The organism is Mesorhizobium sp. B2-2-3 (genome assembly GCF_006442405.1).
Lineage (GTDB): Bacteria > Pseudomonadota > Alphaproteobacteria > Rhizobiales > Rhizobiaceae > Mesorhizobium.
Genome location: NZ_VFWC01000002.1, coordinates 336,362 through 392,366 on the forward strand (window position 1 = coordinate 336,362; position 56,005 = coordinate 392,366).

Consider the following 56,005-nt stretch of genomic DNA (forward strand, 5'->3'; position numbering starts at 1 on the left):
ACTGAAAGACTCCGGCGTCATTTCCGCCTACGGGCTCGGCGTCAACGAAGTCCGGATATGTCTCGACGTGATGCGTCGCGCGCCGCTCGATTGTATCCTGCTCGCCAGCCGCTATTCCTTGCTCGATCGCAGCGCCGAAGCCGAACTTTTGCCGCTCTGCCGCGCCCGACAGACTTCGCTGGTCATCGGCGGTGTGTTCAACTCCGGCATATTGGCGACCGGACCGGTGCAGGGCGCCCATTTCGACTACAAGCCCGCCAGCGGTGACGTGCTCGACCGCGTCGGCGCGATGGAGCGGATCGCCGCCGAAGGTGGTTACCCGCTCGCTGCCGCCGCGTTCCAGTTCCCCCTCCAGGAATCCTCGGTCGCCACCGTGCTGACCGGCACCGCCAAGCTGGCGAACCTGACCCGCAATCTCGAACTGCTTGATGTCGACGTGCCTCAGGCGGACTACGCCAGGTACCGCCCCTACACCGTAGTGCAGGAATTGGCATGAAGTGCCCCGTCCGCCCGGGCGAAGGCGTGCGATCGCGGGGCTTCACGATCCCACGAACCGAAGAAGGAACGGGCATTCCATGTTGACTAATTTATGGAATTAATATTCCATACGTTAGCCACGCGAAACGGAAGCGTTGGCAGCGGGGAAGAGCAAGGCGCCAGTGCGATCATGACCGCCAGGCCCAGAGGATGGCACAAACACCGCTTGCATCGACCGGATCGATGCACTATCAAAATAGTGTAACTGTTTTTTATTGATAAAGTTCTGTTTGGCCGCGCCTATCCGAACCGAGCTTCCGTATCGTTCACCGGGCGACTTAGGGAGGAATTCCATGAAATTCGTGACCAGCATTCTTAATCGCCGCGCAGTCATGGCGCTGGCGGCCGCGTCGATGCTTGCCGGCGTCATGCACTCGGCGCCGGTTTCGGCGGCGGACGTGACCATTCCGATCATCGTCAAGGACACCACGTCCTTCTACTGGCAGATCGTTCTGGCCGGGGCCCGCAAGGCCGGCAAGGATCTTGGCGTCAACGTGCCGGAGCTCGGCGCCCAGGCAGAAACTGACGTCAACGGCCAGATCTCGATCCTCGAAAACGCCGTCGCCAGCAATCCGGCGGCGATCGTCATCTCGCCGACCGAGTTCAAGGCGCTCGGCAAGCCGATCGACGAAGCCGCCGCCAAGGTCAAGGTTATCGGCATCGATTCCGGCGCCGACTCCAAGGCCTTCACCTCCTTCCTGACCACCGACAACGTCCAGGGCGGCCGCGTCGCCGCTGACGGGCTCGCAGCGGCCATCGGCGAAGCCAATGGCGGCAAGATCGAGGGCGACGTTGCCCTGATCACCAACACGCCTGGCGCCGGCTCGCTCGAACAGCGCAAGCAGGGCTTCATCGAACAGCTCAAGGCGAAGTATCCAGGCCTGAAGCTGGTCGCCGACAAATATGCCGACGGCCAGGCCACCACCGGCCTCAATATCGCCACCGACCTGATCACGGCCAATCCGAACCTCAAGGGAATTTTCGCTTCCAACCTGATCATGGCGCAGGGCGTCGGGCAGGCTGTCGCCGAAAACAGCCTCGGCGGCAAGCTGGCGCTGGTCGGCTTCGACAGCGACGAGAAGCTGATCAAGTTCCTCAACGACGGCGTCATTTCCGCCCTCGTCGTCCAGGATCCCTACCGGATGGGCTATGACGGCATCAAGACCGCACTTGCCGCCTCCAAGGGCGAAAAGGTCGAGACCAATGTCGACACCGGCGCCAACCTGGTCACCAAGGCCAACATGAAGGATCCCAAGATCGACGCGCTGCTCAACCCGAAGCTCAACTGAGCATCGGCACGCGCAACTGTTTCCGGGGCCTCTGCGCCCCGGAAACAACAGGGAGGATTGCCATGACGCCGACCGCGCAGGAACTGCATCCGGCCCCCGTGCTGGAGCCCGGTAGGACCATCCTCGAGCTGCAGGGTCTGGAAAAGCGCTATCCCGGCACGCATGCGCTGAAGCCTGTGACCCTGGCCTTCAAGGCGGGAGAGATCCACGCCATCGTCGGCGAGAACGGTGCCGGCAAGTCGACCCTGATCAAACTTCTGACCGGCGTCATCCCGCGCACCTCCGGAGAGGTTGTGTGGGAAGGCAAGCCGGCTGCCCTGGCGACGCCGCACGAAGCCATGGCGCTCGGCATCAACGCCGTGCACCAGGAAGTCGTGCTCTGCCGCCACCTGACCGTCGCCGCCAACATGTTCCTCGGCGAGGAGAACTCGCGCTTCGGCATCCTCCAGCAACGAGCCATGGTCAGGGAAGCGCAGAAGATCATCGACGGTCTCGGCTTCGACCTGCCGGCGCATGTCGTGCTCGGCGATCTCACCATCGGCCAGCAGCAGCTGATCGCCGCCGCCCGCGCGACCGTGCGCGGCACCAAATTCCTGATTTTCGACGAGCCCACCGCGTACCTCACCCGCAAGGAGGCCGACCAGCTGTTCACGCTGATCCGCCGCCTGAAGGGTGAAGGCGTCACCATCATCTACATCAGCCATCGCATGGAGGAGGTGTTCGAGCTCGCCGACCGCGTCTCGGTGCTGCGTGACGGCACGCTGGTCGGCACCCGCAACATCGCCGAGACCAATGAGCCGGAGCTGGTCAAGCTGATGATCAACCGCTCGATCGAGCAGATCTATCACAAGGAGCATTTCACGCCGGGCGCCGTCATCGCCGAGGCGCGGAACCTGTCCGGCAAGGGTTTCGAGAATGTCTCTCTGTCGGTGCGCGCGGGCGAGATCGTCGGGCTCTACGGCCTGATCGGAGCCGGCCGCAGCGAATTCGTCACCACCCTCTACGGCCGCCACCGCAAATCGGCCGGCCAAGTGTTGTGGGAAGGCAAGGAGGTGCAGGTCAACTCCGAGCACGACGCCATCAAGCTCGGCATGGCGCTGGCACCGGAAAGCCGCCGCGACCAGGGCCTGTGCCTCAACCTGTCGGTCGCATTGAACCTCAATTTGCCGATCTACAAGCGCATATCGAAAAATCTGCTGATCTCGTCTGCGCAGGAGAAGGCCGAGGCGGACCGGCAGATCGCCGACCTCAGGATCAAGACGCCGACGCGCGGCGCGCTGGCCTCCAGCCTGTCCGGCGGCAACCAGCAGAAGATCGTCATCGGCAAGTGGCTGGCGCACGGCGCCAAACTGTTCATCTTCGACGAGCCGACGGTGGGCGTCGATGTCGGCACCAAGGCCGAGATCTACCGGCTGTTCAGTGTGCTGTTGTCCAAGGGCGCGGGCATCATCCTGATCTCGTCCTATCTGCCCGAGGTGTACGAACTGGCTGACACGCTGCATGTGTTCCGGCGCGGCAAGCTGGTGGCCACGCATGGTTTCCGCACCGCCGATCACGAGGACATTCTGAGCCAGGCCCTGGCCGAGAAACAAGAAAAGACGGGAGGACAGACATGAGCACCGAGGCGATCCCTGCCGAAAAGCCGAAGCGCAACTACAATGCCCTGTTCGGGCTGACGCTGCTTGGCCTGCTGCTTCTGATGTGGGTCATCCTGGCGGTCGCGACGCCGTCCTTCGCCTCGGCGCTCAACATCACCAACCTGCTGCGCCAGGGTTCCCTGATCGCCATCCTGGCCGTCGGCCAGACCTTCGTCATCATCACCGGCGGCATCGACCTTTCCGTCGGCGCCATCGTCGGCTTCGCCACCGTCATCGTCGCGCTGCTGATCAATGCCGGCTGGCCGGTCTGGATCGCGGTTCTGGCGACACTGCTGGTGGGGGTCGCCATCGGCCTGTTCCACGGTTTCGGCATCGTCAGGATGGGCCTGCCGCCCTTCATCATCACGCTGGCGACCATGACCTCGCTGCGCGGCATCGGTCTCCTGATGACCAATGGCAATTCGATATCGATCAACAGCGACGCGTTCCAGGCGTTTTCGCGCGGCTCGCTGCTGGGGATCCCCTATCTGTTCTGGATGGTAATCGTGGTTGCCCTGCCCTCCTACGTCTTCCTGCACCACACGCGATGGGGGCGCTATCTCTTCTCCGTCGGCTCGAACGCGGAAGCCGCACGCCTCTCCGGCGTCAACGTGCCGCGCACGATCTACATGGCCTATGTGCTGTCCGGCCTGTGCGCGGCTTTCGTCGGCGTGCTGCTCGCGTCCCGCATCGGCATCGGCAATCCGACGCAGGGCGACACCTACGAGCTGCAAGCCATCGCCTCGTCGGTGATCGGCGGCACGTCGCTGTTCGGCGCCATCGGTTCGGTGCACGGGCCGCTGATCGGCTCGTTCATCCTCTCCACCATCAACAACGGCGCCAACCTGCTCAACGTCAACACGTTCTGGCAGCGCGTCATCACCGGCATGTTGATCATCGTCATCGTCTACTTCGACGGCCTGCGCCGCCGAGGTGGCAAGTAAAATCGATCGCCGGCCGGGTCGAAAAATCGGCCGGCGATTCCATGAACCGACTGGATTGAAGCATGAAAGCCGTTGTCTGCCGTTCGCCCGGCGACCTTGTCGTGGAAGACCGTCCCGCGGCTGGCTCGCCGCCTCCCGGCTGGGCGCTGGTGGCGGTCAGCCATGTCGGCATCTGCGGCACCGACTACCACATCTTCGAGGGCAAGCATCCCTTCCTCGCCTACCCCCGCATCATGGGCCATGAAGTGTCGGGGACCATCGTCGAGGCGGGCGAAGGCGTTGGTCTTGCCACGGGCGAGCCGGTCATCATCAATCCCTATCTGGCGTGCGGCAAATGCATCGCCTGCCGGCACGGTAAACCCAATTGCTGTGTCCGGATCGAAGTGCTCGGCGTGCATCGCGACGGCGCCATGTGCGAACAGATCCTTATCCCGGAACAAAACCTCTATCCAGCCAACGGCCTGTCGTTGGCCGATGCCGCGGCCGTCGAATTCCTGGCCATCGGCGCCCATGCGGTGCGGCGCTCGCGTGCCGATCCCGGCGCACGGACGCTCGTCATCGGCGCCGGACCGATCGGGCTCGGCACCGCCATCTTCGCCCGCATCGCCGGGCTCGACGTGACGCTGCTCGACATGAGCAGCGAAAGGCTCCGCTTCGCCGCCAATGAACTCGGCTTCAAGACCCTCGACGGGTCGCGCGGCGCGGCATCCGATCTGGTCAGCGAAGCGACATCAGGCGAAGGCTTCGACGTGGTCTTCGACGCCACCGGCAACACCGGCTCGGTGCAGTCGGCCTTCGCTCATGTCGCGCATGGCGGGACATTGGTGCTGGTCAGCGTCGTCAAGGACGACATCGCCTTTTCCGACCCCGAATTCCACAAGCGCGAGATGACGCTTGTCGGCAGCCGCAATGCCTTGCGGGCCGATTTCGACCACGTCGCCGCTTCGATCCGCGATGGCGCGGTGCCGCTGGCCAAGCTCGTCACCCACCGCACCACGCTTGCCGACACGCCACGTGACCTCGCCCGCTGGGCGCATGAGAAATCCGGGCTGATCAAGGCCGTGATCGAGGTAGGGGCATAACATGGCAGGCCGTGAACCCGGCCCGAATTGACCACACCCCCGCGCAGGTCGACCCCCAAACGCCAAGCCGCTGACAAGTGCGCGCGACCGGGCTGGTCTGATTCCAGCGTTAGGCCGACACGCCTACAGCGCCGACAGTTTCAGCTCCACCCGCTCCGCCGGGAAGCGCGCCTCGGCGAATTGGATCGGCCGGCCGTCCGGCGTCATGTTGACGGCCACCGTGACCAGCACGATGCCGCCCGGCTGCAGATCGAGGTCGGCAAGGTCGGAAGCATCGGCGTGACGCGCCGACAGCACCGTCGATTGCCTGAGATAATCGTCTATGCCGAAACGCTTGAGCGATGCGGTGATCGACCCGGTCTCGGCCATGGCCACATCGATGCCGGCGAAGCGCCTGGCGTCGAACCAGCCGGAAGCGCGCGACACCGGCTTCCCATCGGCCTCGCCGCGCGTCTCCAGGCGAATCACATCCGATCCCCTGGCAACGCCCAGGGCTTCGGCGACGCGCCGGCTGGCGGGCTCGACCGATGAGGCCAGCAGCACGATATGCCGCTCCGACGCCTGGCCCTGCAAGCCGGTTGAAAATCGCGTGCGCGCGCCGATCGGATAGGACAGTCGCTTGCGCGACAGCACGAAAGTGCCGCGCCCCTGCTCGGCCCGCAGTACCCCGTCTTGCACGAGCGCCGCGATGGCGCTGCGCACCGTGTGGCGGTTGACGCCATAGCGCTCGGCCAGCGCCACCTCCGGCGGCAGCGCGGCATTCTCGGCGAAATCGCCGGCAGCGATCGATTGCAGGATTCGGTCGGCGATCTGGCGCCACAACGAGACGCCGCTGCGCCGCTCGATACCGTCAGCCACGTGTTTTCCGTTCACGGTTTCGCCCCTGGCCGGCCCCTGTCACGCACCCGTCATGGACTCGCGTTAGGTAATGGGTATAATTCGTATGGTTGTCTATATCAATAGACAAATTAGAAGCAAGGATGTTGCTCATGCGAGGACAGGAAGCGCGCGACCAGGCCGAACGCAAGGCGGCCATGGCAACCCTGGCGCAGTCCAGCGGCGACGACATCGTTCGCCTCTGGAATGAATCCGGCCTGCCTGCCGAGGCCGAACTGCTGCGCGGTCCCGAGACCGGCCTGGTCACCATGCGCGGCCGCATCGGCGGCGGCGGCGCGCCGTTCAATGTCGGCGAGGCTACCGTGACCCGTGCCACCGTGCGCCTGCCGTCCGGACAGGTCGGCCATTGCTATGCGCTCGGCCGCGACAAGCAGAAGGCGAAGCTGGCGGCCATCGCCGACGCGCTGTGGCAGGACCCCGCCCACCGAGAGGCGGTCGAAACGGGCCTTCTCGGGCCGCTGCGGGCTGCCTTGACCACGGCACGAGAAAAGCGCCGCGCCGAAACGGCGGCAACAAAGGTGGATTTCTTCACCATGGTTCGCGGAGAAGATTGATGGATATCGCAGCGCAATCGATCGAGGGCGGGTTCGCCGATCCGGTGTTCAACGCCCAGACGGTGTTTCGCGCCGTCATGGACGCAATGGCGCGGCCGGGCAGCGTGCAATCCTTGCCGGCCCTGGCCCGCCCGCCGGCGCCGCTTTCGGCGATATCGGGCGCGGTTGCGCTGGCATTGTGCGACAACGACACGCCGCTCTGGCTGGACCCGGCCCTGCACGCCTCGGCAGCGGTCATGTCCTGGCTCGGCTTTCACAGCGGCGCGCCGCTGGCCAACACCCCGGCCGACGCGCATTTCGCCTTTGTGGCCTCGCCGGCCGAGATGATGGCACTCGACGGTTTCTCGCAAGGCACGCAGGACTATCCCGACCGCTCGACAACATTGATCCTGCAGGTCGGCGATCTCACGTCAGGCACGCCGCTGCTGCTCGAAGGTCCGGGAATCGAGAAGACGGCGACGATCGCGCCAGCCCGCATGCCACGCCATTTCATCGAGCAGTGGAAGCAGAACATCAAGCGCTTTCCGCGCGGCGTTGACATCATCCTGGCGGCACCTGACAGCCTCGCTTGCCTGCCGCGGACGACACGCATCAAGACGACGGAGGCCTAGCATGTATGTCGCGGTAAAAGGCGGCGAAGCGGCGATCGCCAACGCCCACAGCCTGCTCGCCGATCGTCGGCGCGGTGACCGCTCGGTGCCGGCGCTGCGCCTCGACCAGATCGTCGAACAGCTGGCGCTCGGCGTCGACCGGGTGATGAGCGAAGGCTCGCTCTACGACCGCGAACTCGCCGCACTCGCCATCGTGCAGGCGCGCGGTGATATGATCGAGGCGATCTTCCTGGTGCGTGCCTACCGCACCACGTTGCCGCGCTTTGGCTATACAAATGCCATCGACACCGCCACCATACTGGTCGAACGCCGCGTTTCGGCGACCTACAAGGACCTGCCCGGCGGCCAGTTGCTTGGGCCCACCTTCGACTACACGCACCGGCTGCTCGATCCCGAGCTTGCCGCCGGCGCCGATGTCGCCGCGCCCTTGCGGCGCGAGACGGAAGCGCAGGCAATGCCGCGCGTCTCGGCGATCCTCGCTCGCGATGGGCTGATCGAGCCGGACGGAGACATGCCTCAGGACCATGTCCCCGGCGACATCACCCGCGAGCCGCTGGAGTTCCCGATGGCTCGCGACATCCGCCTGCAGGCGCTGTCGCGCGGCGACGAGGGGTTCCTGCTGGCGCTCGGCTATTCCACGCAGCGCGGCTATGCCCGCAACCATCCCTTCGTCGGCGAGATCCGCATCGGCGAGGTCGAGCTGGAGCTCGACGTGCCCGAACTGCCTTTCGCCGTGCCGCTCGGCACGGTGCGCGTCACCGAATGCCAGATGGTCAATCAGTTCAAGGGCTCGGCAAAGGCACCACCGCAATTCACCCGCGGCTATGGCCTGGTCTTCGGCCAGAGCGAGCGCAAGGCGATGGCCATGGCACTCTGCGACCGCGCTCTTCGTGCAAGCGAACTCGGCGAGGACATTGTCGCCGCCGCCCAGGACGAGGAATTCGTCATCTCGCACTCCGACAACGTCCAGGCGACCGGCTTCGTCGAACATCTGAAGCTGCCGCATTATGTCGACTTCCAGGCCGAACTCGACCTCGTGCGCCGCATGCGCGCCGAGTACGACGCCCGCGAAAATCCCAGCAAGATTGAAGAGAAGAAAGAGGCCGCGGAATGAGCGCGCAACCGACCGACATCGCCGCCTATAACTTCGCTTATCTCGACGAACAGACCAAGCGGATGATCCGCCGTGCGATCCTCAAGGGCATCGCCATTCCCGGCTATCAGGTGCCGTTCGCCTCGCGCGAGATGCCGATGCCCTATGGCTGGGGCACCGGCGGCGTCCAGGTTACCGCTTCGATCATCGGCCCCGACGATGTGCTGAAGGTCATCGACCAGGGCGCCGACGACACCACCAATGCGGTCTCGATCCGCGCCTTTTTCAAGAAGGTCGCCAATGTGGCGGTTACGACCGATACCGCCAGCGCCAGCATCATCCAGACCCGCCACCGCATTCCCGAATATCCACTCGCCGCAGGCCAGGTGCTGGTCTACCAGGTACCGATCCCCGAGCCCCTGCGCTTTCTCGAGCCACGCGAGACCGAAACGCGCAAAATGCATGCGCTGGAGGAATACGGCCTCATGCATGTGAAGCTCTACGAGGACATCGCCAAGCACGGCCGCATCGCCACCACCTACGCCTATCCGGTGAAGGTTGAGGGCCGCTATGTGATGGACCCGTCGCCGACGCCGAAATTCGACAATCCCAAGATGCACCGCTCGCCGGCTTTGCAGCTGTTCGGCGCCGGCCGCGAGAAGCGCATCTATGCGCTGCCGCCCTTCACTGATGTGGTCAGCCTCGACTTCGAGGATCATCCGTTCGAGGTGCAGACCTTCGACCAGCCCTGCGCGCTATGCGGAGCCGAGAACGTCTATCTCGACGAGGTCATCCTCGATGATCACGGCGGCCACATGTTCGTCTGCTCCGACACCGACCACTGCGAGAAGCGGCGCAGCACCCCTACCTCCCCCTTGTGGGGAGGTCGCGCCGAAGGCGCGGGTGGGGGTAGCGACCCATCGGCAGCCCCCACCCCGGCGCTGCGCGCCGACCCTCCCCACAAGGGGGAGGGTAAGGAGATACAATGACCGACGAACCCTTGCTACGCGTTTCGGCGCTCTCGAAATTCTACGGCTCGCGCGTCGGCTGCGACAACGTCACCTTCGATCTGTGGCCGGGCGAAGTCCTGGCTGTCGTGGGCGAATCCGGCTCCGGCAAGACGACATTGCTCAACTGCCTGTCGACGCGGCTGCTGCCCTCATCCGGCACCGCCAGCTACCGCATGCGCGACGGCCAGTTCCGCGAACTCTACCGCATGAGCGAGGCCGAGCGCCGCTTCCTGATGCGCACCGACTGGGGCTTTGTCCACCAGAATCCGGCCGACGGCTTGCGCATGACGGTGTCGGCCGGCGCCAATGTCGGCGAACGCTTGATGGCGGTGGGCGACCGCCACTACGGCAAGATCCGCGCCACCGCCGTCGACTGGCTGTCGCGCGTCGAGATCGAGGAAGACCGCATCGACGACGACCCGCGCGCCTTTTCCGGCGGCATGCGCCAGCGCCTGCAGATTGCCCGCAACCTCGTCACCGGCCCGCGGCTGGTGTTCATGGATGAACCGACAGGCGGCCTCGACGTCTCGGTGCAGGCGCGCCTGCTCGATCTCTTGCGCGGCCTCGTCACCGATCTCGGCCTCGCCGCCATCGTCGTCACCCACGACCTCGCGGTGGCGCGGCTTTTGTCGCAGCGCATGATGGTGATGAAGGACGGCCGCGTCGTCGAAAGCGGCCTCACCGACCGCGTGCTCGACGACCCGCGCGCGCCGTACACGCAATTACTTGTTTCCTCGATTCTGCAGGTTTGACGATGGCGCCAAGTCACCCCCCTCTGTCCTGCCCGCAAACGAATAACGATTGGAGTACCTTCTGATGCCGACGCCTCTCGTTGTTTCCGACGTCGCCAAGAGCTTCACCATGCATCTGCGCGACGGCATCAAACTGCCTGTCGTCGCCGGTGTCTCCTTCTCGATCCGCGCCGGTGAATGCACCGTGCTCGGCGGCCCGTCCGGGGCCGGCAAGAGCTCGATCCTGAAGATGCTCTACGGCAATTACGCCGTCGACGAAGGCCAGATCATCGTCACGCACGAAGACGGGCTCATCGATCTCGCCAGCGCCAGCCCACGCACCGTGCTTGCCGTGCGCCGCCAGACCATCGGCTATGTCAGCCAGTTCCTGCGCACCGTGCCGCGCGTACCGGCGCTCGACGTCGTCGCCGAGCCGCTGGTGGAGCGCGGCGAGGATCGCGAAACAGCAAGAAGCAAGGCGCGCGCCTTGCTGGCGCGGCTCAACCTGCCGGAAAAACTCTGGGCATTGCCGCCGGCGACCTTCTCCGGCGGCGAGCAGCAGCGCGTCAACATCGCGCGCGGCTTCATCACCGGGCACCCGATCCTGCTGCTCGACGAGCCGACCGCTTCGCTCGACGCCAGGAACTGCGATGTGGTGATCGAACTCATCGCCGCCAAGAAGGCGGCAGGCGTCGCCCTGCTCGGCATCTTCCACGACCATGATGTGCGCGAAGCGGTGGCCGACCGCATCATCGACGTCACCGCCTTCGCCCCGGGAAAGCTCGCCGCATGACTAAAAAACTGTCGGAAACGCCGCTGGTCCATCCGACGGCGGATGTGGAGAATTCGACGCTTGGCCGGTGGACCGAAATCGCCGACCGCTGTCGGGTTTCGGAAAGCGAACTCGGCGACTATTCCTACATGATGCAGGACTGCGCCGTCTGGTGTGCGACGATCGGCAAATTCTCCAACATCGCGGCAAGCGTGCGCATCAACGCCACCAACCACCCGACCTGGCGACCGACGCTGCACCACTTCACCTACCGCGCATCGGACTATTGGGACGATGCCGAACACGAGAGCGAATTTTTCGCTGAGCGCCGCGCCAGGCGCGTCACAATCGGCCACGACACATGGCTTGGCCATGGCTCGACAGTCCTGCCCGGCATCACCGTCGGCGATGGCGCCGCCGTCGGCGCCGGAGCGGTGGTATCGAAGGATGTCGCTCCCTACACCATCGTCGCCGGCGTGCCGGCAAAGCCGGTCCGCGAGCGCTTCGACCGCCGCACCGCCGAGCGCTACCAGGCGCTGGCCTGGTGGGATTGGGACCATGCGAGGCTGCGCGCCGCACTCGACGATTTCCGTCAGCTCGAGGCCGAAGCTTTCCTGGAAAAATACGGTGGATGACGGTGGTGAATGGAATAGGGCTGCTCACTATTCGCATCCCTTACACAGAGTTCGGGCAGGGGGCTGTCTTCTCGAGCCGCCTGCCTTCCGCAGCTTCAGGGACATGGAAGCACTTCGAGGAACTGATTGGTCCTGGCCTGATCGCGCACGACACGGCTGTGGGTGGTAACAAAACTGACATCAATCCGACACCGCAGGTTCATGGCGCTGCGCTAGCGAGGGTCAACAGGACCTTCAACCGCGACTGGACGGGAACGCACCATGTCAGCCACGCTCGAAATCCGCGGCGTCACCCGACGATTTGGCAAGAACACCGCCGTTAACGATGTCAGCATCTCGATCCCGCAGGGTCAGATGGTCGGCGTCATCGGCCGTTCCGGCGCCGGCAAGTCGACCCTTCTGCGTATGATCAACCGCCTCATCGATCCCAGCCATGGATCGATTTTCTTCGACGGAGCCGAGGTCTCGCAATTGCGCGGTTCGCCGCTCAGGCGCTGGCAGCGCGACTGCGCCATGATCTTCCAGCAATTCAACCTTGTGCCGCGCCTCGACGTGCTGACCAATGTGCTGCTCGGCCGGCTGAACCATCGTCCGACCCTGTCGAACCTTTTCGGCATGTTCTCGCGAACCGAATGTGCGCAGGCGGTCGCGGCCCTCGAGCGGCTCGACATCGCCCGTACCGCGCTGCAGCCCGCCGGCACCTTGTCGGGCGGCCAGCAGCAGCGTGTCGCCATTGCCCGCGCCATGATGCAGCAGCCCCGGGTGATCCTGGCCGACGAACCGATCGCTTCGCTCGACCCGCTCAATGCCAAGGTGGTGATGGATTCGCTGCAGGACATCAATTTGCGCGAGGGCATCACCGTGGTCACCAACCTGCACACGCTGGACACCGCCCGCACCTATTGCAACCGCATCATCGGCATGGCCGCGGGCAAGGTCGTGTTCGACGGGCCGCCGGAGGAGCTTAACCGCGAGGCCGTCCGTCTCGTCTATGGCGCCGACAGCAATGGCGGCGAGATATCCGAGGCCATCACCTCGACCAGCGTTGCCTTCAAGCAAAAGATCGCCGCATCCGCCGGACCGCTCGAACCCGCATTCCCGGGTTACTGAGAGCGACCTGGATCGCCAGCCCGCGTCAGGGCACCCGTCAAAATCACCAACGCCGCCGGCGCGGGGCCGGAACCTACAGGAGAGAAATCAGATGTTCAGGAAAATGGTTTTCAGCGCCGTTTCGGTGCTTGCAATGGCCACCGGCGCGGCGCATGCCGCCGATATGAAGGAATTCCGCGTCGGCATCCTCGGCGGCGAGAACGAAACCGACCGGCTGCGCAACTACCAGTGCCTGGCCGATCACCTGAAGGCTGAATTCGGCTTCGAGAAGGTCTCGCTGTTCCCGGCCGCCGACTATGACGGCGTCATCCAGGGCCTGCTCGGCGGCACGCTCGACTTTGCCGAACTCGGCGCTTCCGGCTATGCCAGCGTCGTCCTCAAGGATCCCAAGGCGGTAACCCCGATCCTCACCACCCAGCAGACCGACGGCGCGACCGGCTACTATTCGATCGGCCTGGCGCTGAAGTCCTCCGGCATCACCGACATCAAGTCGGCCAAGGGCAAGAAGCTCGGTTACGCCGATCCGGATTCGACCTCCGGCTACCTGATCCCGCTGACGCAGATTCCGAAGGACACGGGCGCGTCGAACGAGACCTTCTTCGCCTCGACCCAGTTCAATGGCGGCCATGAGAACAATGTGCTCGCCGTGCGAGACGGCAAGGTCGACGTGGCCGTGGACGATTCCTCCGGCATCGGCGACTTCAAGGACGGCTACACCTCCGGCACCTTCCACAAGGAAGTCGCCAAGGGCGCCGTCGACCCCAACGACTTCGTCGAGGTCTGGCGCTCGGGCCTGATCCCGAACGGTCCGCTGGTCGTGCGCACGGCGCTCGGCGACGAGATGACGGCCAAGCTGGCGGCCTTCTTCACCGACCTGCCCAAGAAGGACAAGGCTTGCTTCGAAGGCGTCGAAGGCGGTGATTTTACCGGCTACGTTCCGGTGAAGGCGGATTTCTATAACGTCATCGTCGAAGCCCGTAAGGCAGCCATCGGCGGCTAAAGGCAGAAGTCAGGAAGGGCGGCGTCGAGAAAACGCCGCCCTTCTTGCATCTCCGACCATGACCCTTTCCCTGACAGCTCCTTCCGGCGCCACGCACCAGATGGCCGACGCCTGGCGTCGCCAGACCTCCTTGCGCCGGCTCTACACCGCCATCGGCGTCGGCCTGCTGTTGGTCGCACTCGGCGGCACCATGTGGTTCGCCGACGATGCCAATGCCGGACACTTCTTCGACCGGCTTCCGCACATACTGGATTTCCTGAGCTGGCTCGTTCCCAAGGACTGGAACGATGTCTGGCGGGCGCTGTTCGACATCGCCTCCCCGCATGACACCGGCACGCAGGAATTCAACTTTCCGCTCGGCCGCGCCTATGTCTGGGGCGGCTTCTACATCCCCGAATATTTCGAGCTGATGCTGACCACGCTTAACGTGGCGCTGGTCTCGACATTTATCGGTTTCGTCTTCGCCGTGCCGTTCTCCTTCATCGCGGCGCGCAACCTGACGCCGCATCCGCTGCTGCGGCTTGTCGTCAAGCGCTTCATGGAACTGCTGCGGGCTTTTCCCGAGATCGTCATCGCCGGCCTGTTCGCGGCCATCGTCTCGATAGGTCCGATCGCCGCCATCATCGCCATCGGTCTGCATTCGATCGGCGCGTTGGGCAAGCTGTTCTATGAGATCAACGAGAACATCGACATGCGCGCCGAGGAAGGCCTGCGGGCCGTCGGCGCCAACTGGTTCGAACGGGTACGCTTTGCCGGCCTGCCGCAGGTGCTGCCCAATTTCATGTCCTATACGCTGCTCAGGATCGAGATCAACGTGCGCATCTCCACCATCATGGGCGCGGTCGGCGGCGGCGGCATCGGCGAGGAGCTGAAGCTGTCGATCTCGCGCGGCTTCGGCGCCAAGACGATAGCCTTGGTGCTGCTCCTGTTCACGACCATCTTCATCGTCGACCAGTTCTCCGCCTGGCTGCGCCGCAAGCTGGTCGGCGAACAGGCCTTTGTGATGAGCGCCTGATCATGACCGCCGCCGAAATCCAGTCGATCGAGGAACGCTTCCCGCAAGTGTTCCGCCGGCCGTTCCACAAGCGTTTCGGGCCGCTGCTGCTGCTTGGCGGCATCTTGCTCTACCTGCTCTACGCGCTGTGGTTCTTCAATCTGCCGCAAGTGCTGCGGGAATCGCATTGGGAGCGGCTGCCGCTGTTCCTGACCCAGTGGATCAGTTACGACGTGCAGCCGATCTTCCGCCTCGACGAGCCGCAGATAACGGCCAAATACCCCCGCTTTTCTGTACTCGGCCCCAATCCCCACCCGGATTGGGTCAAGACCAACGCCGACGGTTCGGTGACGGTCCTGATCGACGGCACGGCGAAGTCGGTCACCTTCGACAAGGCACGAGCAACGATCGTCGCCGCTGGGACGAGCGTGGCGGTGGCGCTGGACAGCGGCAAGCCGCTGGTCTCGGGACCTGTTCCCGACTGGGTCACCGTGCATGAGGATGAGGTCGTCGCCGACATGGGCTTCGCCGGCGAGGTCCGCGTCGCCCCCGATCGCGTCAGGATCCGCAAGCGCTTTCTCGGCTGGGCGAACTTCGTCTTCGACACACGCTCGCCCTTCTTCGGAAAATCCGCCGGCGAGGTGGTGTCACTGATCACGTCGGGCCCCGAGCTGAAAGCGGGCACCTCCAATCTGGCGCTCGCCGGCAACAACATCTGGAACAATGCGCAGTGGCAGCATGGCGATGTCTGGACAAAGCTGTTGCAGACCATCGTCATGGCCTTTCTCGGCACCGCGCTCGGCGGCATCGTCGCCTTCCCGCTCGCCTTCTTCGCCGCCCGCAACATCACCCCCAACCGGCTGGTAAACCAGCTGCTCAAGCGCTTCTTCGACTTCATGCGCTCCATCGATATGCTGATCTGGGCACTGTTCTTCACGCGCGCCTTCGGACCGGGTCCGCTGGCCGGCAGCGCCGCGATCTTCTTCACCGAGATCGGCACGCTCGGCAAAACCTATTCCGAGGCGCTGGAGAACATCGATGACAAGCCGCGCGAAGGTGTTGTGTCGACAGGCGCCAACCGTCTTCTGGTGCAGCGCTACGGCGTACTGCCGGAAGTGGTGCCGGTGTTCATCAGCCAGACGCTCTATCAGTGGGAATCCAACACCAGGGGCGCAACCATTATCGGCGCCGTCGGCGCCGGCGGCATCGGTCTGAAACTGTGGGAAGCGATGCGCACCAATTCGAACTGGGCCAACGTCTTCTACATGGTGCTGCTGACGCTGGTCGTGGTCTTCATCTTCGACAACATTTCCAATTTCCTGCGCCGCAGGCTGAGCCGGACGATTCACGACTACAACAGGTTGCAGGCCGAGCAGGGCTAACCTTGTGACGCATAAGCACGGGCATCGTATAGTGCCGCGCCAAGGATCGACCCCCACTCCGTCGAGCTGCGCTCGACACCTCTCCCCCGATCGACGGGGGAGAGGAATGGCGCCAGGCCGTCCTGGCTGACGCCTGTCGCCCTAGGCCGAGGCTTCTTTCTATCCGCCAAAGGTCGCCGACGCAGGTCTTGTTCGCGTCACTATCGCCCGACCAAGGCACCTAGGCGGCCTTCTTCCACCCGTTCTTGATATGCTTATATCCATCCCGATAAACCGCTTCCGGGCTCTCGGAAAAATCGCGCCACACCTTGGTCGCCGCCGCGAGATCCTTCAGCGAACGTCCAAACGCCTCGATCGTCAGCCAGTCGTCGTAGCCGCTCTTGCGGATGGCCGAGAATGTTTCCTTCCAGGGGATGTTGCCGCGCCCCGGCACGCCGCGATCGTTCTCCGATATATGGATATGCACGACATTCCTGCGATGCTTCGTATAGGCGCCGATCGGGTCTGCCTCCTCGATATTGGCGTGGAAGGTGTCGTACATCGCCTTGATGTGCGGCCGGTCGATGGCATCGATATGCTCCGACAGGTCGGCCATCGTGTTGAGGAGATAGCATTCGAAGCGGTTGAGCGCCTCGAGCCCGATGGTGACGTTCCTCTTGCCTGCATGATCGCCGATGGCGCGCTGCGAGGTGACGGAGCGTTTCTTCTCGGCCGCGGTCGGGCCGGACCCGGAAAAGGCGCCGAGCGTCGAATGCAAGGGGCCGCTCAGCGTTCTGGCGCCGAGGGCATCTGCGCAATCGATCGCCCATTTCATGTAGTCGACACCGGCCTTGCGCGTTGCCGCATCGGCCGAGATCAGGTTCATCGCCGGATCGCCCATCGCTGAAACGGCGGTCCGTTCAAGCCCTATGCGATCGAGCAGCTCGCCGAGTTTTCTGTAGTCGTCCGGCATACCGGCAAAGATCGGTATCTCGACGCCGTCGAAGCCGGTGGCCTTGATGTCGCGAAGCAATGGCTCGTGCTTCTTCGATACGGCCGTCGTCCACAAGAACATGCACATGCCGATTTTCATCGACGCCCCTCCCCAAAATGATCCCCCGCGAGGTCAATTTAAAGTTTCGTCCACGCTCCATTCTTCTTCGACGATTTCACGCAGGCCTCGATGAAGGCCATGCCCTCCACGCCGTCCTGAATGGTCGGGAACACGACGTCCTTGGCAGGTTTGCCGCCCTTGCGCCGCGCGGCGCGGATGGCGCGTGCGGCCTCCTGGTAGATGTTGGCGAAGCCTTCGAGATAGCCTTCGGGATGACCGGAGGGAACGCGGCTGACACGGCCCGCCACCGGCAGCGCGCCGGCGCCGTTGCGGGTGATCAGCTGCTTGGGCTGGCCGAACGGCGTATACCAGAGATAGTTCGGGTCGGCCTGCACCCATTCCAGCCCACCCTTCGAGCCATAGATGCGCAGCTTCAGCCCGTTCTCATGGCCGGGCGCCACCTGGCTTGCCCAGATCATGCCTTTTGCCGCATGCGTCTTGCCGACCGGCTTGAAGCGCAGCATCACGTTGACATTGTCGTCGAGCTGCCGTCCCGGCACGAAGGCGTCGAGATCGGCCGACAGAGTGTCGAGTTCCAGCCCGGAGACAAAGCGCGCAAGATTGTAGGCATGCGTGCCGATGTCGCCGAGCGCGCCGCCGGCGCCGGCCTGCTTGGGGTCGGAACGCCACGCCGCCTGTTTTTGACCGGTGGCGGCAAGGTCCTCCGTCAGCCAGTCCTGCGGATATTCCGACTGCACGATGCGGATGTCGCCGAGCACGCCCTTGGCCACCATCTCGCGCGCTTGGCGGATCATCGGATAGGCGGTGTAATTGTGGGTCAGCACGAACACCTTGCCGGTCTTCTCGACGATCGCCGCGAGCTTCTTTGCCTCGGCCAGCGTCGTCGCCAGCGGCTTGTCGCAGATGACATGGATGCCGGCTTCAAGAAACGCCCTGGCCGCCGGCACATGCACATTGTTCGGAGTGACGATGGCCACCGCCTCGATGCCATCCGGGCGCTTGGCCTCGGCCTTGGCCATCTCGGCATAGGACGCGTAGCTGCGCGAAGGGTCGAGCCCGAGCTCGGCGGCAGAGGCCTTGGCGCGCGCCGGATCGGACGACAGCGCGCCGGCGACCAGCACGAACTCATTGTCCATGCGCGCCGCGATCCGATGCACCGCGCCGATGAAAGCGCCTTGCCCGCCACCGACCATGCCATAGCGGATCGGGCCGCCTCCCGTTTCCGACTTCGATGCACCGACCATGTCGTCTCCCTCGTGTCTGAGATACCCCTCCCTCGAGGGAGAGGGAAAACCCGCGCTAGATTCCCATCATGGCGCGCAGCACCTTCTTATCCGTGGCACCGCCGGCGAAATCGTCGAACGCCTTCTCCGTCACCCGGATGATGTGGTGCTGGATGAAGGGCGCGCCTTCGGCCGCGCCGTCCTCCGGATGCTTCAGGCAGCACTCCCACTCCAGCACCGCCCAGGAATCATAGTTGTACTGCGTCAGCTTGGAGAAAATGCCGCCGAAATCCACTTGTCCGTCGCCGAGCGAGCGGAAGCGGCCGGCGCGGTTCGTCCAGCTCTGGTAGCCGGAATAGACGCCTTGCCGCCCGGTCGGATTGAACTCGGCGTCCTTGACGTGGAAGGCCTTGATGCGCTCGTGGTAGATGTCGATGAATTCGAGATAGTCGAGCTGCTGCAACAGGAAGTGCGACGGATCGTAATTGATGTTGCAGCGCTTGTGGCCGCCGACCGCGTCGAGGAACATCTCGAACGTCGCCCCGTCGAACACATCCTCGCCGGGATGGATTTCGTAGCCGACGTCGACGCCATTGTCCTCATAGACATCGAGGATCGGCTTCCAGCGCTTGCCTAGTTCTGCGAACGCCTCTTCGATCAATCCGGCCGGCCGCTGTGGCCAGGGATAGAGGTAGGGGAAAGCCAGAGCGCCGCTGAAGCTCACCGAGACGTCGAGCCCGAGATTGCGCGACGCCTTGGCCCCGAACTGCATCTGTTCGACCGCCCATTGTTGCCGCGCTTTGGGGTTGTTGTGCACCGAAGCCGGCGCAAAGCCGTCGAATTGCGCGTCATAGGCCGGATGCACCGCCACCAATTGCCCCTGCAGATGCGTCGACAGTTCGGTGATCTCGACGCCGGCGTCGGCACAGATGCCCTTCACCTCGTCGCAATAGGCCTTGGAAGACGCAGCCTTCTGGAGGTCGAACAAGCGCGCGTCCCAGGTCGGGATCTGCACGCCCTTATAGCCGAGGCCGGCCGCCCATTTTGTGATCGATGCAAGCGAATTGAACGGCGCTGCATCGCCCGCGAACTGCGCCAGGAACAGTCCAGGGCCCTTCATCGTCGTAGGCATCGGCATCCTCCCTCATTGTTGTCGCGCCCGAGCATAGCGCCGATTGAAGACAGGGCCAGCCACTTTGGTCTGTTCTCAACGGTCACTTGCATGCATTGTCATTCTGGTATTACCAAACGTGGCGATTTGGTCAAGCCTTGCCACTCACATTCAGAGCCCTCCACCGTGCCACGGGAGGGCAGCATAGTCCAATATAATCAATGGAGTAATCCAGACATCAAGTTGCCATCGCACAGTTCTTGCCGCGCGTGGGAAATTGCTGTAGACCTCGTCTTGGGCCCAATTGGTCGAACCAGTTTGCGAAGAAATGCTGGAACGCCTTGGGGAGGAACCGTCCGTCACATCCGGTGACGGCATGTTGCAGGCGAACCATTAGGGACGATCCGGGAAGGACAGACCATGCATCTTTCGACGCACAACTGGATGCGCGCGGAACCGTTGGAGACGACGCTCAAGCGCATCAAGAAATTCGGCTATGAGTCGATCGAGATTTCCGGCGAGCCCGACCAATACAAGACCAAGGAGACGCGCGCGCTCCTGAAGGAGCACGGCATACGCTGCTGGGGCGCCGTGACCTTGATGCTGGGCGAACGCAACCTTGCCGCCCGGGACCAGGGCCAGCGCGAGCGCTCCGTGCAATACGTCAAGGACGTGTTGACCATGGTCAGCGAACTCGACGGCGAGATCATCACGCTGGTTCCCGCGACCGTCGGCAAGGTCGTGCCGGACGGCACCGAGGAAGAGGAATGGAAGTGGGTGGTCGATGCCACCAGGGAGTGCTTCACCCACGCCAAGAAGGTCGGCGTCAAGATCGCGGTCGAGCCACTCAACCGTTTCGAGACCTACCTGTTCAATCGCGGCGCCCAGGCCTTGGCGCTGGCCGACGCGGTCAGCCCGGAATGTGGCGTCTGCCTGGACGCCTACCACATCCATATGGAGGAATTTAACGTTTACGACGCGATCCGTAAGGTCGGAAAGCGCCTGTTCGACTTCCATGTCGCCGACAACAACCGCTTCGCCGCAGGCCTCGGCCAGATCGACTGGCCGAAGATCGTGGCGACCTTGCGGGAGGTCGGCTATGACGGGGCGCTGACTAACGAGTTCGTCGCGCCTGTCGACCGCACACCGGCCGCGCCCTACCCCGACATGGTCGAACGCCACCCGGTCGACATCTCGCCCGAGCAGCTCAAATTCATCCAGGATCACGGCTCCAGCGTGCTGACGGAAAAGTTCTACACCGACCAGATGCGGATCACTGCCGAAACGTTGCTGCCGCTGATCAAGTAGCCGATCCGATTGGGAATGAGCCCTCCAGCCATCCGGCGGCAGGGCCGGGGAAGACCATGCGCATCAAAAGCGTCCAGGCCTGGTGGATTCGCATACCGATCGAGGCGGCCAAGCAGCACCGCAGCGATTTCGGTCAGGTGACGACCTTCGACGCCGCCATCCTGCGCATCGAAACCGATGACGGGCTGGTCGGCTGGGGCGAAGGCAAGAACGCCGCCGGCAGCGCCGGCAGCTATGGTGCGCTCGTCCATATGCTGAACCGCGAGGTCGGGCCGCAGCTCGTCGGCCGCGATCCGGCCGATATCGGCATCATCTGGGAAATGCTCTACAACGGCGTGCGCCACGACAGCGCGGCGCGCGCCGGCCATGCCATGCCGCAGCTGGCGCGGCGCGGCATGAGCGTGGCCGCCATCAGCGCCGTCGACATCGCGCTCTGGGACATACTGGGCAAATCGCTCGGGCAGCCGGTCTGGCGGCTGATCGGTGGGCGCAAGCTCGATCGCATGCCGGCCTACGCCTCGGGTGGCTGGGCGTCCGCCGACGCGATCGGCGACCAGCTCAAATCCTATGTCGCCAGGGGCGGCTTCAAGGCGCTGAAGATGCGCATCGGCGCCATGGATGGCGCCGCGCATGTGTCGGCCGCTCGCGTTCGCGCCGCCCGTGAGGCGCTCGGCCCCGACGTCGAGTTGATGGTCGACGCCCATGGCACCTATACGGTGGCGGAGGCCAAGCGTTTCATCCATCTCGCCGGCGATCTCGACCTTGCCTGGTTCGAGGAGCCGGTGATCGCCGACGACAAGTCCGGCCTTGCCGAAGTCCGTGCCTCCGGCGCCATACCGATCGCCACCGGCGAAAGCGATGCGACCCGCTATGCCTTCCGCGACCTCGCCGTGCTCAAGGCCGCCGACATCTTCCAGCCCGATCCCGCCTTCTGCGGCGGCATCAGCGAGGCCATGAAGATCGGAACCATCGCCAGCGCCTTCAACCTGCGCTTTGCGCCGCATCTATGGGCCGGCGCGCCCTGCTTCTTCGCCGGGCTGCATGTCTGCGCCGCCTCGCCGTCGAGCTTCACCGTCGAATATTCGCTCGGTGCCAATCCGATGATCCACGACCTTGTCGAAGAGACTGTCGAAGCCAGGGACGGTATGATAGCGATCCCCGAAAAACCCGGATTGGGATTCACCATTTCGGAGCGATTCCTGGAGGCGCACGCGCAACGCAATTGACGATGAAAGAAAACAACCTTCTCGCGGAGCTTGCCGCCTATCTGTTCTCCCATTCCGACAAGGAGACGGGCCGAACCCCGTCGGAACGCGAACTGGCGGAGCATTTCGGCGTCAGCCGCGGCCAGATCCGCGAGGCGCTGGCCATTCTCGAGGCCATGCGCATCGTCGAGCGCAGGGCCAAGTCCGGCATCTATATCGACACCAAGCAGGCCAGCGTCGAGGCGCTGGCGCTGTTCGCGCGCGCCGGCCTGCCGCTCGATCCCTTGCAGATCTACGAGACGGTCGAATTGCGCAAGATCCATGAGATCAAGGCGGCCGAACTTGCATGCTCGCGTGCCACCGAGGAGAATTTCGAACGGCTGCGCGAGATCCTGAAGGCCTCGGAAGAACGCATCGCGGCAGGCGAAGGCCTCGCCAAGGAGGACCGCGAATTCCATCTCGAGATCGTGCGCGCCACCAAGAATGGCGTCTTCCACAACATCTGCAGCGTTTACTATTTGATGGGCGAGCAGCGCCTGCCGATCTACTTCAACGATCCGGAGCGCAGCGTGCGCTCGCATGCCGAACACATCCAGATATACGAGGCGCTGCTGCGGCGCGACGGCAATCTCGCCCAGGCGCTGATGAGCGCCCACCTGCAGGGCGCGGAAAGCTACTGGAAGGGGCTGATCGAAGGCCTCGGGGCGGCGCCGCAAAACCCGACGCTCGAACAGGCCTGACGGGGATGACGCGCATCCTGTCGACGCACAGACTGCATCCGCGCGCCGCGGCCATGCTGGCGGGGGCGGGTGAGCTTGTCGTCGCCTCGGCCATCGATCCGGGCACGCTGGCCGCCGAGGCGAGGAATGCCGACATCGTCATTGTGCGCGCGCCCCTGCCGCCCCTGCTGTTCGAGGGTGCCACCAGGTTGCGGGCAGCGATCCGCCATGGCGCCGGGCTCGACATGATCCCGATGGAAGCAGCGACCGCGGCAGGTGTGCTGGTCGCCAACGTGCCGGCGGTCAACGCACGCTCGGTGGCCGAGCATGTGATGTTTGCAGCCCTCGCCCTGCTTCGGCAGTTTCGTGTCGTCGACCGCGACCTGCGCGCCAAGGGCTGGCTTGCCGGTCGCGAGCACGCCAATTCCAACATCGAGCTCGCCGGCAAGACGATCGGCATCGTCGGTCTCGGCGCCGTCGGACAGGCCGTTGGCCATATCGCCGCGCATGGGTTCGACCTGAAAGTGGTCGCAACGACCCGCAGCATGCAGCCGGCGCCGGACAAGGTCGGCTTCCTGTCGATCGACGCGCTGGTCGAGCAGAGCGACATCATCGTCCTGTGCTGTCCGCTGACGCCGGAAACGCGCGGCCTGATCAGCCGCGAACGCATATCGCGCATGAAACCCAACGCGCTGTTGATCAACGTGTCGCGCGGGCCCGTCGTCGATGACGACGCGCTGATCGAGGCCTTGCGGGAGCGCCGCATCGGCGGTGCCGCGCTCGACGTGTTCTCGACGCAGCCGCTGCCACCGGATCATCTCTATTTCAGCTTCGACAATGTCGTCATCACCCCGCACATGGCCGGCATCACCGAGGAATCGATGATGCGCATGGGCGTTGGCGCGGCCGGCGAGGCCCTGCTGGTGCTGGCAGGCAAATTGCCGGTCAATCTGCGCAACCCGGAAGTGGTCGGGCACTATCGGCGACGGTTTCCCGCCGACAGCTAGACCATCGCCGTTTCGCCCCAATTCTTCGCGACGCTGGAGCCATGTCCGTTCTCCGCCTCGCATTCCTGTGCCTTGCCACCACTTCAGCGGGCCTGCTGCCCTCGCTCGCCGCGGCTGAAAGCAGCTATGTCTATTGCGACAACGGGCTGCGCTGCTTCAAGGCTCCCTGCCCATCGAACAGCGTGCTCGACCTCGCCACCGGCAAGATCATCAAAGGCGTGTCGATCGACACCGGCGGATTGCCGACGAAGGACAAGGCGATGGTCGAGGCGTCGGATGCGCTCTCTGCCGGCAAGATTGTCGTCAGGGGATCGATCGAGCGACGCACCCAGACCATCACCGGCAAGCAATACAGCCTGCCGTGGCTGATCGCGACGGCCGTCGAGCGCGCCGCCAAGGACAGCGAACGCAAGCACTGCTCTTCACACTGACATTCGGTTCAGTCCCGATCAGCCGCCCAGCAATCTCTCCACTTCAGCGGCGATGCTCAGCAGACGGCGGTCATGGCCGTGGCGCGCCACCAGCATCAAGCCGGCCGGCAGCGCCATGCCTGGTATCGGCAGCGAGATCGCGCAGAGATCGAACTGGTTGGCCACCTGCGTGTTGCGCAGCAGCAGGCCCTCCGTGCGATCGCGCAGACCGGCATCTTGCGCCAGGGACACGATGGTCGGCGCCGTCACCGGCGTGGTTGGCAGGGCCAGCACATCGACCGACGTCAGCCGCTCATCCGTGGCGGCGGCCAACGCAGCACGGCGACGCAGTGCCCTGATGTAAACCGGGGTCGGCAGCATTGCCGCCCGCGACAAGGGTCCGCTCACATGCGGGTCAACCGGCACCGGAGCGCCTGCCGCCAACCAGTCTGCATGCACTTCAGCCCCTTCCATCGCGGCGATCGAACCACGTTTTGTGACCGCGCGAAGGTCGGCGATCAGGTCGTCGATCGACAGGTCCGCGACCCGTGCGGCGGCCTGCTCGATCTTGCCGAGGCAGCGCTCGAACGCTGCTGCCACCACGCCTTCAGTCTCTCCGAAAAGCACGCCGCGCGGGAGACCGATGCGCAACCCCGCAAGGGCGAGTGGCGCCGGCAGCGCCAAGTCCTCGCCCGCCATCACCGCATCGGCTGCGGCGCATTGCGCCACGGTGCGGGCGAGCGGGCCGACCGAATCCAGCGTGGCCGACAGTGGAAAGGCGCCTGTGAGCGGCACCCGCCGCGCCGTCGGCTTGAAGCCGACGACGCCGTTAAGTGCCGCCGGAATACGGATCGATCCGCCAGTGTCGGAACCGATGGAGATTTCGCTCGTCCCCTCGCCGACGGAAACGCCGGCGCCGGAGGAAGAGCCGCCGGGAATGCGGTCGGCATCGGTCGCGTTGCCAGGCGTGCCATAGTGCTGGTTGTCGCCGATGGCGGTAAAGGCGAACTCGGTCATGTTGGTCTTGCCGATGATCACCGCGCCGGCTTGCCGCAGCCGGCGCACAATCATGGCGTCGCCAATTGCCGGCGCAGCATCCTTGAGCAGCAGTGATCCGGCCGTGGTCGCCTCGCCGCAGACATCGAACAGGTCCTTGATCGAAATGATCGTTCCGTCGAGCGGTCCGAGCCTCACGCCGGCCCTCCGCCGCGCGTCGGCGGCATCGGCTGCGGCTCGCGCGGCTTCGGTATAGAGTTTCGTGAACACACGTTCTTCACCGGCACGGGCGGCGAGACGCGCAAGGATAGTTTCCAGGTGATCGCGGACGGATTGCATCTTCGGTGTCGGACTCCGGACCTCTGGGACGTCTTAAGCTTAGCAGCCAGCGCGTGGCGTGCCGAGACTTAACCCGGCGCGGGCGGTTTTGCACCCCTGGCGGACGCAAGGAAGAGAACGATGCTCTACAAAGGCAGCTGTCATTGCGGCAAGGTCGCCTTCGAGTTCGAGGCGGAACTGACCGAAGCCGTGCGGTGCAATTGCTCGATCTGCTCGCGCAAGGGCGCCTTGCTGTGCGCCGTTCCGCATCAGGCGCTGCGGGTGCTGGCCTGGAGCGACGAGATCGGCACCTACACATTCGGCAACTGCGCCATCGCGCACCGCTTCTGTCGCACCTGCGGCATCCATCCTTTCGCCGAGGATGTGCGCGAGGGGAGTGAACGCAGCGCCTACATCAACGTCAACTGTGTCACCGATGTCGATCCGTCCGCCTTGTCGATCTTCGACTTCGATGGGCGTTCAGCCTGAGTTTCGCCGGCAGCCTGCCGCGTCTGCCTGTCAGCGACGCCGCCATCGCAAAGGCAACGGCCCGAGAACCATGATGGTTCTCGGGCCGTTGCGCAAGTCAGGGATGCTTGTCGGGAGAGCCTACTCGGCGCGTTTTGGGCCGAGCAGAAACACCACGACTGCCGCCAGCAAAGTCGCCACGCCGCAATAGGCGAAGGCACTGGCGACGCCGGCATGATCGACCAGCAGGCCGCCAAAGACGGCGCCGAGCGCAATCGCCACCTGGAAGGTGGAGACCATCAGGCCGCCGGCGCTCTCGGCTTGATCGGGCGCGGCCCGCACCAGCCATGTCTGCAGCCCGACCGGCACCGCGCCGAAGGCAAAGCCCCAGGCCGCCACGGCGGCGGCGGCGATCGCCGGCGAGGCGCCGAAGACCAGCATCGAGGCGGCGGCCACTGCGATCAGCAGGGGTGCCAGCGCGACGGCGGCCTTGAGATTGCGTTCGGCCAGGATGCCGCCGGCGATATTGCCGAAGAAGCCGCCTATGCCATAGGCCAGGAGCACCAGCGAGATTGTCTCGATGCCGAGCATCGGGATCTTCTCGAGGAAGGGGCGCACATAGGTGAAGCCGGCAAAGTGCCCCGAAGCGACCAGCAGCACGACCAGCAGCGCCACCCTGATCGACGGGCGCTCCAGCACCTCGAGCAAAGTGCGGAAACTTGCCACGCCCATCGGCGGCAGTTTCGGAATGGTGGCCACCTGCACCAACAACGCCAGCGCGGCGACGACCGTGGCGATCATGAAAGCCGTGCGCCAGCCCCAGATATCACCGACATAGGCGCCGACAGGGGCGGCGGTGACGGTGGCCAGCGAAACGCCGGTCAGGATGATCGACATGGCGCGCGGCATCAACCGCATCGGCACCAGCCGCAACGCCATGGCCGCCGACATCGCCCAGAAGCCGCCCAGCGCAACGCCGAGCACGACGCGGGCAAGCAGAAGCATGGGCAGCGATGAGGCAAAGGCGGCCAAAAGGTTCGAGGCGATCAGAAACGCGGTCAGCATCCACATCACCAGCCTGCGGTCCATGCGCCGTGTCATGATCGCCATCGTGGGAGCGGCAATGGCGCCGACGATCGCGGTCGCGGTGACCGCCTGTCCCGCAACGCCTTCGCTGACGCCGAGATCGCTCGCCATCGGCGTCAACAGGCTGGCGGGCAGGAATTCCGCCGTGACGAGACCGAAAACACCAAGCGCCAGCGAGACGACGGCGCCCCATGCCGGCTCTGTTCGTTCCTCCTGATCGACAGTGTTCAATAGGGCGGCGTCGACGACGCCCGTCGCGGGTTCGGCCATGGTCAGTCTCCGATGAAGTTGCAGCGCAACATTTGGCTGCACTGCAACATAGGGAGTGACGGCCTGGAGTTTCCATGCTAGAAACACCATTATGTTTGACCGTTCGTCCAAAATTCCGACCACTGGCGATCCGCTGACAGACATATTGCGCGGGCTGCGTCTCGACGGCGTCGACTACGCCCGTTGCGAAATGCGGGAGCCTTGGGGCATCCAGTTTCCGGCCCAGGCAGCGGCGCGATTCCACTTCATCGGCCGCAAGGGCTGCTGGCTGATGCAGCCCTCGGGCGAGTGGGTCGAGCTCAAGGCGGGGGACGCGGCGCTGCTGCCGCGTGGCGCAGCGCATGTGCTGGCAAGCGAACCGGGCACCAAGGCTTGGCCGATCCAGGGCTACGCGGCCGAAGAAGTCTGCAAGAACGTCTATTGCATGTCCAATGAAGCCATGTGCCCCGATGGTCGCTGTCCGGGCACGCTGCTGTTTTTCGGCAGCATGTACTTCAACATCGATGGCCTGCATCCCCTGCTCGGCATGATGCCTGATGTCATGCGCGCGCATGAACTCGAAGCTTATGAGCCGGGTATTCCGCATCTCCTGGACTCGATGGCGCGTGAAGTGACGATGGAGCGCGTCGGCTCCGGCGGCATTCTGGCGCGGCTCGCCGACGTCCTTGCCGCCACCGTGATCCGCTCATGGGTCGAGCGCGGCTGCGGCGATTCAAGCGGTTGGATCGCGGCGGTCAGGGATCCCGACATCGGGCGCGTTCTGGCCGCCATCCATCTCGAACCGGACCGCGACTGGACCGTCGAGGCGCTCGCCAGGATGATGGGCGCCTCGCGATCGGGCTTTGCCGAGCGTTTTGCCACCATTGTCGGCGAGACGCCGGCCAGGTACGTCACCCAGGTGCGCATGCACCAGGCCCGACAATGGCTGGTGCGCGATCGCCAGAAGATTTCCGTCGTCGCCACACGGCTGGGCTATGAGTCGGACGCCGCCTTCAGCCGGGCCTTCAAGCGCGTCATCGGCTCGGCTCCCAGCCACCTGCGTGCCGAGGAACATGCTGAGATCCGCCAGGCCGGCTGAAGCGCCAGGCCGTGACTCCAGGCTGGATCAATTCCGTCCGGAATTGCCCGAAGAGGTACAGCAGTTCAGCGTTTCCGTGGGACGCTGAACTGCTGTAGGAATCGGCATGGACTTGACCCCGCCCAACGACACTGTGCCGGCCCCGGGGGGGTGCGTTGACCGAGATGTTGCGCGCGCTGCGCCTCGAGGGCGTCGACTATGGCCGCTGCGAACTGGGCACGCCTTGGGCCGTGCTCTTTCCGGTGCAGAAGGCGGCGCGGTTTCACTTCATCGGCCGTGCCGGATGCTGGCTGCTTTCGCCACCAGGCGAATGGATGGAACTGAAAGCCGGCGATGCATTGCTGTTGCCGCGCGGCGCCGAGCATATCCTTGCCAGCGCACCCGGTGTACAAGCCGAACCGCTCGAAAGCTACAGCGTCGAGCCCCTGCAGGACAATGTCTACGCCGCCTCGAACGGCGGCCATGGTGCAAAAACGCTGCTGTTCTGCGGCAGCATGCACTTCAACCACGATGGCTCGCATCCACTGCTGGCCATGATGCCGGATATGCTGCGCGCGAAGGAGCTGATGGCCGGCGAGCCAGGCATCCCGCATTTGCTGGAAGCCATGGCCGACGAGGCGACGAGGAACCGGGCCGGCTCCGGCATGATGCTGGCGCGGCTGGCCGATGTATTGGCCGCAGCCATCATCCGCTCCTGGGTGGAGAACAGCGCCGGTGACATCATGGGTTGGATCGCGGCGATCAAGGATCGGGACATCGGCCGCGTGCTGGTCGCCATTCATCGGCAGCCTGACAGGAACTGGACCGTCGAAGCGCTGGCCCGCGAGATGGGCGCCTCACGGTCGGCTTTTGCCGAACGTTTCACGGCCGTCGTCGGAGAGACGCCGGCAAAATATGTCGCCGGGGTGCGCATGCATCAGGCAAGACGGTGGCTCGAGGAAGAAGGGATGCGGGTGTCGGTGATCGCCGCCAGATTGGGCTACGATTCGGAAGCGTCGTTCAGCCGGGCCTTCAAGCGCATCGTCGGCAGCGCGCCCAGCCATTTGCGCGCCGCGGGCGGCGCCTCGGCAAAAGGCTAAATCAACGCTGTTTGCAGTGGCGATTTCCGGCCTGGATGAATTGCCAAGTGTTCCGGACAGAATGCCATTCCCGGCTTGGCCATTTGCAATAGCTTGTCATCCAACAGACGAGCGCCGGCGGCAAGTCGGCCCGAAGAGGAGAAGCGATGCCAAATCACTTAAAAATCCTGACGCTGGCCGCAATGCTCACTGTCCCCGGCCGTGCCTTCGCCCTTGAGGACAGCTATCTGCCGGCCAACAAGATTCCCTATGTTTCTGAGGCGCCGGACCAACCGCAGCGTCTCGGACCGCTATGGGGAGAAAGGGCCAAGCGCCCCGCGGGTACTTTGCTGAAAGTCCCGGGCAACTGGCACGCCCCTGTTCATGCGCACACCGCCGATTATCGCGCCGTGGTGATCCAGGGCCTATGGGCGCACTGGCAGATGGACGGCGGCGAGGCGAGCAAGGTCGAGCTGCCTCCCGGATCCTACTGGACCCAGAAGGCCAATGAGATGCATGCCGACGCCTGCCTCTCGGACACGGAATGCGTGATCCTGCTGATCAACACCGAGCCCTATGAGACCTATCTGCCGAAGTAGAGGTGCGGGACGGCTGTCCGGCCGGCATTGCTGCGGGGGCTCAGAACTCGGGTTAACAAGACCTGACCACAGCCAGTCCCGCTGTGCCAGTTTCCCATGATAGGAATTTTTTCTTGACTGGGTGAAGGCAACTATGGTAGATATTTGGTTATGGTGCTGAGTTGCGCCAGGGACCCGCCGCACAGGCGGGTTTTTCCGTTCAATGCTTCATCAACAGCGCACCGACGAAGGCTCCGGAGGGACCCGTTAACCCGGATTTCTTGCCCTGCCGCAAGTCGGGCTTTTTGTTTAGGGCGCTGTCCGGAACATCGCATTCGCGATATTCGCCTCATCCGGCGTGCCGCAAACTCACGCCGCTGCCCTTGTCGAACAGCACCACCTTGTCCGGATTCCAGGCAAAGCGCACCGGCTGCTCGATCGCGACATCGGTCCGCGCCGGCACCGTGGCGCGCAGCGTGGTCTCGCCCACGCGCAGCGTCAGGATCTTTTCCACGCCATGGTTTTCGACGTCGTGGACGCGCGCCTCGACCGGCGCACCGCTCTCGAGATAGACGTCCTCGGGGCGGATGCCGAAGACGAGCGGGCGACCGTCGGTCGCCGCACTCGCCTTGGCTCCCCCTGAAAGCGGCAATTCGAAATTCAGCGGCGCCATGACCGCACGATCGTTGACCACCCTGCCGTCGATGAGGTTCATCGGCGGCGAGCCCACGAAGCTCGCCACATAGGTGTCGCGCGGATTGTTGTAGATCTCATGCGGCGTGCCGGTCTGGACGATGCGGCCATGGTTGAGCACGCCCACCTTGTCGCCCATGGACATCGCCTCGATCTGGTCGTGGGTGACGAACAGGAAGGTGGCGCCGAGCTGCATCTGCAGGTTCTTCAGTTCCGTGCGCAGCGCCTCGCGCAGCTTGGCGTCGAGCGCCGACAGCGGCTCGTCCATCAGGAACACGCGCGGCTTGCGCACGATGGCCCGGCCGATCGAGACGCGCTGCATCTCGCCGCCCGACAGCCGGTCGGTCTTGCGGTCGAGCAGATGCTCGATCCTGAGCGTCCGCGCCGCGCGGTCGACGCGGTCCTTGATTTCGGCGTCGGGCAGCCGCCGGATCTTCGGCTTCAGCGGGAATTCGAGGTTTTCGCGCACCGTATAGCGCGGATAGAGCGAATATTGCTGCAGCACCAGCGCCACGTCGCGCTCGGCGGCGCCCCAGTCGGCAACGTCGATGCCGTCGATGAAGACCTGGCCCTCGCTCGGTTTTTCCAGTCCGGCGATCAGCCGCAGCGTCGTTGTCTTGCCCGCGCCCGTCTCGCCGAGCAGGACGAAGAACTCGCCATCGGCGATGTCGAGGTCGAGCCCGGTCAGGGCCGTGTGATTGCCGAACGTCTTGGAGATATTCTTGAGCTGGATATGGGCCATCAGAGTCTCACTCCGAGCGACTTGCCGCTCGCCGCGTCGAAGAAATGCGCCTGTGTCGGATCGATCCTGGCGAACACCCTCTCGCCGGGACCTGAAATGAAGCCGCTCTTGGTGCGGGCGCGCAGCATCTTGGAGCCGACTTTCAGGTCGACGATGTCGAACGAGCCGAGCGGCTCGACGATCTGCGTCTCGACCGCCATGAAACCCTCCGCCGCCTCACGGCTGATGAGGACGCCTTCCGGCCTGATGCCGAGTGCCAGCCGGCCGCCCGCATGGCCGTTGAGCTTCGACAGGAGCGCGCGCGGGAATTCGAAACCGGTTGGCGCATCGCCCACCGTCACCGAGGCCGACGAGGCTTTTTCGGCCACCGCCGCGTCGGCCACGTTCATCACCGGACTGCCGACGAATTGCGCGACGAAGAGGTTGGCCGGGTGCGAATAGACCTCGTCGGGGGAGCCGACCTGCTGGAGAACCCCCTCATGCATGATGACGATGCGATCGGCGAGGCTCATCGCCTCGATCTGGTCATGGGTGACGTAGATGGTGGTCGAGCCTTGCTTGATGTGCAGCCGCTTGATCTCGGCCCGCATCTCCTCGCGCAGCTTGGCGTCGAGCGCGCCGATCGGCTCGTCCATCAGCATCGCTTTCGGCCGCCGCACCAGTGCCCGGCCGATCGCCACGCGCTGCATGTCGCCGCCCGACAGCGCCGACGGTTTCTTGCCGAGCAGGTCCGTGATTTGCAGCGTCTTGGCGACCGAGCGAACTTCCTGGTCGATTTCGCTCTTGCTCTTTCGCGTGGCGCGCAAGGGAAAGGCGATGTTCTCGTAGACGCTCATATGCGGGTACAGCGAGAACGACTGGAAGACCATGGCGATGTCGCGATCGGCGGCCTTCAGATGCTGGATGGGCTTGCCGTCGATGAGGATGTCGCCCTCGTCGATCGTCTCCAGCCCGGCAATGGCGCGCAGCGTCGTCGTCTTGCCGCAGCCCGACTGACCGAGCAGCACGATGAACTCGTTGTCTTCGATCTTGAGGTTGAGGTCCTTGATGACCTGGACGGCGCCGAAGAACTTCTGGACGCCGCGAAGCTCGATCTGGGTCAATGCTGCGCTCCCGGATTTCGCTGCGGATCGCCTGACTGGCCGGTTCCGGCTTCCTCTTGCGGTGCGATCTTGGAGGTGATGTTGAAGCCGATCAGGCCGATCAGGATGATGGTCAGCCCATAGCTGTGCAGCAGCAAGTTCCAGGGCTGGCAGAGCGCAACGATGCCGAGCACCATCAGCACCTGGCTGCCTGGTTCCAGATATTTCTGGTTGATGGCGCGAAAGCTCATTTGCGGATCGCTCCGAAGGACATGCCGCGCAACAGGTGATTACGAAGCAGGAAGGTGAAGATGGCGACAGGAAGCAGGAACAGGAAAGTGCCGGCGGCGATCACCGTCCAGTCCGGCAGCCCGGAGCCGACCTGGCTCGGGATGAACGGCGGTGCGGTCTGGGCGCGGCGATTGGTCATGATCAGCGCGAAGGCATATTCGTTCCATGCCGTGATGAAGCAGAACACGGCCGTCGCGGCGATGCCGGTGGCGGCTTCGGGCAGCACGATCTTGAAGAAGGCTTCCATGCGCGTATAGCCGTCGACGAGCGCCGCTTCCTCGTACTCCTTCGGGATCTCGTCCATGAAGCCCTTCATCAGCCAAACCGAGAAGGACAGGTTGAAGGCGGTGTAGAGGATGATCAGCCCGATATGGGAATCGTTGAGGCCGACCGCCCGGTACATCAGGAACATCGGGATCGCCACCACCACGGGCGGCAGCATGCGGGTCGAGAGGATGAAGAACAAAAGGTCCGCCTCGCCTTTGACCCTGAAGCGCGAGAAGCCATAGGCGGTGAATGTACCCATGCCGACCGCCAGCACCGTCGAGGTGATCGCGACGATCAGCGAATTCATGAAACGGTTCGGATAGCCCGACCATTGCACCTGGCCCTTGCCGTCGCGCACGATCTTTTCGCCGCCGTCGAAGACGACGCGTTCCCACCAGGGCGCCGCCGCGTATTCTTCGGGCGAAGGCGGGCTGCGCAATTGCGAGCGCTTGGTGAACAGCTTCACGAAGGGCGATATCTCCGGCTGGAACACGACCGTCGGCGGGATGGTGGTGGCAAGGTTGCGCGGCTTGAACGCCGTCGAGGCGATCCAGTAGATCGGTGCCAGGAAGATCACTGTCGCCACCAGCACGGCGACGATTGCGACGCGGTTGAGGGCGATCTCGGAAGAAGTGCGGACGGCGGCCATCTCAGCGCTCCTTCACTTTGTTCAGATATTTGACGTAGATGTTGGTGATGGCCAGCACCATGATCAGCACGATGTAGGCGAGCGCGCAGGAGCGCCCGGTCTGCCATTCCTGGAACGCCATCTTGTAGAGCCGGATCGAGATCAGTTCAGCCGTCGGCTGGGTGGTCAGGATGTAGGCCAGATCGAAGGTCTTGAACGCTTCCATGGTGCGGAAGATGACGGCGATCATCAGGATCGGCGCGACCAGCGGCAAGGTGATGCGGAAGAAGGTGTAGAACGGACCGGCGCGGTCGATAGCGGCGGCTTCGTAGAGGTGCTTCGGCACCGCCGAGAGGCCGGCCAGCGACAGCAGCATGACGAAGGGCGACCACATCCAGATGTCGGTCAGCGCCACCGCGTAGAGTGCCATCTTGGGGTCGGCCAGCCACTCGAAATTGCCAAGCCCAAGCGCATAGTTGATGACGCCCCATGACGGATCGTAGAGCAGTTTCCAGAACAGGCCGACGACGGCCATCGACAGCATCATCGGCAGCAGCAGCAGGGTCGTCAGCAGCCCCTTCAGCGGAATATCGCGGTTGAGCAGCATCGCCACGCCGAAACCGACCAGCAACTGTCCGGCGACCGAGATGATCACGTATTTGGCGGTGATCGCGAAGTTGGACCAGACATAAGGATCGCTGAGCAGGTCGCGGTAGTTCTGCAACCCGACGAAATTCGCCGGCGCGTTGGTCGAGGCGCGGAAATCGGTGAAGGAATAGCCGAGCGAATAGATCAGCGGAAAGATGTTGAAGACGATCAGGAACAGGATCGTCGGGATGATGAAAAGATTGCGGATCGAAATATCGCTAAGGCCACGCGCGGCCGCGCGTGAAGATCTGTCCAGCGTGGTGATCATCGTGGTCGCCAAGACCCTGCTCCCGCTTGAAGAAAAAGAAACGGAGGAGGCATGAGCGCCCCCTCCGTGGGACATGAACGATTATTGGCCGCGGCCGTATTTCTTGAAGGTCGCGTTCCAGTCGGCGGCCAGTGCGTCGAGCGTTTCCTTGGCGGTGCCTTCGCCGCCGATCATGTAGGGATAGACGCGCTGGTTGAGCTGCTGGAGCAGTTCGGCATATTCCGGCACCGCCCAGAAATCCTTCACCTTGAACATGGTCTCGTAGAAGGCCTTGTTGTAGGGCGTCGCATTCTGGAACTCTTCCGACTTGAGCACGGCTGCGCTGCAGGTGTAGCCGCCGAGTGCCGCCCACTTCTTCTGGGTCTCGTCCTTGATGAACCATTCGAGGAACTTCATCGCCTCGTCCTGCTTCTGCGAGTAGGAGACGACGGAGATGCCCTGACCACCGAGTGCGGCGAACTGGTCGCCGTTCGGCCCGGGAGGATTGGCGAAGAAGCCGGTGTTCTTGGCGTTCGGGTTCGACGCCTCGTTGATCAGCGAGGGGAAGAACGCGAAGTAGTTCATGCTCATCGCGGCCAGGTTTTCGGTGATCGCCTGGTTGTCCTCGACGAAGAACGACTTGGCCCAGCCCGGAGGCGTGAACTTGTAAAGCTCCTTATAGGCGTCGAGCGCGGCGACAGCCTTGTCGGAGTTGATGAAACCGTCGACCTTGTAGGTCGAATAGTCACCCAGTTCGCCGCCATAGGAGAACAGCGCGTTCTCGAAGCCCATCGCCATCGCGTCATAGGAATTGTCGGTGTAGATGGCGATGCCGTATCTCTTCTGGTCCGGCCGGTGGAAGAATTCGGCGATGTCGCGCAGCGCCTTGAAATCCTTCGGCACGTCGAGGTCGTAGCCGTATTTGGCCTTGAAGGCTTCCTTCTCCTTGGGATCCTCGAACCAGTCCTTGCGATAGGACCAGCCGACGGCGTCGCCTTCGAGCGGGATGGCCCAGTACTTGCCGCTGTTGCCAGGATATTCGGCGTAGTACTTCACCGTCGCCGGCGCCATCACCTCGCCGAGCTTGTGCTTGTTGAAGAAGTCGGTGAGGTCGACATAGTGGCCACCGGTCGAGCCGGCGCCGAGCCACTGCGAGTCGCCGACGACCAGGTCGTAGGCATCGCCATGAGCGTTGAACTCGGTGAAGGCCTTGGTCTGGAAGTCGGCCCAGGGCGTGGTTTCCACCGTGATCTTGACGCCGGTTTCCTTCTCGTACTCGTTGCCGAGTTCCTGGAGGTAGTTGGCCGGATCCCATTCCGCCCAGAAGATGGTGAGCGATTTGTCCTGGGCGTAGACGGATGTTCCGCAGGCAAGTGTCAAGCCGATACCAGCAAGCAAGCTGGTCACTATCTTGCGCATGATGTTTCCTCCCTTGTGCGCATTCTACCGTATCAAGCGAGCCGGCAAACGGGGCCGGCCCTGGTAGTTCCTCCCTTGGTCGCGCCTTCCGGTTTGGAGCCTCCTCGCCCGTCCGGAAATGGATCGCAGCCCTCACTTTCGATCCGCTTTTCTCCTTTGATCTGGTATTACCAATTTTGAAGCTCCGTCAAGCCCTTTCTTGAGCAATGGTGACAGCTCGAAGTCTCGAATTCCAGCCTTATCTGCCTGTTTTTCCTAAATTTTCCTACTCATTGATAGACATCGGCCTTGTTCATGCTTCAGCATTGCGGTTAATATCGGCAACCAGTGTGCAAATCTGGTAGAACCAGATACCTGCTATTTCGTGACCCTTGTTGGTTCGATCGCTTGTGCTTCGGAGACTGATTCCGCGATCGCCGCGCGCACCAGGGCGACCGCCGCCCACTGGGCAACGGACATCGTCCGGCGACCGTCCAGTCCCCAGATGTCCTTCAGCACGATAAGCACCTCGACGCCGAAGATCAGCGACAGCGCCTGCGCCAGCCGCTTGAGGTCGCGCGGCGGCAGCCGGCCCTTGAGCGGAGCGAGCGCGTCCTGAAGCAATTCGACGCGGTGGCCCCGCTTGAAGGCCGGTTCGCTTCCCAAAGTACCGGCCTGGCGCCGCGCCCACTGATCGAGCGACAGTTTCAACGCCGCCTTGAATGTGGCCTCGAAAGCCTCGATGCGCGGCATGGCCGTATCGAAGAGCTCGGCGACGCGGCGCTCGGCATCGGCAGAGGTGGATTTCCACGTGAGGATCGGTCCGAGCCCCTCGTCGACCACCGCCTGCACCAGTGCCGCCTGGCTCGGAAAATAGCGATAGGCGGTGGCGCGGGAAACCTGCGCCGCCTCGGCAACCTCGCTGACCGAAGGTGTCGCGCCCGCCTGCATCAGCCTCGTCGCCGTCTCCAGCATCAGCCGTTTCGTGCGCGCGCGCGGTCCACGTTCGGGTCCCCCGGCGGTGTCGTCGCTTGTTGCGGCGTGTTGACGTGAGACATCCATATCAATATGATACGCGCGTCTCAAAAAATTGCAATGACCTCCTCATTTTTGGAATGGCTAGGTTGACGCTCTGTAGAGCACTGAGCCTTGGGTGACTTGGACCGGCAGAGGGAGGCATCGATGAAGCGCATTTATGTGGTGGGCACCGCGGACACCAAGGGTGAGGAACTCGCCTTCCTGGCCGACGCGATCGCCGCCACGGGTGCCGCTGTCTGCCGGGTCGACGTCGGAACGCGCGGCGCGAGCGTGCCGGTCGACATTGCCGCTGAGGATGTGGCAGGCCACCATCCCGGCGGGCGAGACGCGGTGCTCGCCGGCAACGACCGCGGCACCGCGGTCGCCGCCATGGGCATCGCCTTCGCTCGCTTTGCCCAATCACGAAACGACATTGCCGCCATGATCGGCATCGGCGGCGGCGGCGGCACGTCGATCATCACCGCAGGCATGCGCACGCTGCCGCTCGGCCTGCCCAAGATCATGGTTTCGACGCTCGCTTCCGGCGACACCGCGCCCTATGTCGACATCTCGGACATCATCATGATGCCGTCGGTGACCGACATGGCCGGGCTGAACCAGCTCTCGCGTGTCGTTCTGCACAATGCGGCCCAGGCGATATCGGGCATGGCCGCCGGACCGCCGCCGCCGCCCGAGGGCAAGCCGTCGATCGGCCTCACCATGTTCGGCGTCACCACGCCCTGCGTGACGGCAATCGCGGATCAGCTCCGTTCGACCTATGACTGCATGGTCTTTCACGCCACCGGCACCGGCGGCCGCAGCATGGAAAAACTGGCCGACAGCGGCCTGCTGTCCGGCGCCATCGACATCACCACCACTGAGGTCTGCGATCTCCTGTTCGGCGGCGTGCTGCCGGCGACGGAGGATCGTTTCGGTGCCGTTGCCCGCACCGGCCTGCCTTATGTCGGCTCGGTCGGCGCGCTCGACATGGTCAATTTCTGGGCGCCTGCGACCATTCCGGACCATTATCGCGGGCGGCTGTTCTACGAGCACAACCCGAACGTCACGCTGATGCGCACGACGGCGCAGGAATGCCGCAAGATCGGCGAGTGGATCGGCACAAGGCTCGCCCGCTGCAAGGGGCCCGTGCATTTCCTTGTCCCGGAGAAAGGCGTCTCGGCGCTCGACATCGAAGGCGGCGCCTTCTTCGACCCGCAAGCCGATGCCGCCCTGTTCGAAGCCATTGAGCGCACGATTAAGCCGAACGCGACGCGCCGGCTGACACGCCTGCCGCTGCACATCAATGATCCCCGATTCGCCAAGGCCGCGGTCGCGGCTTTCCTCGAAATCGCCAGACAGTGAGATCCAAGACATGCCGGCAATACCGCGCAAGGACATACTGAAGAAATTCAGGGGGATGATCGACAAGGGCGTGCCGATCGTCGGCGGCGGCGCTGGCACCGGCCTGTCGGCCAAGGCCGAAGAGGCCGGCGGCATCGACCTCATCATCATCTACAATTCCGGCCGCTACCGCATGGCCGGTCGCGGCTCGGCCGCCGGCCTGCTTGCCTATGGCAATGCCAATGAGATCGTCAAGGAGATGGCCTACGAGGTGCTGCCGGTGGTCAGGAAGACGCCGGTGCTGGCTGGTGTCAACGGCACCGATCCGTTCGTCATCATGCCGCTGCTGCTCTCCGAGCTGAAGACGATGGGTTTTTCCGGGGTGCAGAATTTCCCCACCATCGGCCTGTTCGACGGCAGCATGCGACAGAGCTTCGAGGAGACCGGCATGGGTTTTGGGCTCGAGGTCGACATGATCGCCGAAGCCCGCAAGCTCGATCTTTTGACCACGCCCTATGTCTTCAACCCGGACGAGGCGCGCGCCATGACCAGGGCCGGCGCCGATATCGTCGTGGCTCATATGGGCGTGACGACGGGGGGCTCGATCGGCGCCACCTCTGCCAAGTCGCTCGACGACTGCGTGGTCGCCATCGACGCGATCGCCGAAGCGGCCCGTTCGGTGCGCAAGGATGTCATCCTGCTTTGCCATGGCGGGCCGATCTCAATGCCGGACGACGCCCGCTACATCCTCGAACGCTGCAAGGGCCTGCACGGCTTTTATGGCGCGAGCTCGATGGAGCGGCTGCCGGCGGAAGCGGCGATCGCCCGGCAGACCGCCGATTTCAAGGCCGTTACGCTTGGCGGCCTGAAGACGACCACGAAGAAAAAGAAGGGATCATGAGAATGACCGACAAGAGCAAGGTGTTCGTCTACCCGAAGGATGTCGGCGCCTTCGGATTCGACTGGGGAAAATTGTCGCTGACGGTCGCTCCGGAAGTGAACGGCGCGACCCGCTTTTCCGGCGGCGTCGTCGACCTGCCTTCCGGCAAGGGCCATACCCGTCATAACCATCCGGGCGCGGAAGAAATCATCTTTGTCATTTCGGGCCATGGCGAGCAGATGGTCGAGGACGAGCAAGGCAATCCGGTGGTCGAGAAGGTCGGCCCCGGCTGCACCATTTACGTGCCCGAGAGCCGCTTCCACTCGACGCTCAACACCGGCGACGGGCCGATGCAGCTGTTCGTCGTCTATTCGCCGGCAGGGCCGGAACTGGGATTGCGCGAACTGCCGGATTTCAGGTTGCTGCCGGCCGGGAACTCCCCTCGCTCGCGACTTTGAGGCGCCCTTCCGATATGCTATCGTCCAGCATGCCTCCTTGAGAGAGAAGCGATGACGCGTTTCAGTCCCCAGGAATTCGTGGAGAAGCTCGCAACGGGCAGCCTGCCGGATGGCAACCCGGCCATGACGGTTGGCGGTATTGTCAAGGCCAACGACGCCGACCCGTCAACGCTTCTCTTTTCGACCGATTTGTCCTGCGAATCCTGGATACCCGTGCCGCTGAGCTTGATCCAGACGGTCGAGCAGGTACGGACGGTCAACTGCAAAGACCATAAGCATCCGCTGGTCAAGATCGCTTTTACACCGCCCTCGCCGGATCAACGTGACATCAATGCCCTGCTTATGATCATGGCCGGGCTTCAGAGCCAACTCTCCTGGTTCCATCGCAACGCCAAATCCGGCAGTCCGTGGGCGTCAACGTTTGCATCCGATTGCGCCGTCGTCTCCGCATCCGAGGGGCTTACCATATGCTGCACCCAGACGATCGACGGAAGATTGGAATTCGTCTGCACTGGAATGGTTTAGTGCCTGTCGCGCAAAAGTGACTTCTGTTTAGCGGCAACGGCAAAGCGCCGCGCATGAATTCGTTTCGACGCGACGCGCCTTAGAGACAATCGAGACCGGCACGCTCATTTGTAACGTGGCAGGTTACATGCCACCCCGGTTCCATGCCCGACCCCGATCCCCGAACATCACATAGCCGGTATCGGTAACCGCCACCGTATCCTCCAGCTTGATGAAGCCGCGCGTCGGGTGAAGCATGGTCGTCTCCACCGATAGCACCATGTTCCTCTCCAGCGGCTTGCCCGCATAGGTGCCTTCATAGGTCACCGGATGGTTGGTCATCAGGAACGGCGCCTCATGCGTGATCAGCCCCATGCCGTGAGCGAAGAAATCCGTGTAGGGCGCGACCTTGGATTTTTTCAGCACGCCTTCGGCATGGGAAATCATGTCACCACCCAGCGTACCCGCCTTTACCTTCGAGAACGCCGCCTGCTGCACCGCCTCGACCTCCGCCAGCAGGTCCTCCAACTCGGCATCCGGGTCTCCGAGAACCCCCATGCGGCAGAGGTCGCCGATATAGCCATGATAATTGCCGCCGGAATCGATCGACAGCACTTCGCCCTTCTTCCACGCTTGCGGCGACGCCGCGCGGTTGTGGCTGGAGCCCAGCGTCAGCAGGCAATATTCGAAATGCGCGCCGCGATTCGTCTCCTCGCGGCGAAGCTGTTCGATCATCTCGCTCTTGGTCGTGCCTTCGCGCGCCCATTGGATGGTCGCCAGCATGGAATCGGTGATCAGTTCGGAAGCGATACGCAGTTTCTCCAGCTCGGCCTCGGTCTTGATGGCGCGCATGCGCTCCAGCATGCCGGTGGCATCGACCAGCTTGGCGTCGGGGAGCGCTTTGCGGATCAGAGCATAGGCGTCCGACGGCAGGAAACCCGGCTCGATGCCGATGCGAGCGTCGCCCTTGCCGATCTTGCGCACATGCTCGACGGCGAGATTGGCGGCATCGAGCGTACCCCAGCAGGCGGCATGCAGCGTCGGCGTCCAGAACGGGTGGTTCTGGTGTTCGCCACCCTCCATGCGGTTGCCGATATAGGCGGCGTGGTCCGGTCCGCCTTTTTCGTAGATCACGATCGGCAGGTACCGGCTGTGGCCGATCGCATCCATGGCGGCGAAGAAGATGAACTTGTAGCCGCCGAGCAGATATTGGGTGTTGTGCTTGGAGGTCGCGAGCAGGACGTCGATATCAGCCTCTTCCATCAGGCCATCGACCCTGGCGTGGTCGAATGGGATGTCGCCGACGGCACTCTTCTCCGGAGCTATGTTCATTGTCTCTCTCCCTGAATGTCCGCGCGGATCGGCTGGATCGCCGGCTGCCCGATCCCGATAGGTCTTCCGACTTCGGGTCAAATCTGCACCATTTTCGCCCATCTGGTCCAGCCAGAAACAGGCTCGCACAGCTGAATGGCCGTCGCCGGTGCCCATAATGTGAGGTGCATCGGATGACCTGGTCTTACCAGGTCAGGTTTATCGACCACTCTCCCGTAACTGGTCCAGCGAACAAAAATTTCAAAGCCACGCCACGATGCGCCAATTCCGTCTCTGGCGAAAGCCACGGCAAGGCCCATAATCAAACGTGCATGGAAACGCCCGAAAGGCCTCCGTGCAAGATATGAGATAGAGGGGGAATAGGATGATGTCGGAGTTCAGGATTTCACGCCGCACGGTGCTTGCGGGCTCTGCCGTGCTTCTGGCCTCCACCGCGATGCCGGCCTTGAGCTGGGCGCAGACGCCGAAGAAGGGTGGCCGCCTGGTGCTCGCCGCCGATTCCGAGCCGCGCAACCTCAACCCGGCCATCGTCGCCTCGAATGGCGTCTTCTTCATCTCCAGCAAGATCGTCGAAACGCTGGCCGAAGCCTCCTTCGATGGCAAGGACGGGCTTGCACCACGCCTGGCGGTCAGTTGGGAAGGCGCCGCCGACGGGCTGTCGGCGACCTTCAAACTGCGCGAAGGGGTCAAATGGCATGACGGCAAGCCGTTCACCTCGGCCGACGTCGCCTTCTCGGCGCTGCAGATCTGGAAACCGCTGCAGAATCTCGGCCGCACCGTGTTCAAGGATCTGGCCGCGGTAGATACCCCTGATGAATTGACCGCCGTGTTCAAATTCGCCAAGCCGACGCCCTTCCAGCTGATCCGCAACGCTCTGCCGGCGCTGAGCAGCGTGGTGCCGAAGCACGTTTACGAAGTTGGCAAGATCGAGGACAACCCGGCCAACAACGCGCCCATCGGCACCGGCCCGTTCAAGTTCGCCGAATACAAGGCCGGCCAATACTACCGGCTGACGAAGAACACGGATTATTGGGGCAAGGGCGAGCCCTATCTCGATGAGATCATCTACCAGGTGCTGCCCGACCGCACTTCGGCGGCGAGCGCGCTGGAAGCAGGAGAGATCCAGCTCGCCGCCTTCTCCGCCGTGCCGCTGGCCGATCTTGACCGCATCTCGAAAGTGCCGGGCCTGAAGGTGATCACCAAGGGCTATGAGGGACTGACCTACCAGCTCGTCGTCGAGATCAATCACCGTCGCAAGGAGCTCGCCGACCTGAAGGTGCGCCAGGCGATCGCGCATGCCATCGACAAGGATTTCGTCGTCAAGACGGTGTTCCTCGGCTATGCCGCCGCCGCCACCGGCCCGGTGCCGAAGAACGACCCGCAGTTCTATACCGCCGACGTCCCGACCTATGCCTTCGACGTCGCCAAGGCCAATGCGCTGCTCGACGAGGCGGGTTACAAGAAGGGCGCCGACGGCAAGCGCTTTTCGCTGAAACTGTTGCCGGCTCCCTATTTCAACGAAACCAAGCAGTTCGGCGACTATCTGCGCCAGGCGCTCGCCGCCATCGGCATCGACGCCCAGCTCGTCAACAACGATTCCGCCGCGCATATCAAGGCCGTCTACACCGACCACGCTTTCGACCTCGCCGTCGGCCCGCCGGTGTTCCGCGGCGACCCGGCGATCTCGACCACCATCCTGGTGCAGAGCGGCATTCCGGACGGCGTGCCGTTCTCCAACCAGGGCGGCTACAAGAACGATGCGCTGGACGCGCTCATCGCCAAGGCGTCCGAGACGCTCGATACATCGGCCCGCACCAATCTTTACAAGGAGTTCCAGAAGGAGGTGGCCGCCGACCTGCCGCTGATCAATGTCGCCGAATGGAGCTTCATCAGCGTCGCGCGCGAGACGGTCGGCAACATCGCCAACAATCCGCGCTGGGCGGTATCGAACTGGGCGGACACATATCTGGAATCGTGACAGTATTTCGCGGATGAACGTTCGCGAAATCATCGTAGGCGTTGAGTTCTACGAGGCCCCCCTCTGTCCTGCCGGACTTCTCCCCCTCAAGGGGGGAGATTGGCAACTTGTCTGTCCCGCGAATTTTCCGACGTTGGGGATTGGCGAAGCCAAAAATGACAGCCAATCTCCCCCCTTGTGGGGGAGATGTCCGGCAGGACAGAGGGGGGTGCCCAGGCGCGGTCCTAACCAACGTATCGCCAACCCATCGAGGGCCGCATGAACCGCGCCCTCGCGCTCCTCCGCCGTCGCCTCGTCGGCAGCATCTTCGTGCTTTTGATCGTCGTCATCGGCACGTTCCTGCTGCTCGAAGCCGCCCCGGGCGACGCGGTCGATGCCTATATCGTCTCGACCGGCGGCGATGCCGGCATGATCGAGCTGTTGCGCCATCGCTGGGGCCTCGACCAGTCGGAGCTGACGCGGCTCGCCAACTATCTCTGGGCGCTGCTGCATCTCGATCTCGGCCAGTCCGTCACCTTTTCGCGGCCGATCCGCGACGTGATCCTCGAGCGCCTGCCGACCACGCTGTGGTTGATGGGCAGCGCCACCGCGCTTTCCTTCGGCCTCGGCTCGGCGCTGGGCATCTATGCCGGCGCCAGGCCGGGCAGTTTTCGCGACCGTTTTCTCTCCATCGGTTCGCTGGCGCTCTACGCGGTGCCGGGTTTCTGGCTCGGCCTGGTGCTGATCGTCGTCTTCGCTGTCGACCTGCGCTGGCTGCCGATCGGCGGCATCGAGACCATCGCCTCCGGCAAGGCCGGCCTCGACCGCGCCGCCGACATCGCCATCCATCTCGTCCTGCCGGTCTCAGCCCTCGGCTTCATCTACCTGGCGCTCTATTTGCGGATGATGCGTGCCGGCATGACCGAGGTCTGGCGGCAGGATTTTGTGCTGGCCGCCCGCGCCAGGGGCTTGTCGCGCCGCCGCATCGTGCTTGCCCATGTCGCCCGCAATGCGCTGCTGCCATTGGTCACGATGCTCGGCCTGCAGTCGGCGCAGATGCTGGGCGGTAGCGTCGTCATCGAGAGTGTTTTTGCCGTGCCCGGTCTGGGTCGGCTGGCGCAGGAGGCAGTGGCCGCGCGCGACACGCCCTTGCTGCTCGGCATCATTCTCGTCAGCGCCGTCCTGGTCATCGTCATCAATCTTCTCGTCGATGTCGCCTATGCCTTTCTCGACCCGCGCGTCGGCGCCAGCGAGGCCGGCACATGAGCACGCTCCGCCGCTTTCTGCGCACGGCGGAGGCGGTCGCCGGCGCCATCCTCCTGGCGGCATTGTGCGTCACGGCCCTGTCAGCGCCGCTGCTGTTTCCGGGCGACCCGCAAGCCATCGCCGGCCCGGCGCTGCTGCCGCCCTTCCAGGACTGGTCGCTGCCGCTCGGCACGGATCGCCTCGGCCGCGACGTGCTGGCCGAGCTTTTCCACGGCGCTCGCACGTCGCTTGCCGTCGGCCTTGCGGCAGCCGCCGCCGCACTGGCCATCGGCTCGATGGTGGGCACGGTGGCCGGGTTTGCCGGCGGCCTCACCGACGAGGTGCTGATGCGCGTCACCGATGCCTTCCAGACCGTGCCGGGCTTTTTGCTGGCTCTGGCCTTCGTCAGCGTCGTCGGCCCTTCGCTCGGCGTCGTCGTGGCGGCAATAGCGCTCGGCACCTGGACCGGGCCCGCGCGCGTGGCCCGCGCGGAAGTGCTGTCGATCCGCGAGCGCGACTACGTCGCCGGCGCGCGCGTCATCGGCATGCATCCGCTGGAAATCGCCTTTCGCGAGGTGCTGCCCAATGCCTTGCCGCCGGTGCTGGCGCTGTCCTCGGTGATCGTGGCAGCGGCGATCCTCACCGAGGCGGCTTTGTCCTTCCTCGGCCTTGGCGACCCCAATCGGGTCACCTGGGGCGGCATGATAGCTGAGGGCCGCGCCGTGCTGCGCACCGCGCCCTTCCTGTCGATCGCGCCCGGCATAGCACTGGTCCTGACGGTGCTCGGCGTCTATCTCGCCGGTGAAGGCATCGTTGAAACCACGGCGGTCCGAAGAGGCCTGTCGTGACCGCGCTGGCTTCGATCCGCAACCTCGCGGTGACCTACCGCCGTGACGACGGCGAGGTGGTGGCGCTGAGAGACATCAGCCTCGACATCAAGGCTGGCGAGCGGCTGGCCGTCATCGGCGAAAGCGGTTCGGGCAAAAGTACGCTGGCTTTGGCGATTGCGGGGTTGTTGCCGGCGAGCGCCAGGATTGACGGACGTATCGATTGGGTTTTGCGACCGTCGATGTTGGGTGCCAAGGCAGAACGCCTACCTTCCCGTTTTCTCGAAAAGGCACCCCTCCTCGGCCGCGATATCGGCTTCATCTTTCAAGACCCGTCCGCCAGCCTCGATCCTGTCATGACCGTCGGCAAACAGATCGCCGAAGTCTCCCGAACCCATCTCGGTCTCACATGGCCTCAGGCATACGCCAAGGCGAAGGATCTGCTCGAACGCGTCCGTCTGCCCGACCCGGACTCCGCCCTGCGCGCCTATCCGCATCAGCTGTCCGGCGGCCAGAAGCAGCGTGTGGCGATTGCAGCCGCGATCGCAGCCGGCCCAAGACTTTTGATCGCCGACGAGGCGACCAGCGCGCTCGACACCATCGTGCAGGCCGAGATCGTCGCACTGATCCGGCGGCTGGTGGAAGAAGACGGCATGACGCTGCTGTTCATCAGTCACGACATTGCGCTGGCCGCCGAGCTGGCGGACCGCATTGCCGTGTTCCGGCATGGCGAATTGATCGAACTTGGCGCCACGCAACAGATCGTCAGTGCGCCAACTGAAGCCTACACGCGCGCGCTGCTCGAGGCCCATATCGGCCTCGACGCCGAACCGCTGCACCACGGTGTGATGGCATGAGCGCCCCTGTGCTGGCGGTTTCCAACCTTACCAGGCATTACCGCCGTGGCGGCAAGACGGTTACCGCGGCCGACGACGTTTCTTTCGAAATCGGGCCCGGCGAGACGCTGGCGCTGGCCGGACCCTCCGGCAGCGGCAAGTCGACGATCGCCCGGCTGGTGTTGCGGCTGATCGAGCCGGATGCCGGCCGGATCGAGTTTGAAGGCCATGATTTCCTGGCTCTGGGCGGCGCCGGCTTGCGTGCGCGTCGCGCTCGCTTGCAGATGGTGTTCCAGGATCCGCTTGCCGCCTTCAATCCGCGCGCCACGGTGGCGCGCGTGCTTGACGATCCCTTGCGTATCCACGGGCTCGCCTCCCGTTCCGAGCGCCCGCGCCGTATCGCCGCCCTGCTGGAGCGCGTCGGGCTTACGGCGGAGCTCGCCTCTCGCGCCATCCACGAAATCTCGGGCGGCCAGCGGCAGCGGGTGGCGATTGCCCGCGCCATGGCCACGAAACCCTCGCTGATCGTGCTCGACGAAGCGGTGTCGGCACTCGATGTTTCGGTGCGCGGACAGATCCTCGATCTTTTGCTCGACCTGCAACGCCAGGAACGGATCGCTTATCTCTTCATTTCGCATGATCTCGGCGTCGTCAGGGCCGTCGCCCACCGCGTCATCCTTCTCGACGGCGGGCGGATTGCCGAGAGCGGCGATGCCCGCGCCGTCATCGATGCGCCGCGATCGGCTATCGGCAAGGCGCTCGTGGCAGCCGCACCAAAGCTCAGAAGAACCACGCAGGAAGCATCATGATCGACCCCGAAGCCAGAGCCGAGAAACTGTCGCGCGAACTCGATTCCGCATTCCGCAACCGGGCCGACCTCTATCGCCTGTTCCTGGATGAGTTGACCGGAGAGCTGGGCGCCGAAAGAGCCGAGGCGATAATGACCCGGACCATCGAGCAGCGCGGCAAGGAAGTGGCAGCAGCCGCCTTCGCCGGATTCGGTCCCAACGACGCGCGCTCAATCGGCGAAGCTTTCCTGTCGGTCAGCCCGGATGACGGCCGGATGTATCCGACCGATGTCGAACGCGGGCCCGACCGCATCGCCTTCAAGGTGAAACGCTGCCCCCTCAAGGATGCTTGGGTCGAGGCCGGCGTCGGCGAGGAAAAACTCGCGACGCTCTGCCGCATCGCCGGCGCCTTCGACCGTGGCCTGTTCGAGGCGACCGGCGTGCGTTTCGACAATGTCACCTGGACGCCCGGCCACGGCAGCGGCTGCTGCCACATCGCGCTGACCAACCGCGATGCCGGCTAGCAATCGACGGCCTTAGCCGCCGACCATCAGCCTGACGACCTCGTCATGGTTGGTCTCGGAAATCTTGCGCTCGCCGGCCTGGATCCCGCGCCGCAGCACGACGATGCGATCGGAAACGGCGAAGATGTCCTGGAGATTATGCGAGATGAAGATCACGCCGCGCCCTTGCGCCTTGAGCTGATGGATGAGCGAAATCACCTTGCGCTGCTCCGGCACGCCGAGCGCGGCCGTCGGTTCATCCATGATCAGGATCTGCGCGTCCCAGTAGACGGCGCGGCCGATGGCCACGGCCTGCCGCTGGCCGCCGGAGAAATTGCTGACCGGCGCGTTCAACCGGCTGACGTGAAAGTCCAGCCGCTTCATCGTCTCCCTGGCGGCCTCGGCCATGGCCTTGCGGTCGAGCACCGGCAGGAAGCCGAACGCCTTGCGCATCGGTTCGCGGCCGAGGAAGATGTTGGCACCGATCGACAGATTGTCGGCCAGCGCGAGATCCTGGTAGATCGTCTCGATGCCCTTTTCGCGCGCCTCCTGCGGCGTGGCGAAAGCCACCGGCTGACCTCTGAGCAGGATTTCTCCGCCCGTCGGCTGGAACACGCCCGATATTGCCTTGATCAGGGTCGTCTTGCCGGCGCCATTGTCGCCGGCAAGCGCCACCACTTCGCCCGGCCGCACGGCCATGGAGAAATCGTTGAGCGCCCGTACCGCACCGAAGTGCTTGGAAAGGTTCCGGACTTCGAGGAGGGGCTCGGTGCTATTCATCCTGACGGGCTCCACTGAACCGGCGCTGCGCCTGGTCGATGAGAACGGAAATGATGATGACGACGCCGACGGCGATGAACTGCCAGAACGGCTCCACATTGACGAAGACCAGCCCGTATTGGATGACCGCGATCACCAGCGCGCCGGCGACGGTGCCGAAGATGGTGCCGGAGCCGCCGAACAGGCTGGCGCCGCCGATCACCACCGCCGCGACGCTGTCGAGCAGCAGCGGTTCGCCGGCCTGCGCTGCCCCCGCCGTGAAGCGCGCGGCATAAAGCGCGCCGCCAAGGCCGGCGCACATTGCCGACAGCACGTAGAGCCGCAGGATGTGGCCCCTGATGTCGATGCCGGCGCGGCGCGCCGCCTGCACATTGGCGCCGATGGCGTAATTGTGCTGGCCGAAACGGGTCTGGCTGAGCAGATAGTGCATCACGACGACGAAGACAGCAGCGATCATCACCAGATAGGGCACGCCATGGAACTTGCCGTTGCCGAGCAGTGCGAACCAGGAATTCTGTACCGGCACTGTCGTGCCGCCGGCAAGCAGGAAGGCGACACCGCGGGCGACGCCGAACATGCCGAGCGTGCCGATGAAGGGCGGAACCCTGAGCCGCGAGATCAGCAAGCCGTTGATGACGCCGGGCACGCCGGCCACGATCACCGCGGCAAGGATGCCGGCCAGCATGGCCAACGGCAACGGAATGGCGGCGCCCGCCATGTTGGTGGCATGCGCGGCGATGACCGCGGCAAGGCCCATGATGAAGCCGAGCGAAAGGTCGATGCCGCCTGATATGATGACGAAGGTCTGCCCGGTCGCCAAAAGCAGCGGCGCCACGGCGAAAATCGCGATGGATTGCAGATTGAACGGATTGAGCACGAAAGTGGCGCCGAAGGCGCTCCGCGACCAGATCTCGAAACAGATGATCAGGCCGGCGAGAAACAGCCAGGCGCGCCCCTCGGCGATGCGTGCGATCCAGCTCCTGGCGGGATCGCCGTGGTCAGCCTGGGGGGCGACATGCTTCTCGGCTGGCTGTGCTGGTGATGTCGAGGTCATGAGTACTCCGCGGCGCGGCTGCCTTCAAACAGGTCCCGCCCTGGCGGGACCGGCACAGGCTCCTCCCGGCGCACCGGGAAGAGCCAAGCTGGTCCGGACTTACTCGGAGTAGAGATACTTCGAGATGTTCGGATCGGCGATGTTGGACTTGTCCATGATCGTGAAGCCGGTGCCGATCGTGACCGGGATGGATTGGCCGGTCAGGTGGGCATAGGCCGAGACGACGCCGAAATAGCCGATCTCTGCGGGATGCTGGGCGATCGCCACATCCACAAGGCCGGTGTTGATGTTGTCGACGATGCTGGTCGGAGCATCGAAGGCAACCACTTTGACGGTGCCCGTCTGCCCTGCCTGCTTGACGCCATTGGCGGCGCCCAGCGCCGAGAACAGATTGGCGCCGAACACGCCGACGAGGTCGGGGTTGCGCGCGAACACCGCCTGCAGCTGCGAGGCCGCCTTGTTGGCGTCGTCGTCATTGAACTGGGTCTCGAGAACGGTGATGCCGGGATGGTTGGCCATCTCCTTCTTGAAGCCTTCCTCGCGCTGGTCGGTGGTCGAGATGCCGGGCTTGACGTTGGAGACGTAGACCTTGCCCTTGTCGCCGACGGCCTTGGCAAGCGCCCGCGCCGCGATTTCGCCGCCCAGCACATTGTCCGAAGCGATGTAGGCCAGCGGGAAATCGGCGTCACCCGCTCCGGTCTGATAGGCGCCGGTGCCGATGAACGTATCCACGGTGATGACCGGAATGCCTGCGTCATTGGCCTTGCGCAGCGGCTCGACCAGCTGGACCTTGTCGGTAGGCGCGATCAGGATCGCGTCCGGCTTCTTGGCGATGACCGCGTCGAGCACCGGCACCTGGGTGACCGGATTGAACTCAGGAGCGCCCTGGAAGACCAGGTTCACGCCAAGGGCGTCGGCCGCGGCCTGGGCGCCCTTGCGCATGGTGATGTAGAAACCGTCGGTGGTCAGGCCCGGAACGAGCGCGATGGTGTATTTCTTGTCCTGCGCCTGCGCGGGCGCGATAAGCACCGTCGCGCTGACGGCGAGAGCCGCAAGCGCGGCAACGATCTTCTTCATGACATCCTCCTCATTGTGTTGGCAGATCTGCCGTTGCAAGTGACATCGAATGGCCGTCGTCCGCTTGGGACAAGACGGCCGGGAACGCCTGTTTGCTTTTCGCGGGCAGCTCCTCCCAAGCGCCCTCCAGTCGATATGTCAGCCGGTCCAGCCGACCGGCACGATAGCCACGGTCACTTCCTCGCCTCCGCGAGGTCAGAGAACCACAGCACCCGGCATGCATTGCACGCCAAGTTCACAAACTTGTAACACTTTGCAGAAATAAATTGCAACTCGGTTTTCCGGGTCGCAACGCCGGATTTTTCACGCAACATCCGACTGCTCCACAAAGTCCCGCCGAACTATTGCCTCGACTTCTCGGCGGCACAACCGATTTCGTAAAATCGCCCTCGCGAACTGGAATGCGGCGGCGGGGCGGCGGGCGGCACTATCGCGGCGGCAGGGTAGCGAGGATGGCTTGCGCCGTCTTCGTATCCGTTATCACGGCGTTGATCAGCTGAGCGCGAGCGGCGCCGATGATGGCCGTCGCCTTTTCCGGCGACGCCGCGACACCGATCACCAGCGGCACGGCGCGGAGCTGCGCCGGCGACATAGCGATCATCCGGCCCTCTCCTTCCCAGGCGATCAGCGCGCCATCGGCATCGAAATAATGCCGAAGGACATCGCCGGCCGCATGGACCAGCGCCTGCTCGCTCGGCGTGGCGGCGCTCGCCTCGGGTGCATTGATGGCATGCGGCAGGCCGATGCCGACGATCGCCACATCGGTCCTGTCCCACAGCGCGACGGCATCGCTGATGGCGGCATCACCAAGGAAGACTTCACGCAATTCACTGGAAGGCAGATAGGGCGCATGAATGAAGTGCGGTGTCCCGCCGAACTCCTCGGCGGCGAGGCGGACGAATTCGTTGACCTGAAAATGCGCCGCGTGCTGCTGCATGCCGCCGGTGGCGGCAACGGTCAGCACGCCCGGAATGCGCGGCAGGCCGGCGCGGATCACCTCGCGCACCGCGCGCCCCCAGCCGATGGCGACCACGGAGCCGGCCACCAATTGCGCCTGCTTGAGAAGGCCGCCGAGCGGGCCGGCCAGCGCCGTCAGCGCGCCTGCGGCCGGCGTCTCGACCACCGCTGCGTCACGCAGGCCTAGCCTATCGATTAGCTGTCCGGTGATCTCCTCAGGTGCCGCCAGATCGAGAACCTCGATACGGACGATCCCTTCCGCCCGCGCCCGCTGCAAGAGGCGCGATATGGTCGCGGTGGAGACGCCAAGCTGCCGCGCGATATCGACCTGCGACATCTCCGCCTCGTAATGCAGTTTGGCGACCGTGTGCAGCATCGTGCGCGATGCGGTCGCATCCTGAATGGGAGGGACAGCCAGCTTGCAATTCCTTTCAGCAACGTGTTACACACGTATACGCCGATGGGAGTTATCGCGCAAATCCGGCGAACTCGCAACTTGAGGCCGTCCTGCCCAGGCGCCGGCAAGGTGTGCTTTTCCGGGCAATGGACGGCGCATCAAGACGGCAATTCTCCCCTGCCGGCAGGCGGGCAAAAACTGAACATTCTTGTTTCCACGGGATCCGCGCCCTCGGCCAGAGAGCGCCAACATCGGACAGAGACCATGACAAAGATGACCACCGCGGAGCTGCGCGGCTATCAGCAGATATGCGGCAAGGACGGGGCCATGCTGGCCATCGCCTGCGACCAGCGCGGCGGCATGCGCACCTTGCTGGCGTCGGATCCGGCCGAACAGGCCAGGATCACCAACGACATGCTCGGCGACACCAAGGCCGACATCACGCGCTACCTTGCAAGTGCCGCGTCCTGCGTGCTGCTCGACCCGCTCTGCGCGGTGCCGCGGGTTGTCGAGGAGGGCGTGCTGAACCGCGATACCGCGCTGCTTATCGGCCTCGACGCCTCGGGTTTCGACGTCTCGCCTGAAGGCTATCGCCTGTCGCGCCTTGTCCCCGGCATCGATGCGCGCCGCGTGCGCGAACTGGGTGGCACGGGCGGCAAGATCATGGTGTATCTGCGGGCCGACAAGCCCGAAGCGAATGAGCACAACATCGCCATCCTGCGCCAATGCATCGCCGATTTCGGGCAGGAAGATTTGTTGCTCGTCGTCGAATTCCTGACCTATCAGCTCGAAGACGAAAGCCCGGAAGATTATGCGGCGAAGACCCCCTGGCTCGTCGAGGAAGGCACAAGGATATCGCTGGAGTGCGGGGCAAAGGTGCTGAAGCTTCCGTATCCCGGAACGCCGGAAGCCTGCGCCAACATCACCAGAATGGCTGGCGAGGTGCCGTGGGCGGTGCTTTCGGCCGGCGTCAACCACGCCACCTTCCTCGGCCAGGTCGAGATTGCCATGCAGAACGGCGCCTCCGGCGTCATCGCCGGCCGCTCGCTGTGGAAGGACTGCATCTCGCTCGATCGTGACATTCAGCGCGAAAGGCTTAAGACCATCGCGGTGCCGCGATTGCGTGAGATCCAGGCGGTAATCGGGCATCACCGGCGCAAGGCCGCCGCCTGATATCCGCGTTGGATCACCGACACGTGCAGGACGTCATGCCTCTCAGCATAGGGATAGATATAGGCGGCACCAATCTGCGGGCCGCCCGCATTTCGGGCGCCGGCGAAATCCTCGAACGTCTGTCCGAAAAGAGCGCGCCGGACCCGCAGGCTGTGCTCTCGCGGATCGCCGGGATGGTGCGCCGGCTCGACACATCGGAGGTTTCGGCCATCGGCATCGGTGTTCCCGGTCGCGTCGACGCGGATCGCCGCGCGGTCCTGTCCGGCGGCTACGTCAATCTGGCCTCCGTCTCGCTGGCGCAGCGCCTGGAAGACATGGCCGGCAAGCCCGTCGTCATCGACAATGACTGCAACATGGCACTGGTCGCCGAGATGGCGCTCGGCGCCGGCCGGGGCCATCACGACGTCGCCATGTTCACCATCGGCACCGGCATTGGCGGGGCCGTCGCTCAACATCGGCGGATCGTGCGTGGCCGGGCAACGGCAGGGCAGCTCGGCCACATCACTGTCGACGTCAATGGCGAGGTCTGCGCCTGCGGCCGGCGCGGTTGTGTCGAGACCACCAGTTCGGGCACCGCGCTTGGCCGTCACATCGCGCGGGCCGGCTTGCGTACCGACCTTTCGGTCGACCAGCTCTTTGCCCGCGACGCCGCCGGAGACATCCAGGCGCGCACTATACTCGAAGCCTGGGCAATGCCCTTACGTGCCGCCATCGATACCAGCGTCGCCATGTTCGACCCCGGTGTCGTCCTGCTCGGCGGCGGTCTTGGCTGGGCGGCACACAAGGCGCTCGGCCGCGCGCCGGCCCTGGCGCCGTGGTACCAGTGCCCGGTCGAGCCGGCGCAGCTCGGCGACGACGCCGGCGTGATCGGGGCGGGATTGCAGGCGCTGGCCGGAACAGACATGGCGACAGCGCCGATTTTTGGCCGGCATTTTGTGCAAGCCGGCGCGGCCAGGCGCGCCGTGCTGGTCAACGGCATCCCGGCCAGCGGCAAGAGCACGGTGTCGCGCGGCATCGCCGACCGCATGGGATGGCCGTTGCTTGCGCTCGACACGATCAAGAATCCGTTTCTCGAGGTGCTCGGCGGCGGCGACCGCGCATTCAACCGCACGCTCGGCCGCGCCAGCTATCGGGCGATCTGGTCAGTCGTCGGCGAAGCCCCAGCGGGCTCCACATTCATCGTCGACGCCTGGTTCGGTTTCCAGCCGCGCGAGCTGCTCGATGATCATCTCAGGAATGCCGGGGTCGAACAGACCGTCGAAATCTGGTGCCATGCGCCCGGCGAAGTCCTTGCCGAGCGTTACGGCGCCCGGCTCGGCCAGCGTCCCGCCGGCCATCCAGGCGCGGCCTATATCCCCGAACTGATCGAACTCGCCAGGCGCGCCGAACCGCTGCGGCGCGGTCCGCTCTTCGACGTCGACACGACGAAACCGATCGACCTCGATGCCATCACGGCATGGCTGCGAGCGATGATGACGGGCGACGTTTAGAACGTTGGTGGACAAGAAGCAGCTGGCCTGGCCTGCCTAGTCAATAACCGACGGTGAAGCGCTGCTTTATGTGGGCGGGCTTCTCGATCTCGTCGACCATCGCGATGGCGTAATCCTCGAAGGAAATGCTGCTGCCCTTGTCCGAAGCCAGAAGCGTGTCCTTGCCGAGGCGGAACTTGCCGGTTCGCTCGCCCGGGATGAACATGGCGGACGGCGACAGGAACGTCCAGTCGAGGTCATCGATGGTCTTCAACTTGTCGAGGAAGTCGGCGCCCTTCTGCGCCTCGGCCTTGTAGATGTCGGGAAATTCGGGCGTGTCGACCAGCCGCTTGCCGGGCGCGACCTCAAGGCTGCCCGCACCGCCGACGACCAGGTAGCGCTTCACGCCGGAGGCTCGCACCGCGGCGATCAGCGTGTCGGCATCGCTGTCGAGGAAATGCACCGAACTGATCACCACATCGTGGCCGCGGACCAGCTTGGCGAGGCCTTCCTTGTCGAAGACGTCGCCCTTCCTGGCCGTCACGCCAGGCAGCGCGGCGATTTTTTCAGGATTGCGGGCGATGCCGGTGACCGTGTGGCCACGGCCGGAGAGTTCCTTGAGCAGGCGCGAACCGACTGCGCCCGATGCGCCGATGAGAGCGACTTTTGCCATGTCTTTTTCCATTCCTTGTTGGAGGTGGGTTGGGGGTCACGCGGCCGCGATATGAGCGAGGAGATTGTCGAAACTGCCGAACAGCGCGTTCGAACCGATGAGGCGCGGCGCATCGTTGCGGATGACGGCGAGCGAAGGCACGCCATTGGAATGCAAGCGCTGGAACAGCGCGCGGCCTCGGCCGACCAGTTCGCGGTGAGCTGTCAGCAATCCTTCGGTTGGCGCCTTCACCAGTTCGCCGGCATCGGCCATGCCGGCGGCGGCGAGCACCTCGGCGACACCGCCGACCGTGACGATATCGCGCCCATCGACATAGCGCGCGTTCTGGATCGCCTTCAGCGCGGCCAGCCGGCGGCCGGGATCTTCCGGGCCCGCTGCGGTAATCGCGAGGGTCGCGGCATGGGAATCCAGCAACGTGCCGCGAACATTCAGCACGTTGTCCCGATAGGCCTGCGTGAAAACCTGTCCCGTTAACCGCTCGATGCGCTGGTCGTTCGCCCAGGCATGGGCGGCAAAACCGTCATCCATCGGCCGAGCGCCTGCCCCCGAAAACAGGCCGGTCGGCAAGAGCTCG

At 64.1% G+C, this 56,005-nt stretch carries 56 protein-coding genes and 1 pseudogene (2 of these 57 cut by a window edge); 37 read left to right on the forward strand and 20 right to left on the reverse strand.

Annotated elements, in window-relative coordinates; genetic code table 11:
- The 5 genes from FJ951_RS04770 to FJ951_RS04790 all read left to right on the forward strand — a co-directional run.
- Positions 1-496, forward strand: partial view of an aldo/keto reductase gene (locus FJ951_RS04770; protein WP_140513785.1) — the 3' portion only. It extends 503 nt beyond the left edge of the window; 496 of the gene's 999 nt are visible here — the last part of the coding sequence; the start codon falls outside the window, past its left edge; the stop codon is at positions 494-496.
- A gap of 334 nt (positions 497-830) precedes the next feature.
- On the forward strand, positions 831-1,826 hold the full coding sequence (locus tag FJ951_RS04775) for an ABC transporter substrate-binding protein (RefSeq protein WP_140513786.1): 996 nt from the start codon (positions 831-833) through the stop codon (positions 1,824-1,826).
- 62 nt (positions 1,827-1,888) lie between these two features.
- Positions 1,889-3,442, forward strand: a complete 1,554-nt coding sequence (locus FJ951_RS04780) for a sugar ABC transporter ATP-binding protein (RefSeq protein ID WP_140513787.1) — start codon at positions 1,889-1,891, stop codon at positions 3,440-3,442.
- A complete protein-coding gene (locus FJ951_RS04785; RefSeq protein ID WP_140500307.1) occupies positions 3,439-4,407 on the forward strand; it encodes an ABC transporter permease in 969 nt (322 codons plus the stop codon). Before FJ951_RS04780 ends, FJ951_RS04785 begins: the two co-directional genes overlap by 4 nt.
- 62 nt (positions 4,408-4,469) lie before the next feature.
- Positions 4,470-5,489: a zinc-binding alcohol dehydrogenase family protein gene (locus FJ951_RS04790; RefSeq protein WP_140513788.1), complete on the forward strand. Its 1,020-nt coding sequence runs from the start codon at positions 4,470-4,472 to the stop codon at positions 5,487-5,489.
- 123 nt (positions 5,490-5,612) lie between these two features.
- Here FJ951_RS04790 and phnF read toward each other — a convergent pair whose 3' ends face one another.
- Positions 5,613-6,362, reverse strand: coding sequence for a phosphonate metabolism transcriptional regulator PhnF (gene phnF / locus FJ951_RS04795; protein ID WP_140513789.1), 750 nt, complete (start codon positions 6,360-6,362; stop codon positions 5,613-5,615).
- Between the two features lie 116 nt (positions 6,363-6,478).
- On the opposite strand from phnF, the gene phnG reads away from it, so the two are divergent.
- From phnG to phnE (FJ951_RS04850), 11 genes and pseudogenes are all read left to right on the forward strand, one after another.
- Positions 6,479-6,940, forward strand: a complete 462-nt coding sequence (phnG, locus tag FJ951_RS04800) for a phosphonate C-P lyase system protein PhnG (protein WP_140513790.1) — start codon at positions 6,479-6,481, stop codon at positions 6,938-6,940.
- Complete coding sequence (gene phnH, locus FJ951_RS04805; RefSeq protein ID WP_140513791.1) at positions 6,940-7,551, forward strand: phosphonate C-P lyase system protein PhnH; 612 nt, start codon at positions 6,940-6,942, stop codon at positions 7,549-7,551. Before phnG ends, phnH begins: the two co-directional genes overlap by 1 nt.
- Before the next feature lies 1 nt (position 7,552).
- Complete coding sequence (locus tag FJ951_RS04810; RefSeq protein ID WP_140513792.1) at positions 7,553-8,665, forward strand: carbon-phosphorus lyase complex subunit PhnI; 1,113 nt, start codon at positions 7,553-7,555, stop codon at positions 8,663-8,665.
- Positions 8,662-9,501 (forward strand): annotated as a pseudogene (locus tag FJ951_RS04815) (alpha-D-ribose 1-methylphosphonate 5-phosphate C-P-lyase PhnJ); the annotation flags it as partial. The gene FJ951_RS04810 and the pseudogene FJ951_RS04815, both read left to right, overlap by 4 nt.
- A gap of 128 nt (positions 9,502-9,629) precedes the next feature.
- Positions 9,630-10,406 (forward strand): phosphonate C-P lyase system protein PhnK, encoded by a 777-nt coding sequence (phnK, locus tag FJ951_RS04820; RefSeq protein WP_140513793.1) that lies wholly within the window; start codon positions 9,630-9,632, stop codon positions 10,404-10,406.
- A 64-nt stretch (positions 10,407-10,470) separates the two neighbouring features.
- Positions 10,471-11,178, forward strand: coding sequence for a phosphonate C-P lyase system protein PhnL (gene phnL / locus FJ951_RS04825; protein ID WP_140513794.1), 708 nt, complete (start codon positions 10,471-10,473; stop codon positions 11,176-11,178).
- Positions 11,175-11,792 (forward strand): DapH/DapD/GlmU-related protein, encoded by a 618-nt coding sequence (locus FJ951_RS04830; RefSeq protein WP_140513795.1) that lies wholly within the window; start codon positions 11,175-11,177, stop codon positions 11,790-11,792. The genes phnL and FJ951_RS04830 overlap by 4 nt, the downstream gene beginning before the upstream one ends.
- A gap of 261 nt (positions 11,793-12,053) precedes the next feature.
- Positions 12,054-12,902 (forward strand): phosphonate ABC transporter ATP-binding protein, encoded by an 849-nt coding sequence (phnC, locus tag FJ951_RS04835; RefSeq protein WP_140500368.1) that lies wholly within the window; start codon positions 12,054-12,056, stop codon positions 12,900-12,902.
- Positions 12,903-12,993: 91 nt separating this feature from the next.
- Positions 12,994-13,902 carry a phosphonate ABC transporter substrate-binding protein gene (phnD, locus tag FJ951_RS04840; RefSeq protein ID WP_140500369.1) on the forward strand — a complete coding sequence of 303 codons (909 nt, stop codon included), beginning with the start codon at positions 12,994-12,996 and terminating at the stop codon, positions 13,900-13,902.
- Between the two features lie 58 nt (positions 13,903-13,960).
- Positions 13,961-14,917 (forward strand): phosphonate ABC transporter, permease protein PhnE, encoded by a 957-nt coding sequence (gene phnE, locus FJ951_RS04845; RefSeq protein WP_140513796.1) that lies wholly within the window; start codon positions 13,961-13,963, stop codon positions 14,915-14,917.
- 2 nt (positions 14,918-14,919) lie between these two features.
- Complete coding sequence (gene phnE, locus FJ951_RS04850) at positions 14,920-16,278, forward strand: phosphonate ABC transporter, permease protein PhnE (RefSeq protein ID WP_140513797.1); 1,359 nt, start codon at positions 14,920-14,922, stop codon at positions 16,276-16,278.
- 220 nt (positions 16,279-16,498) lie between these two features.
- Here the strand turns inward: phnE (FJ951_RS04850) and FJ951_RS04860 are convergent, their stop codons facing one another.
- Genes FJ951_RS04860 through FJ951_RS04870 form a run of 3 tightly spaced genes read right to left on the reverse strand, consistent with a single transcriptional unit; the run spans position 16,499 to position 19,687 of the window.
- Positions 16,499-17,350 carry a sugar phosphate isomerase/epimerase gene (locus FJ951_RS04860; protein WP_140513798.1) on the reverse strand — a complete coding sequence of 284 codons (852 nt, stop codon included), beginning with the start codon at positions 17,348-17,350 and terminating at the stop codon, positions 16,499-16,501.
- Positions 17,351-17,388: 38 nt separating this feature from the next.
- The gene (locus FJ951_RS04865; RefSeq protein WP_140500376.1) at positions 17,389-18,576 is read right to left on the reverse strand and encodes a Gfo/Idh/MocA family oxidoreductase; all 1,188 of its coding nucleotides are present in this window, start codon (positions 18,574-18,576) and stop codon (positions 17,389-17,391) included.
- 55 nt (positions 18,577-18,631) lie between these two features.
- Positions 18,632-19,687: a sugar phosphate isomerase/epimerase gene (locus tag FJ951_RS04870; protein WP_140513799.1), complete on the reverse strand. Its 1,056-nt coding sequence runs from the start codon at positions 19,685-19,687 to the stop codon at positions 18,632-18,634.
- 399 nt (positions 19,688-20,086) lie between these two features.
- Here FJ951_RS04870 and FJ951_RS04875 point away from each other — a divergent pair, with 399 nt between their 5' ends.
- The 5 genes from FJ951_RS04875 to FJ951_RS04895 are packed head-to-tail and all read left to right on the forward strand — an operon-like array spanning position 20,087 to position 24,336.
- A complete protein-coding gene (locus tag FJ951_RS04875; protein WP_140513800.1) occupies positions 20,087-20,974 on the forward strand; it encodes a sugar phosphate isomerase/epimerase in 888 nt (295 codons plus the stop codon).
- Between the two features lie 56 nt (positions 20,975-21,030).
- A complete protein-coding gene (locus FJ951_RS04880) occupies positions 21,031-22,200 on the forward strand; it encodes a mandelate racemase/muconate lactonizing enzyme family protein (RefSeq protein ID WP_140500381.1) in 1,170 nt (389 codons plus the stop codon).
- A gap of 2 nt (positions 22,201-22,202) precedes the next feature.
- Positions 22,203-22,919 carry a FadR/GntR family transcriptional regulator gene (locus tag FJ951_RS04885; protein WP_140513801.1) on the forward strand — a complete coding sequence of 239 codons (717 nt, stop codon included), beginning with the start codon at positions 22,203-22,205 and terminating at the stop codon, positions 22,917-22,919.
- A 5-nt stretch (positions 22,920-22,924) separates the two neighbouring features.
- A complete protein-coding gene (locus tag FJ951_RS04890; RefSeq protein ID WP_140513802.1) occupies positions 22,925-23,905 on the forward strand; it encodes a hydroxyacid dehydrogenase in 981 nt (326 codons plus the stop codon).
- Positions 23,906-23,946: 41 nt separating this feature from the next.
- Positions 23,947-24,336 carry a hypothetical protein gene (locus FJ951_RS04895; protein ID WP_140500387.1) on the forward strand — a complete coding sequence of 130 codons (390 nt, stop codon included), beginning with the start codon at positions 23,947-23,949 and terminating at the stop codon, positions 24,334-24,336.
- Between the two features lie 18 nt (positions 24,337-24,354).
- On the opposite strand, the gene FJ951_RS04900 is transcribed toward FJ951_RS04895, so the two are convergent.
- On the reverse strand, positions 24,355-25,650 hold the full coding sequence (locus FJ951_RS04900; protein ID WP_140513803.1) for an amidase: 1,296 nt from the start codon (positions 25,648-25,650) through the stop codon (positions 24,355-24,357).
- 120 nt (positions 25,651-25,770) lie between these two features.
- Between FJ951_RS04900 and FJ951_RS04905 the strand changes: the two genes are divergently transcribed.
- Positions 25,771-26,118, forward strand: coding sequence for a GFA family protein (locus FJ951_RS04905; RefSeq protein WP_140513804.1), 348 nt, complete (start codon positions 25,771-25,773; stop codon positions 26,116-26,118).
- A 120-nt stretch (positions 26,119-26,238) separates the two neighbouring features.
- Here FJ951_RS04905 and FJ951_RS04910 read toward each other — a convergent pair whose 3' ends face one another.
- Positions 26,239-27,453 carry an MFS transporter gene (locus tag FJ951_RS04910; RefSeq protein ID WP_140513805.1) on the reverse strand — a complete coding sequence of 405 codons (1,215 nt, stop codon included), beginning with the start codon at positions 27,451-27,453 and terminating at the stop codon, positions 26,239-26,241.
- Between the two features lie 91 nt (positions 27,454-27,544).
- Here FJ951_RS04910 and FJ951_RS04915 point away from each other — a divergent pair, with 91 nt between their 5' ends.
- The 3 genes from FJ951_RS04915 (at position 27,545) to FJ951_RS04925 (ending at position 30,188) form a co-directional block, all read left to right on the forward strand.
- On the forward strand, positions 27,545-28,531 hold the full coding sequence (locus FJ951_RS04915; RefSeq protein ID WP_140500395.1) for an AraC family transcriptional regulator: 987 nt from the start codon (positions 27,545-27,547) through the stop codon (positions 28,529-28,531).
- Between the two features lie 164 nt (positions 28,532-28,695).
- The gene (locus FJ951_RS04920) at positions 28,696-29,610 is read left to right on the forward strand and encodes an AraC family transcriptional regulator (protein WP_140513937.1); all 915 of its coding nucleotides are present in this window, start codon (positions 28,696-28,698) and stop codon (positions 29,608-29,610) included.
- Between the two features lie 146 nt (positions 29,611-29,756).
- Complete coding sequence (locus FJ951_RS04925; RefSeq protein ID WP_140513806.1) at positions 29,757-30,188, forward strand: DUF4437 domain-containing protein; 432 nt, start codon at positions 29,757-29,759, stop codon at positions 30,186-30,188.
- Between the two features lie 328 nt (positions 30,189-30,516).
- On the opposite strand, the gene FJ951_RS04930 is transcribed toward FJ951_RS04925, so the two are convergent.
- The 7 genes from FJ951_RS04930 to FJ951_RS04960 all read right to left on the reverse strand — a co-directional run bounded on the left by FJ951_RS04930 (position 30,517) and on the right by FJ951_RS04960 (position 37,225).
- Entirely contained in the window at positions 30,517-31,602 is a 1,086-nt protein-coding gene (locus tag FJ951_RS04930) for an ABC transporter ATP-binding protein (protein WP_140513807.1), read from the reverse strand.
- Positions 31,602-32,705: an ABC transporter ATP-binding protein gene (locus FJ951_RS04935; protein WP_140500402.1), complete on the reverse strand. Its 1,104-nt coding sequence runs from the start codon at positions 32,703-32,705 to the stop codon at positions 31,602-31,604. Before FJ951_RS04935 ends, FJ951_RS04930 begins: the two co-directional genes overlap by 1 nt.
- Positions 32,702-32,935 carry a hypothetical protein gene (locus FJ951_RS04940; RefSeq protein WP_140513808.1) on the reverse strand — a complete coding sequence of 78 codons (234 nt, stop codon included), beginning with the start codon at positions 32,933-32,935 and terminating at the stop codon, positions 32,702-32,704. The genes FJ951_RS04935 and FJ951_RS04940 overlap by 4 nt, the downstream gene beginning before the upstream one ends.
- Positions 32,932-33,891, reverse strand: a complete 960-nt coding sequence (locus tag FJ951_RS04945) for a carbohydrate ABC transporter permease (protein ID WP_140500406.1) — start codon at positions 33,889-33,891, stop codon at positions 32,932-32,934. Before FJ951_RS04945 ends, FJ951_RS04940 begins: the two co-directional genes overlap by 4 nt.
- A 1-nt stretch (position 33,892) precedes the next feature.
- Positions 33,893-34,798 (reverse strand): sugar ABC transporter permease, encoded by a 906-nt coding sequence (locus FJ951_RS04950; RefSeq protein ID WP_140500408.1) that lies wholly within the window; start codon positions 34,796-34,798, stop codon positions 33,893-33,895.
- A 69-nt stretch (positions 34,799-34,867) separates the two neighbouring features.
- Positions 34,868-36,184: an ABC transporter substrate-binding protein gene (locus FJ951_RS04955; RefSeq protein ID WP_140500410.1), complete on the reverse strand. Its 1,317-nt coding sequence runs from the start codon at positions 36,182-36,184 to the stop codon at positions 34,868-34,870.
- Positions 36,185-36,541: 357 nt separating this feature from the next.
- Entirely contained in the window at positions 36,542-37,225 is a 684-nt protein-coding gene (locus FJ951_RS04960; protein WP_140513809.1) for a TetR/AcrR family transcriptional regulator, read from the reverse strand.
- Between the two features lie 120 nt (positions 37,226-37,345).
- Here FJ951_RS04960 and FJ951_RS04965 point away from each other — a divergent pair, with 120 nt between their 5' ends.
- From FJ951_RS04965 to FJ951_RS04980, 4 genes are read left to right on the forward strand one after another with little or no spacing between them, the layout of a single operon-like run.
- Positions 37,346-38,542 carry a Tm-1-like ATP-binding domain-containing protein gene (locus FJ951_RS04965; RefSeq protein ID WP_140513810.1) on the forward strand — a complete coding sequence of 399 codons (1,197 nt, stop codon included), beginning with the start codon at positions 37,346-37,348 and terminating at the stop codon, positions 38,540-38,542.
- A 10-nt stretch (positions 38,543-38,552) separates the two neighbouring features.
- Positions 38,553-39,422, forward strand: a complete 870-nt coding sequence (locus tag FJ951_RS04970) for a phosphoenolpyruvate hydrolase family protein (protein WP_140500416.1) — start codon at positions 38,553-38,555, stop codon at positions 39,420-39,422.
- Between the two features lie 2 nt (positions 39,423-39,424).
- Entirely contained in the window at positions 39,425-39,859 is a 435-nt protein-coding gene (locus FJ951_RS04975) for a cupin domain-containing protein (RefSeq protein WP_140513811.1), read from the forward strand.
- Between the two features lie 51 nt (positions 39,860-39,910).
- Positions 39,911-40,384 carry a hypothetical protein gene (locus tag FJ951_RS04980; protein WP_140513812.1) on the forward strand — a complete coding sequence of 158 codons (474 nt, stop codon included), beginning with the start codon at positions 39,911-39,913 and terminating at the stop codon, positions 40,382-40,384.
- Positions 40,385-40,507: 123 nt separating this feature from the next.
- Here FJ951_RS04980 and FJ951_RS04985 read toward each other — a convergent pair whose 3' ends face one another.
- A complete protein-coding gene (locus FJ951_RS04985; RefSeq protein ID WP_140513813.1) occupies positions 40,508-41,695 on the reverse strand; it encodes a Xaa-Pro peptidase family protein in 1,188 nt (395 codons plus the stop codon).
- A gap of 367 nt (positions 41,696-42,062) precedes the next feature.
- On the opposite strand from FJ951_RS04985, the gene FJ951_RS04990 reads away from it, so the two are divergent.
- From FJ951_RS04990 to FJ951_RS05020, 6 genes are all read left to right on the forward strand, one after another.
- The gene (locus FJ951_RS04990) at positions 42,063-43,673 is read left to right on the forward strand and encodes an ABC transporter substrate-binding protein (RefSeq protein WP_140513814.1); all 1,611 of its coding nucleotides are present in this window, start codon (positions 42,063-42,065) and stop codon (positions 43,671-43,673) included.
- 258 nt (positions 43,674-43,931) lie between these two features.
- Entirely contained in the window at positions 43,932-44,918 is a 987-nt protein-coding gene (locus tag FJ951_RS05000; RefSeq protein WP_140513816.1) for an ABC transporter permease, read from the forward strand.
- Complete coding sequence (locus FJ951_RS05005) at positions 44,915-45,745, forward strand: ABC transporter permease (RefSeq protein ID WP_140513817.1); 831 nt, start codon at positions 44,915-44,917, stop codon at positions 45,743-45,745. Before FJ951_RS05000 ends, FJ951_RS05005 begins: the two co-directional genes overlap by 4 nt.
- Positions 45,742-46,581: an ABC transporter ATP-binding protein gene (locus tag FJ951_RS05010; protein ID WP_181172197.1), complete on the forward strand. Its 840-nt coding sequence runs from the start codon at positions 45,742-45,744 to the stop codon at positions 46,579-46,581. Before FJ951_RS05005 ends, FJ951_RS05010 begins: the two co-directional genes overlap by 4 nt.
- Positions 46,578-47,369: an ATP-binding cassette domain-containing protein gene (locus FJ951_RS05015; RefSeq protein ID WP_140513818.1), complete on the forward strand. Its 792-nt coding sequence runs from the start codon at positions 46,578-46,580 to the stop codon at positions 47,367-47,369. The genes FJ951_RS05010 and FJ951_RS05015 overlap by 4 nt, the downstream gene beginning before the upstream one ends.
- The gene (locus FJ951_RS05020; protein ID WP_140513819.1) at positions 47,366-47,872 is read left to right on the forward strand and encodes an L-2-amino-thiazoline-4-carboxylic acid hydrolase; all 507 of its coding nucleotides are present in this window, start codon (positions 47,366-47,368) and stop codon (positions 47,870-47,872) included. The genes FJ951_RS05015 and FJ951_RS05020 overlap by 4 nt, the downstream gene beginning before the upstream one ends.
- Before the next feature lie 12 nt (positions 47,873-47,884).
- Here FJ951_RS05020 and FJ951_RS05025 read toward each other — a convergent pair whose 3' ends face one another.
- From FJ951_RS05025 to FJ951_RS05040, 4 genes are all read right to left on the reverse strand, one after another.
- Entirely contained in the window at positions 47,885-48,631 is a 747-nt protein-coding gene (locus FJ951_RS05025) for an ATP-binding cassette domain-containing protein (RefSeq protein ID WP_140500435.1), read from the reverse strand.
- Positions 48,624-49,685: a ribose ABC transporter gene (locus FJ951_RS05030; protein ID WP_140500436.1), complete on the reverse strand. Its 1,062-nt coding sequence runs from the start codon at positions 49,683-49,685 to the stop codon at positions 48,624-48,626. The genes FJ951_RS05025 and FJ951_RS05030 overlap by 8 nt, the downstream gene beginning before the upstream one ends.
- A gap of 99 nt (positions 49,686-49,784) precedes the next feature.
- The gene (locus tag FJ951_RS05035) at positions 49,785-50,762 is read right to left on the reverse strand and encodes an ABC transporter substrate-binding protein (protein WP_140500438.1); all 978 of its coding nucleotides are present in this window, start codon (positions 50,760-50,762) and stop codon (positions 49,785-49,787) included.
- A 427-nt stretch (positions 50,763-51,189) separates the two neighbouring features.
- Positions 51,190-52,095, reverse strand: coding sequence for a sugar-binding domain-containing protein (locus FJ951_RS05040; RefSeq protein ID WP_140500440.1), 906 nt, complete (start codon positions 52,093-52,095; stop codon positions 51,190-51,192).
- Between the two features lie 285 nt (positions 52,096-52,380).
- Between FJ951_RS05040 and FJ951_RS05045 the strand changes: the two genes are divergently transcribed.
- Positions 52,381-53,289, forward strand: a complete 909-nt coding sequence (locus FJ951_RS05045) for a tagatose-bisphosphate aldolase (RefSeq protein WP_140500441.1) — start codon at positions 52,381-52,383, stop codon at positions 53,287-53,289.
- Positions 53,290-53,324: 35 nt separating this feature from the next.
- Positions 53,325-54,779: an ROK family protein gene (locus FJ951_RS05050; protein WP_140513820.1), complete on the forward strand. Its 1,455-nt coding sequence runs from the start codon at positions 53,325-53,327 to the stop codon at positions 54,777-54,779.
- A gap of 40 nt (positions 54,780-54,819) precedes the next feature.
- On the opposite strand, the gene FJ951_RS05055 is transcribed toward FJ951_RS05050, so the two are convergent.
- Both FJ951_RS05055 and FJ951_RS05060 read right to left on the reverse strand, forming a co-directional pair.
- Entirely contained in the window at positions 54,820-55,431 is a 612-nt protein-coding gene (locus FJ951_RS05055; RefSeq protein WP_140513821.1) for an NAD(P)-dependent oxidoreductase, read from the reverse strand.
- Between the two features lie 36 nt (positions 55,432-55,467).
- Positions 55,468-56,005 carry the 3' portion of a DsbA family protein gene (locus FJ951_RS05060; protein WP_140513822.1) on the reverse strand. The gene runs 101 nt beyond the window's last position, so 538 of the gene's 639 nt are visible here — the last part of the coding sequence; its start codon lies off the right edge, out of view — the gene reads right to left on this strand; its stop codon occupies positions 55,468-55,470.

Coding starts and splice junctions, on each gene's coding strand:
- FJ951_RS04775 (WP_140513786.1), top strand. CDS start 831: ATGAAATTCGTGACCAGCATTCTTAATCGCCGCGCAGTCATGGCGCTG.
- FJ951_RS04780 (WP_140513787.1), top strand. CDS start 1,889: ATGACGCCGACCGCGCAGGAACTGCATCCGGCCCCCGTGCTGGAGCCC.
- FJ951_RS04785 (WP_140500307.1), top strand. CDS start 3,439: ATGAGCACCGAGGCGATCCCTGCCGAAAAGCCGAAGCGCAACTACAAT.
- FJ951_RS04790 (WP_140513788.1), top strand. CDS start 4,470: ATGAAAGCCGTTGTCTGCCGTTCGCCCGGCGACCTTGTCGTGGAAGAC.
- phnG (WP_140513790.1), top strand. CDS start 6,479: ATGCGAGGACAGGAAGCGCGCGACCAGGCCGAACGCAAGGCGGCCATG.
- phnH (WP_140513791.1), top strand. CDS start 6,940: ATGGATATCGCAGCGCAATCGATCGAGGGCGGGTTCGCCGATCCGGTG.
- FJ951_RS04810 (WP_140513792.1), top strand. CDS start 7,553: ATGTATGTCGCGGTAAAAGGCGGCGAAGCGGCGATCGCCAACGCCCAC.
- phnK (WP_140513793.1), top strand. CDS start 9,630: ATGACCGACGAACCCTTGCTACGCGTTTCGGCGCTCTCGAAATTCTAC.
- phnL (WP_140513794.1), top strand. CDS start 10,471: ATGCCGACGCCTCTCGTTGTTTCCGACGTCGCCAAGAGCTTCACCATG.
- FJ951_RS04830 (WP_140513795.1), top strand. CDS start 11,175: ATGACTAAAAAACTGTCGGAAACGCCGCTGGTCCATCCGACGGCGGAT.
- phnC (WP_140500368.1), top strand. CDS start 12,054: ATGTCAGCCACGCTCGAAATCCGCGGCGTCACCCGACGATTTGGCAAG.
- phnD (WP_140500369.1), top strand. CDS start 12,994: ATGTTCAGGAAAATGGTTTTCAGCGCCGTTTCGGTGCTTGCAATGGCC.
- phnE (WP_140513796.1), top strand. CDS start 13,961: ATGACCCTTTCCCTGACAGCTCCTTCCGGCGCCACGCACCAGATGGCC.
- phnE (WP_140513797.1), top strand. CDS start 14,920: ATGACCGCCGCCGAAATCCAGTCGATCGAGGAACGCTTCCCGCAAGTG.
- FJ951_RS04860 (WP_140513798.1), bottom strand. CDS start 17,350: ATGAAAATCGGCATGTGCATGTTCTTGTGGACGACGGCCGTATCGAAG.
- FJ951_RS04865 (WP_140500376.1), bottom strand. CDS start 18,576: ATGGTCGGTGCATCGAAGTCGGAAACGGGAGGCGGCCCGATCCGCTAT.
- FJ951_RS04870 (WP_140513799.1), bottom strand. CDS start 19,687: ATGCCTACGACGATGAAGGGCCCTGGACTGTTCCTGGCGCAGTTCGCG.
- FJ951_RS04875 (WP_140513800.1), top strand. CDS start 20,087: ATGCATCTTTCGACGCACAACTGGATGCGCGCGGAACCGTTGGAGACG.
- FJ951_RS04880 (WP_140500381.1), top strand. CDS start 21,031: ATGCGCATCAAAAGCGTCCAGGCCTGGTGGATTCGCATACCGATCGAG.
- FJ951_RS04885 (WP_140513801.1), top strand. CDS start 22,203: ATGAAAGAAAACAACCTTCTCGCGGAGCTTGCCGCCTATCTGTTCTCC.
- FJ951_RS04890 (WP_140513802.1), top strand. CDS start 22,925: ATGACGCGCATCCTGTCGACGCACAGACTGCATCCGCGCGCCGCGGCC.
- FJ951_RS04895 (WP_140500387.1), top strand. CDS start 23,947: ATGTCCGTTCTCCGCCTCGCATTCCTGTGCCTTGCCACCACTTCAGCG.
- FJ951_RS04900 (WP_140513803.1), bottom strand. CDS start 25,650: ATGCAATCCGTCCGCGATCACCTGGAAACTATCCTTGCGCGTCTCGCC.
- FJ951_RS04905 (WP_140513804.1), top strand. CDS start 25,771: ATGCTCTACAAAGGCAGCTGTCATTGCGGCAAGGTCGCCTTCGAGTTC.
- FJ951_RS04910 (WP_140513805.1), bottom strand. CDS start 27,453: ATGGCCGAACCCGCGACGGGCGTCGTCGACGCCGCCCTATTGAACACT.
- FJ951_RS04915 (WP_140500395.1), top strand. CDS start 27,545: ATGTTTGACCGTTCGTCCAAAATTCCGACCACTGGCGATCCGCTGACA.
- FJ951_RS04920 (WP_140513937.1), top strand. CDS start 28,696: ATGTTGCGCGCGCTGCGCCTCGAGGGCGTCGACTATGGCCGCTGCGAA.
- FJ951_RS04925 (WP_140513806.1), top strand. CDS start 29,757: ATGCCAAATCACTTAAAAATCCTGACGCTGGCCGCAATGCTCACTGTC.
- FJ951_RS04930 (WP_140513807.1), bottom strand. CDS start 31,602: ATGGCCCATATCCAGCTCAAGAATATCTCCAAGACGTTCGGCAATCAC.
- FJ951_RS04940 (WP_140513808.1), bottom strand. CDS start 32,935: ATGAGCTTTCGCGCCATCAACCAGAAATATCTGGAACCAGGCAGCCAG.
- FJ951_RS04945 (WP_140500406.1), bottom strand. CDS start 33,891: ATGGCCGCCGTCCGCACTTCTTCCGAGATCGCCCTCAACCGCGTCGCA.
- FJ951_RS04955 (WP_140500410.1), bottom strand. CDS start 36,184: ATGCGCAAGATAGTGACCAGCTTGCTTGCTGGTATCGGCTTGACACTT.
- FJ951_RS04960 (WP_140513809.1), bottom strand. CDS start 37,225: ATGGATGTCTCACGTCAACACGCCGCAACAAGCGACGACACCGCCGGG.
- FJ951_RS04965 (WP_140513810.1), top strand. CDS start 37,346: ATGAAGCGCATTTATGTGGTGGGCACCGCGGACACCAAGGGTGAGGAA.
- FJ951_RS04970 (WP_140500416.1), top strand. CDS start 38,553: ATGCCGGCAATACCGCGCAAGGACATACTGAAGAAATTCAGGGGGATG.
- FJ951_RS04975 (WP_140513811.1), top strand. CDS start 39,425: ATGACCGACAAGAGCAAGGTGTTCGTCTACCCGAAGGATGTCGGCGCC.
- FJ951_RS04980 (WP_140513812.1), top strand. CDS start 39,911: ATGACGCGTTTCAGTCCCCAGGAATTCGTGGAGAAGCTCGCAACGGGC.
- FJ951_RS04985 (WP_140513813.1), bottom strand. CDS start 41,695: ATGAACATAGCTCCGGAGAAGAGTGCCGTCGGCGACATCCCATTCGAC.
- FJ951_RS04990 (WP_140513814.1), top strand. CDS start 42,063: ATGTCGGAGTTCAGGATTTCACGCCGCACGGTGCTTGCGGGCTCTGCC.
- FJ951_RS05000 (WP_140513816.1), top strand. CDS start 43,932: ATGAACCGCGCCCTCGCGCTCCTCCGCCGTCGCCTCGTCGGCAGCATC.
- FJ951_RS05005 (WP_140513817.1), top strand. CDS start 44,915: ATGAGCACGCTCCGCCGCTTTCTGCGCACGGCGGAGGCGGTCGCCGGC.
- FJ951_RS05015 (WP_140513818.1), top strand. CDS start 46,578: ATGAGCGCCCCTGTGCTGGCGGTTTCCAACCTTACCAGGCATTACCGC.
- FJ951_RS05020 (WP_140513819.1), top strand. CDS start 47,366: ATGATCGACCCCGAAGCCAGAGCCGAGAAACTGTCGCGCGAACTCGAT.
- FJ951_RS05025 (WP_140500435.1), bottom strand. CDS start 48,631: ATGAATAGCACCGAGCCCCTCCTCGAAGTCCGGAACCTTTCCAAGCAC.
- FJ951_RS05030 (WP_140500436.1), bottom strand. CDS start 49,685: ATGACCTCGACATCACCAGCACAGCCAGCCGAGAAGCATGTCGCCCCC.
- FJ951_RS05035 (WP_140500438.1), bottom strand. CDS start 50,762: ATGAAGAAGATCGTTGCCGCGCTTGCGGCTCTCGCCGTCAGCGCGACG.
- FJ951_RS05040 (WP_140500440.1), bottom strand. CDS start 52,095: ATGCTGCACACGGTCGCCAAACTGCATTACGAGGCGGAGATGTCGCAG.
- FJ951_RS05045 (WP_140500441.1), top strand. CDS start 52,381: ATGACAAAGATGACCACCGCGGAGCTGCGCGGCTATCAGCAGATATGC.
- FJ951_RS05050 (WP_140513820.1), top strand. CDS start 53,325: ATGCCTCTCAGCATAGGGATAGATATAGGCGGCACCAATCTGCGGGCC.
- FJ951_RS05055 (WP_140513821.1), bottom strand. CDS start 55,431: ATGGCAAAAGTCGCTCTCATCGGCGCATCGGGCGCAGTCGGTTCGCGC.